At 42.3% G+C, this 57,671-nt stretch carries 61 protein-coding genes and 1 other annotated feature; of the genes, 9 read left to right on the top strand and 52 right to left on the bottom strand.

Annotation, left to right across the window (positions count from 1 at the left end):
- Positions 1-2 precede the first annotated feature (2 nt).
- On the top strand, positions 3-890 hold the full coding sequence (locus tag SOS22_RS06115; RefSeq protein ID WP_320596651.1) for a LysR family transcriptional regulator: 888 nt from the start codon (positions 3-5) through the stop codon (positions 888-890).
- On the opposite strand, the gene SOS22_RS06110 is transcribed toward SOS22_RS06115, so the two are convergent.
- The 21 genes from SOS22_RS06110 to SOS22_RS06010 form a co-directional block, all read right to left on the bottom strand.
- A complete protein-coding gene (locus tag SOS22_RS06110) occupies positions 887-2,023 on the bottom strand; it encodes a nitrogenase component 1 (protein ID WP_320596650.1) in 1,137 nt (378 codons plus the stop codon). The genes SOS22_RS06115 and SOS22_RS06110 overlap by 4 nt on opposite strands.
- Positions 2,020-3,297: a nitrogenase component 1 gene (locus SOS22_RS06105; RefSeq protein ID WP_128519283.1), complete on the bottom strand. Its 1,278-nt coding sequence runs from the start codon at positions 3,295-3,297 to the stop codon at positions 2,020-2,022. The genes SOS22_RS06110 and SOS22_RS06105 overlap by 4 nt, the downstream gene beginning before the upstream one ends.
- Positions 3,290-4,048: a nitrogenase iron protein NifH gene (locus SOS22_RS06100; protein WP_320596649.1), complete on the bottom strand. Its 759-nt coding sequence runs from the start codon at positions 4,046-4,048 to the stop codon at positions 3,290-3,292. Before SOS22_RS06100 ends, SOS22_RS06105 begins: the two co-directional genes overlap by 8 nt.
- A gap of 9 nt (positions 4,049-4,057) precedes the next feature.
- Positions 4,058-5,062: a hydrogenase expression/formation protein HypE gene (gene hypE / locus SOS22_RS06095; protein WP_320324710.1), complete on the bottom strand. Its 1,005-nt coding sequence runs from the start codon at positions 5,060-5,062 to the stop codon at positions 4,058-4,060.
- A gap of 6 nt (positions 5,063-5,068) precedes the next feature.
- Positions 5,069-6,112, bottom strand: coding sequence for a hydrogenase formation protein HypD (hypD, locus tag SOS22_RS06090; protein ID WP_320596648.1), 1,044 nt, complete (start codon positions 6,110-6,112; stop codon positions 5,069-5,071).
- A complete protein-coding gene (locus SOS22_RS06085) occupies positions 6,109-6,318 on the bottom strand; it encodes a HypC/HybG/HupF family hydrogenase formation chaperone (RefSeq protein ID WP_128519279.1) in 210 nt (69 codons plus the stop codon). The genes hypD and SOS22_RS06085 overlap by 4 nt, the downstream gene beginning before the upstream one ends.
- 4 nt (positions 6,319-6,322) lie before the next feature.
- Entirely contained in the window at positions 6,323-8,536 is a 2,214-nt protein-coding gene (gene hypF, locus SOS22_RS06080; RefSeq protein WP_320596647.1) for a carbamoyltransferase HypF, read from the bottom strand.
- Positions 8,533-9,507 carry a hypothetical protein gene (locus tag SOS22_RS06075; RefSeq protein WP_320596646.1) on the bottom strand — a complete coding sequence of 325 codons (975 nt, stop codon included), beginning with the start codon at positions 9,505-9,507 and terminating at the stop codon, positions 8,533-8,535. Before SOS22_RS06075 ends, hypF begins: the two co-directional genes overlap by 4 nt.
- The gene (locus SOS22_RS06070) at positions 9,504-10,760 is read right to left on the bottom strand and encodes a nitrogenase component 1 (RefSeq protein WP_320324714.1); all 1,257 of its coding nucleotides are present in this window, start codon (positions 10,758-10,760) and stop codon (positions 9,504-9,506) included. The genes SOS22_RS06075 and SOS22_RS06070 overlap by 4 nt, the downstream gene beginning before the upstream one ends.
- Positions 10,757-11,509 (bottom strand): nitrogenase iron protein NifH, encoded by a 753-nt coding sequence (locus tag SOS22_RS06065; RefSeq protein WP_320324715.1) that lies wholly within the window; start codon positions 11,507-11,509, stop codon positions 10,757-10,759. The genes SOS22_RS06070 and SOS22_RS06065 overlap by 4 nt, the downstream gene beginning before the upstream one ends.
- 2 nt (positions 11,510-11,511) lie before the next feature.
- On the bottom strand, positions 11,512-11,760 hold the full coding sequence (locus SOS22_RS06060) for a TM1266 family iron-only hydrogenase system putative regulator (RefSeq protein WP_320324716.1): 249 nt from the start codon (positions 11,758-11,760) through the stop codon (positions 11,512-11,514).
- Between the two features lie 74 nt (positions 11,761-11,834).
- Positions 11,835-13,001: a [FeFe] hydrogenase H-cluster maturation GTPase HydF gene (hydF, locus tag SOS22_RS06055; RefSeq protein WP_320596645.1), complete on the bottom strand. Its 1,167-nt coding sequence runs from the start codon at positions 12,999-13,001 to the stop codon at positions 11,835-11,837.
- Positions 12,992-14,044: a [FeFe] hydrogenase H-cluster radical SAM maturase HydE gene (gene hydE / locus SOS22_RS06050; protein WP_320596644.1), complete on the bottom strand. Its 1,053-nt coding sequence runs from the start codon at positions 14,042-14,044 to the stop codon at positions 12,992-12,994. The genes hydF and hydE overlap by 10 nt, the downstream gene beginning before the upstream one ends.
- Before the next feature lie 94 nt (positions 14,045-14,138).
- Positions 14,139-14,729: a hypothetical protein gene (locus SOS22_RS06045; protein ID WP_320596643.1), complete on the bottom strand. Its 591-nt coding sequence runs from the start codon at positions 14,727-14,729 to the stop codon at positions 14,139-14,141.
- Positions 14,729-15,589, bottom strand: a complete 861-nt coding sequence (locus SOS22_RS06040; RefSeq protein ID WP_320596642.1) for a patatin family protein — start codon at positions 15,587-15,589, stop codon at positions 14,729-14,731. The genes SOS22_RS06045 and SOS22_RS06040 overlap by 1 nt, the downstream gene beginning before the upstream one ends.
- A 73-nt stretch (positions 15,590-15,662) precedes the next feature.
- Complete coding sequence (locus SOS22_RS06035) at positions 15,663-16,445, bottom strand: class II glutamine amidotransferase (protein WP_320596641.1); 783 nt, start codon at positions 16,443-16,445, stop codon at positions 15,663-15,665.
- A 95-nt stretch (positions 16,446-16,540) separates the two neighbouring features.
- The gene (locus tag SOS22_RS06030) at positions 16,541-17,431 is read right to left on the bottom strand and encodes a ketopantoate reductase family protein (RefSeq protein WP_320596640.1); all 891 of its coding nucleotides are present in this window, start codon (positions 17,429-17,431) and stop codon (positions 16,541-16,543) included.
- Complete coding sequence (gene dapB, locus SOS22_RS06025; protein WP_320596639.1) at positions 17,428-18,147, bottom strand: 4-hydroxy-tetrahydrodipicolinate reductase; 720 nt, start codon at positions 18,145-18,147, stop codon at positions 17,428-17,430. The genes SOS22_RS06030 and dapB overlap by 4 nt, the downstream gene beginning before the upstream one ends.
- On the bottom strand, positions 18,144-19,022 hold the full coding sequence (gene dapA / locus SOS22_RS06020; protein WP_320596638.1) for a 4-hydroxy-tetrahydrodipicolinate synthase: 879 nt from the start codon (positions 19,020-19,022) through the stop codon (positions 18,144-18,146). Before dapA ends, dapB begins: the two co-directional genes overlap by 4 nt.
- 17 nt (positions 19,023-19,039) lie before the next feature.
- Positions 19,040-20,302: a diaminopimelate decarboxylase gene (gene lysA / locus SOS22_RS06015; RefSeq protein WP_320596637.1), complete on the bottom strand. Its 1,263-nt coding sequence runs from the start codon at positions 20,300-20,302 to the stop codon at positions 19,040-19,042.
- Between the two features lie 262 nt (positions 20,303-20,564).
- A complete protein-coding gene (locus tag SOS22_RS06010) occupies positions 20,565-20,840 on the bottom strand; it encodes an ArsR/SmtB family transcription factor (RefSeq protein WP_320324726.1) in 276 nt (91 codons plus the stop codon).
- 108 nt (positions 20,841-20,948) lie between these two features.
- Between SOS22_RS06010 and SOS22_RS06005 the strand changes: the two genes are divergently transcribed.
- From SOS22_RS06005 to SOS22_RS05995, 3 genes are read left to right on the top strand one after another with little or no spacing between them, the layout of a single operon-like run.
- A complete protein-coding gene (locus SOS22_RS06005; RefSeq protein ID WP_320596636.1) occupies positions 20,949-21,545 on the top strand; it encodes a YigZ family protein in 597 nt (198 codons plus the stop codon).
- 10 nt (positions 21,546-21,555) lie between these two features.
- On the top strand, positions 21,556-21,768 hold the full coding sequence (locus SOS22_RS06000) for a hypothetical protein (protein WP_320324728.1): 213 nt from the start codon (positions 21,556-21,558) through the stop codon (positions 21,766-21,768).
- Positions 21,765-22,619, top strand: a complete 855-nt coding sequence (locus SOS22_RS05995) for a GNAT family N-acetyltransferase (protein WP_320324729.1) — start codon at positions 21,765-21,767, stop codon at positions 22,617-22,619. The genes SOS22_RS06000 and SOS22_RS05995 overlap by 4 nt, the downstream gene beginning before the upstream one ends.
- Before the next feature lie 297 nt (positions 22,620-22,916).
- Here the strand turns inward: SOS22_RS05995 and SOS22_RS05990 are convergent, their stop codons facing one another.
- From SOS22_RS05990 to SOS22_RS05980, 3 genes are read right to left on the bottom strand one after another with little or no spacing between them, the layout of a single operon-like run.
- The gene (locus SOS22_RS05990; RefSeq protein ID WP_320596635.1) at positions 22,917-24,644 is read right to left on the bottom strand and encodes a HAMP domain-containing sensor histidine kinase; all 1,728 of its coding nucleotides are present in this window, start codon (positions 24,642-24,644) and stop codon (positions 22,917-22,919) included.
- Positions 24,637-25,332 (bottom strand): response regulator transcription factor, encoded by a 696-nt coding sequence (locus SOS22_RS05985; protein WP_320596634.1) that lies wholly within the window; start codon positions 25,330-25,332, stop codon positions 24,637-24,639. The genes SOS22_RS05990 and SOS22_RS05985 overlap by 8 nt, the downstream gene beginning before the upstream one ends.
- Positions 25,329-25,967, bottom strand: coding sequence for a PIG-L family deacetylase (locus SOS22_RS05980; protein WP_320596633.1), 639 nt, complete (start codon positions 25,965-25,967; stop codon positions 25,329-25,331). The genes SOS22_RS05985 and SOS22_RS05980 overlap by 4 nt, the downstream gene beginning before the upstream one ends.
- 132 nt (positions 25,968-26,099) lie before the next feature.
- On the opposite strand from SOS22_RS05980, the gene SOS22_RS05975 reads away from it, so the two are divergent.
- The 3 genes from SOS22_RS05975 to SOS22_RS05965 are packed head-to-tail and all read left to right on the top strand — an operon-like array spanning position 26,100 to position 29,654.
- Positions 26,100-28,373 (top strand): YfhO family protein, encoded by a 2,274-nt coding sequence (locus SOS22_RS05975; protein ID WP_320596632.1) that lies wholly within the window; start codon positions 26,100-26,102, stop codon positions 28,371-28,373.
- The gene (locus SOS22_RS05970) at positions 28,360-29,244 is read left to right on the top strand and encodes a glycosyltransferase family 2 protein (protein WP_320596631.1); all 885 of its coding nucleotides are present in this window, start codon (positions 28,360-28,362) and stop codon (positions 29,242-29,244) included. The genes SOS22_RS05975 and SOS22_RS05970 overlap by 14 nt, the downstream gene beginning before the upstream one ends.
- Positions 29,241-29,654 carry a GtrA family protein gene (locus SOS22_RS05965; protein WP_320596630.1) on the top strand — a complete coding sequence of 138 codons (414 nt, stop codon included), beginning with the start codon at positions 29,241-29,243 and terminating at the stop codon, positions 29,652-29,654. The genes SOS22_RS05970 and SOS22_RS05965 overlap by 4 nt, the downstream gene beginning before the upstream one ends.
- 15 nt (positions 29,655-29,669) lie before the next feature.
- Here SOS22_RS05965 and SOS22_RS05960 read toward each other — a convergent pair whose 3' ends face one another.
- Together SOS22_RS05960 and proB are read right to left on the bottom strand one after the other, a co-directional pair.
- The gene (locus tag SOS22_RS05960) at positions 29,670-30,899 is read right to left on the bottom strand and encodes a glutamate-5-semialdehyde dehydrogenase (protein WP_320596629.1); all 1,230 of its coding nucleotides are present in this window, start codon (positions 30,897-30,899) and stop codon (positions 29,670-29,672) included.
- Positions 30,892-32,028: a glutamate 5-kinase gene (gene proB, locus SOS22_RS05955; protein ID WP_320596628.1), complete on the bottom strand. Its 1,137-nt coding sequence runs from the start codon at positions 32,026-32,028 to the stop codon at positions 30,892-30,894. The genes SOS22_RS05960 and proB overlap by 8 nt, the downstream gene beginning before the upstream one ends.
- Before the next feature lie 74 nt (positions 32,029-32,102).
- Between proB and SOS22_RS05950 the strand changes: the two genes are divergently transcribed.
- Positions 32,103-32,567, top strand: coding sequence for a RidA family protein (locus SOS22_RS05950; protein WP_320324738.1), 465 nt, complete (start codon positions 32,103-32,105; stop codon positions 32,565-32,567).
- Between the two features lie 22 nt (positions 32,568-32,589).
- Here the strand turns inward: SOS22_RS05950 and SOS22_RS05945 are convergent, their stop codons facing one another.
- The 22 genes from SOS22_RS05945 to SOS22_RS05840 form a co-directional block, all read right to left on the bottom strand.
- A complete protein-coding gene (locus SOS22_RS05945) occupies positions 32,590-33,069 on the bottom strand; it encodes a zinc-ribbon domain-containing protein (RefSeq protein ID WP_320324739.1) in 480 nt (159 codons plus the stop codon).
- Positions 33,059-34,057, bottom strand: a complete 999-nt coding sequence (locus SOS22_RS05940; protein ID WP_320596627.1) for a patatin family protein — start codon at positions 34,055-34,057, stop codon at positions 33,059-33,061. The genes SOS22_RS05945 and SOS22_RS05940 overlap by 11 nt, the downstream gene beginning before the upstream one ends.
- A 34-nt stretch (positions 34,058-34,091) precedes the next feature.
- Entirely contained in the window at positions 34,092-34,706 is a 615-nt protein-coding gene (locus SOS22_RS05935; RefSeq protein WP_320596626.1) for an MBL fold metallo-hydrolase, read from the bottom strand.
- Positions 34,696-35,376, bottom strand: a complete 681-nt coding sequence (locus tag SOS22_RS05930) for a triose-phosphate isomerase (protein ID WP_320324742.1) — start codon at positions 35,374-35,376, stop codon at positions 34,696-34,698. The genes SOS22_RS05935 and SOS22_RS05930 overlap by 11 nt, the downstream gene beginning before the upstream one ends.
- A 3-nt stretch (positions 35,377-35,379) precedes the next feature.
- Positions 35,380-35,898, bottom strand: a complete 519-nt coding sequence (locus tag SOS22_RS05925; RefSeq protein WP_320324743.1) for a YjbQ family protein — start codon at positions 35,896-35,898, stop codon at positions 35,380-35,382.
- Positions 35,899-35,908: 10 nt separating this feature from the next.
- Positions 35,909-36,754 (bottom strand): class II fructose-bisphosphate aldolase, encoded by an 846-nt coding sequence (locus SOS22_RS05920; RefSeq protein WP_320596625.1) that lies wholly within the window; start codon positions 36,752-36,754, stop codon positions 35,909-35,911.
- A 111-nt stretch (positions 36,755-36,865) separates the two neighbouring features.
- Positions 36,866-37,405, bottom strand: a complete 540-nt coding sequence (locus SOS22_RS05915; RefSeq protein ID WP_320596624.1) for a hypothetical protein — start codon at positions 37,403-37,405, stop codon at positions 36,866-36,868.
- On the bottom strand, positions 37,402-38,304 hold the full coding sequence (locus SOS22_RS05910) for a patatin family protein (RefSeq protein WP_320596623.1): 903 nt from the start codon (positions 38,302-38,304) through the stop codon (positions 37,402-37,404). Before SOS22_RS05910 ends, SOS22_RS05915 begins: the two co-directional genes overlap by 4 nt.
- Positions 38,305-38,333: 29 nt before the next feature.
- The gene (locus tag SOS22_RS05905) at positions 38,334-38,630 is read right to left on the bottom strand and encodes a winged helix-turn-helix transcriptional regulator (RefSeq protein WP_320596622.1); all 297 of its coding nucleotides are present in this window, start codon (positions 38,628-38,630) and stop codon (positions 38,334-38,336) included.
- A gap of 2 nt (positions 38,631-38,632) precedes the next feature.
- Positions 38,633-39,061, bottom strand: coding sequence for a GNAT family N-acetyltransferase (locus SOS22_RS05900; RefSeq protein WP_320324748.1), 429 nt, complete (start codon positions 39,059-39,061; stop codon positions 38,633-38,635).
- A gap of 34 nt (positions 39,062-39,095) precedes the next feature.
- Complete coding sequence (locus tag SOS22_RS05895) at positions 39,096-40,004, bottom strand: nucleotidyltransferase family protein (protein WP_320596621.1); 909 nt, start codon at positions 40,002-40,004, stop codon at positions 39,096-39,098.
- Between the two features lie 12 nt (positions 40,005-40,016).
- Complete coding sequence (locus tag SOS22_RS05890; protein ID WP_320324750.1) at positions 40,017-40,667, bottom strand: UDP-N-acetylglucosamine pyrophosphorylase; 651 nt, start codon at positions 40,665-40,667, stop codon at positions 40,017-40,019.
- A gap of 14 nt (positions 40,668-40,681) precedes the next feature.
- Complete coding sequence (locus SOS22_RS05885) at positions 40,682-41,890, bottom strand: iron-containing alcohol dehydrogenase (protein ID WP_320596620.1); 1,209 nt, start codon at positions 41,888-41,890, stop codon at positions 40,682-40,684.
- Complete coding sequence (locus SOS22_RS05880; RefSeq protein WP_320596619.1) at positions 41,877-42,329, bottom strand: MarR family transcriptional regulator; 453 nt, start codon at positions 42,327-42,329, stop codon at positions 41,877-41,879. The genes SOS22_RS05885 and SOS22_RS05880 overlap by 14 nt, the downstream gene beginning before the upstream one ends.
- 189 nt (positions 42,330-42,518) lie before the next feature.
- Positions 42,519-43,430 (bottom strand): ornithine carbamoyltransferase, encoded by a 912-nt coding sequence (gene argF, locus SOS22_RS05875; RefSeq protein ID WP_320596618.1) that lies wholly within the window; start codon positions 43,428-43,430, stop codon positions 42,519-42,521.
- Complete coding sequence (locus SOS22_RS05870) at positions 43,431-44,600, bottom strand: aspartate aminotransferase family protein (protein WP_320324754.1); 1,170 nt, start codon at positions 44,598-44,600, stop codon at positions 43,431-43,433. It abuts the gene before it with no gap.
- The gene (gene argB, locus SOS22_RS05865) at positions 44,590-45,456 is read right to left on the bottom strand and encodes an acetylglutamate kinase (protein ID WP_320324755.1); all 867 of its coding nucleotides are present in this window, start codon (positions 45,454-45,456) and stop codon (positions 44,590-44,592) included. Before argB ends, SOS22_RS05870 begins: the two co-directional genes overlap by 11 nt.
- Entirely contained in the window at positions 45,453-46,661 is a 1,209-nt protein-coding gene (argJ, locus tag SOS22_RS05860; RefSeq protein ID WP_320596617.1) for a bifunctional glutamate N-acetyltransferase/amino-acid acetyltransferase ArgJ, read from the bottom strand. The genes argB and argJ overlap by 4 nt, the downstream gene beginning before the upstream one ends.
- A gap of 12 nt (positions 46,662-46,673) precedes the next feature.
- A complete protein-coding gene (gene argC, locus SOS22_RS05855; RefSeq protein WP_320596616.1) occupies positions 46,674-47,714 on the bottom strand; it encodes an N-acetyl-gamma-glutamyl-phosphate reductase in 1,041 nt (346 codons plus the stop codon).
- Positions 47,707-49,083, bottom strand: coding sequence for an argininosuccinate lyase (argH, locus tag SOS22_RS05850; protein ID WP_320324758.1), 1,377 nt, complete (start codon positions 49,081-49,083; stop codon positions 47,707-47,709). Before argH ends, argC begins: the two co-directional genes overlap by 8 nt.
- Before the next feature lie 19 nt (positions 49,084-49,102).
- A complete protein-coding gene (locus SOS22_RS05845; RefSeq protein ID WP_320324759.1) occupies positions 49,103-50,320 on the bottom strand; it encodes an argininosuccinate synthase in 1,218 nt (405 codons plus the stop codon).
- 61 nt (positions 50,321-50,381) lie between these two features.
- Positions 50,382-50,585: a binding site (T-box leader), on the bottom strand.
- Positions 50,586-50,662: 77 nt separating this feature from the next.
- Positions 50,663-52,096 (bottom strand): hypothetical protein, encoded by a 1,434-nt coding sequence (locus SOS22_RS05840; protein WP_320596615.1) that lies wholly within the window; start codon positions 52,094-52,096, stop codon positions 50,663-50,665.
- 115 nt (positions 52,097-52,211) lie between these two features.
- On the opposite strand from SOS22_RS05840, the gene SOS22_RS05835 reads away from it, so the two are divergent.
- A complete protein-coding gene (locus tag SOS22_RS05835; RefSeq protein WP_320324761.1) occupies positions 52,212-52,787 on the top strand; it encodes a hypothetical protein in 576 nt (191 codons plus the stop codon).
- 518 nt (positions 52,788-53,305) lie between these two features.
- Here SOS22_RS05835 and SOS22_RS05830 read toward each other — a convergent pair.
- From SOS22_RS05830 to SOS22_RS05815, 4 genes are all read right to left on the bottom strand, one after another.
- A complete protein-coding gene (locus SOS22_RS05830) occupies positions 53,306-54,181 on the bottom strand; it encodes a 3-hydroxyacyl-CoA dehydrogenase family protein (protein ID WP_320324762.1) in 876 nt (291 codons plus the stop codon).
- Entirely contained in the window at positions 54,181-55,209 is a 1,029-nt protein-coding gene (locus SOS22_RS05825) for a 3-deoxy-7-phosphoheptulonate synthase (RefSeq protein WP_320324763.1), read from the bottom strand. Before SOS22_RS05825 ends, SOS22_RS05830 begins: the two co-directional genes overlap by 1 nt.
- A gap of 414 nt (positions 55,210-55,623) precedes the next feature.
- Positions 55,624-56,151, bottom strand: a complete 528-nt coding sequence (locus SOS22_RS05820) for an RloB family protein (protein WP_320596614.1) — start codon at positions 56,149-56,151, stop codon at positions 55,624-55,626.
- Positions 56,135-57,409: an ATP-binding protein gene (locus SOS22_RS05815; RefSeq protein WP_320596613.1), complete on the bottom strand. Its 1,275-nt coding sequence runs from the start codon at positions 57,407-57,409 to the stop codon at positions 56,135-56,137. The genes SOS22_RS05820 and SOS22_RS05815 overlap by 17 nt, the downstream gene beginning before the upstream one ends.
- Positions 57,410-57,671 lie beyond the last annotated feature (262 nt).

Here is a 57,671-nt window from a genome sequence, read left to right as displayed (position 1 = left end):
TTTTGACAACTACCGAATTAAAATACTTTCTTGCCGTATATGCATCTCACAGCATCAAAAAAGCAGCCCAAAGCTTATATATCACTTCCCAAGCCCTCAGCAAAACCATCAAACGAATCGAAATGGAATTGGATGTCACATTATTTACACGCACCCATGAAGGTCTGCTCCCAACCCATGCTGCCGATCAATTAGCGAAACATGCCCACATCATCATCAATGAATTGGACAACATTCAATCGGATTTTTCATTGGCTGATGCCAACAACAGCATTGTCCTAACCATTCCTACTACGTATGGCGTATTGGACTATCTACATTATGATTTCATTCGTCAATTTTATATCGAATATCCCTACATCAAATTAAATTTGATTGAATTACCAGAAACCCAGATCCATGAATTATTAGGATCCAATACGGTAGAACTTGCCTTTTTGCCAGCTCCTATCGATTTTTCCGCCTATGAAGCGCATTATTGTTTCGCATGGAAACACTGTACGATCATCAATCGAAAACATCCATTGGCTTCTAAAAAAACCATTCAATATACGGATCTCGATGGGATCCCGCTTGCACTACGCGGTCGATCCTATTCGGTGTATCCCACCAATATCAGTCGCTTTCTAAAAGAAGGCGTCCATGTGAATGTCTTATTAGAAACAACCTCAGAAACCTTGATCCATGAATTTGCCCAAACCAACGCAGGCATTGGCATCTCGCTTACTTTTTTAGCCCAAAAACAACGAACAGCTAATAGGGTGATTCGGGAATTTGAGGATCCCAATTGTCAAAAAGAAGTCTATCTCGTGAAAAACAAAGACACCACAGTATCCAATGAAGCCAACTGTTTTATCGCGTATCTAAACAACTGGTTAACAACCTGTTAAAAAGACAATGGACGGATCATCGTCTCAAAGCCATCTCCAATGAGTACCGGCATCTGATCTTTAAACAAACGTCCAGAACAAGCCCAATGCGGACAATCAATAAAATGAATATCCTTAGAAACCAAACGTCGATAGATGGGATCGGCAATGACGATATCTGCTTCATTCAGTTTCTTACGCATATCTTCCTCTTCATGCGAATAAAGATCTCCTTCTTGTAGATGCCAATCAATCTCGGTTGGACAAATGATCTGCACCTCATCGTCTAAGGCCAAACGCATACTTTGGGCCATGACGGGTTCCCCAATCAAAACGATATGGGAATCATGAGAACCAGATTGATACATTTCTCGATTTTGATGATCGTGTGCCGATAAGCGAACATTTTCTGCCAATGTCTTTGCACATGAACCAACGGGTACACCAACGACATAGGGGATATGAAATTTTTCCTCTAGTACTTTGGCTGCATCCAATCCACAAGAAGAAACGACTACATTCACATCGGACATAGAACTCTTTTCAATCTGTTCCAAACTTGTTCCCATCGACCAATTGGCCACGATTGAAAAATTATTTTCTTGTGCCCACGCATCGATGGCTTCTTTATTGCCGGAATATCCAAAATCCAGTGGTGTCATACCCATCAGATTGATTCGAATCGAAGAACTCTTCTCCTTCTTTGTGTCTTTGACAAAATTTTCCGCCAACATCTGATACGCTTGTCGAGCGCCTTGAATATACGAATACATCCCCGAAGTCTTAAAACCAAAAGTCGGAATCCCTGTTTCTTGTTCGACCACATGGGCAATGCCCTTGAAATCGGTTCCCATTACCAACGCGATGGGCGAACCAAATAAACAAATAAAGTTTGGCTGGGTTTCCTTAGCGGCTTCTACAACATTTTCAATCAACTTATCATCATTACCAAGAATCGCATCATACTCTTCCAACGCACTGATATAAATCAAACTAGGCATTTGGGTCCATCGTGGTTCATCATGGGTCGCATAGGTGGAGTTACATCCCGATGCATCATGCATGATCAACAAGCCACCCAATTCATATAAAGCCGAATTGATTCCGGCTAGATCGGCTGCATAATTGCACACATCACGAAATACCTTTCTCATAGTACACACCCTCTAGCTTTCACATCCAAGATGCGTTGGGTTTCTTTTGGATAAATATAGGCATCCAACATTTTTTCACATAGCTTGCGAATAGCTACAAATCCATACATCCCATCATTGACGATCATATTCACAAAATGGTCTGTACCACTATAGTAGGCTGCCTTTTGACCAATGGCTAAAACTGGTGTAGTACTCTTCTGCCATGTTCGACAACGAAAATCGACACAAGCACAAACCATAAGATCGGGATGATGTTCCTGAAGCCAAGCCAAAGCCTTTTCTTCTCCTGGTAAAATGGTATCGGTATAGACCGTTGTTACATGGAATCCATGCTCTAAAAGTAATTTGGCTAAACTCAAAGGACGCGGCGTGGCACTCATATCGATTTGAATTTCGATATCCTTGATCGCATCGTGCAGTTTTTCTAAAGCACGAAGCGCATCTTTTTCATAGCGAGAAAGATCCGGATAAATGCCTAAGATCTCCATCAACTTGGCTTCATCCTGTTTGATTTCTTCGATATCCCATGAATAGGGCATATAGATGGGTTTTTGGTTCAATCGTTTCTCTAAATCTTGCACACATTCAATCGCTACGGGTGCATTATAGATATTATATGAAGAAGCAGCCATTTCTAAATATTCATCAAAGGTTCGCATCTGACACAAATCTTTCGCATCTCCGATGATTTGAAAGATCTCACTATCTCGATCTAGGGTAAAATAATTGCCAATGATATTGATGGAACCATCCTGTTTGGTGGGCTGTAAGCCCGCATACAATTGTTTAGTCGTCATCGATTCATAATGCACCTTGGAATGGCGCATCGTACAGTTCATATAATTTTCTACAAAACAGATATCTGGGAACCGTTGATTTAATTCTTTGAAGACCAAATCCAAATCAATGGCCACAAAATGATGCACACAACTCGTAAACGTCATCACCAAAGGGGGTTGGGGATCCAAATGTTCCACAATATCACTGACTCCGTCGATGAACAATTCTTCGATCTTACCATTGTATAAATCGTCTTCCGTTACAGTGACCATGGAAAATCGATCCATCCCATGGGCTTCAGCGGCACTCAAGACAACCCCACGCAAACAACCTTGCGGACACACAAAGATCTCATGACTTTCGGGAATCAAAAGCGGGGTATGCGCAATCGTCCATGTTCCTCGTGTTTGGGGCGTAAACTCCAATCCCGCATGAAACGGTGTCGAGGATTGAATGTCTTTTACTTGAATCTTCGCTACATGCTCATTCATTTTGATTGCTTTCTAATAAGACCTGGGCCAAATGGCGATAGCGGTCTGCCGCATCACTTTGTGGAAAAGCTTCTAAGACGGTCTTATGCATCTCATCGGCTTCTTGGATCAATGGATCATATTCCAAAGTGGAAATCACTTGGGAATGGATATCTTCACACAATTGTTCGATTCGCTCTTTTTCTTTTTTCACATTCCGTTTATTCACGATGACCCCGCCCAACGTGGCATAGCCTCGTTTTTGAAAGGTTTCGACCGCTAGGGCAATATTCATCGCCGCATGAATGGACATGGCTTCACCGGATGTTAAGATATAGACTTGATCGGCATAGCCTTCCCGAATCGGCATCGAAAAACCACCACACACAACATCCCCCAAGACATCAAACAACACAATATCGGGTTGATAGATGTCATAGGCTTTCTTTTCATCCAAAAATTCCATGGCCGCAATGATGCCACGACCGGCACAACCAAGCCCTGGAATGGGACCACCCGCTTCAACCAAATACACCCCCGCATAACCTTGGGTAATCACATCTTCTAGGGTCGCTTCTTTATTTTTTTCCCGCAGGATATCTAAGACGGCTTGTTTCTCTTTGCCTTCACGTAAATTCATCGTGGAATCCGCCTTCGGATCACAACCAATCTGCATCACTTTATATCCCATTTGGGCAAACGCAACCGCCATATTGGAAACCGTCGTTGACTTTCCAATTCCACCTTTTCCATAAAACGCTAATTTTATCATTAGAGCCTCCTAACAGATACGTGGTAATAACTCGCCCGATGGACTTGGCAACAACGTTTCCGAACCAATCGAAGTTTTCATGACTACTTTGCCTACATGATCTTGCGTCACTTCACCAATAATGGCCGCATTTTGCGAATACGGTAAGGTATGCAACGTATCCACGATGGCTTGGGCCTGTTCAGCCGGTACGATCACGACCATACGTCCTTCACAAGCCAAATACAAAGGTTCCAATCCCAACATACCACAAACGCCTTTCACATGATTCTGAACAGGAACCGCTTCTTGATCGATTTTCACGCCGACTTGCGATTCATCGGCAATTTCATACAAGACCGTACCAACACCACCACGCGTTGCATCCCGGATCACATGGATATCCTTGGTTACCTGGGACATCGCTTCGACCGTATGCCATAAAGGGGCACAATCACTGGTCACATCGGTTTGAATTTGAAAATCATTGCGCTCCAACAAGATCGTACAACCATGACGACCGACATCACCGGTCACCAAAATCTTATCCCCCGGTTTGGCTTGATTGCCTTGGGGATGAAAATCCGGTTGGATCTGACCTACTCCCGTTGTCGTGATAAAAATGCCATCCACTTGACCTTTACCAGCCACTTTGGTATCACCAGCCACAAAATGTACACCGACTTCTTTGGCTGTCTTCGCCATCGATTGAACCACTTCATCTAATTTTTTTAAGGGATAGCCCTCTTCAATCTGAAAGGCACAAGTCATGTATAACGGTTTGGCCCCCATACAAGCCAAATCATTGACGGTTCCACAAACACTCAATTTGCCAATATTGCCACCCGGAAAAAAACTTGGTGAAACGATAAAGCCATCGGTTGACATGGCCAATTGTCCCGAAGGACTGGTCAAAACCGCGGCATCATCGGCTGTAAAATCCGGATTGCCTAAATATTTTTTAAAGATATCATGGATCAAGGCCGAGGTTTGTTGACCACCGGCTCCATGCGCTAACGTTACATATTTTTCCATACTCTACTACTCCATATATTTATAAAAAGCCGAACACGATCCTTCATTGGAAACCATACAAGCACCCACTGGATGTTCTGGCGTACACACTTTGCCAAACAATGGACATGCATTCGGCATACAATCCCCACGTAAAATATCCCCACAACGACAAGCTGGATTCGGATGTCCTTGGGTATTTTCTAAACCATATTTCTTACGGGCATCAAAGTCTTGATAAGCCGCTTTGATTTGTAGGCCCGAACCGGGAATATTGCCAATACCACGCCAAATGGAATCACACGGTTCCATGACCGATGCGATGATCTTTCGAGCCGATGGCGAACCTTCATCGCGTACCACCCGTGGGTAACAATTCATGAAAAAGGGTTGCCCTTTTTCTAACTTTTTGATGATCACAGCCAAAGCCGTTAGGATCTCGGGTCCCGTAAAACCCGTCACGACTCCGGAAATTCCCTCTTCACAAAGATCACGATAAATCTGACAACCTGTGATCGTCGATACATGCCCTGGATATAAGAAGGCATCGGCACTATCTTTTAAAGCCAAATAAGCGTTATCCATCGTTTTATTGGCTACCAATGCCGAAAAATTCGTTAAATTATTTTTCTTGGCATCGCGAATGGCCATACAACTCGCTGGTGTCGTGGTTTCAAAACCAACCGCTAATAAGACAACGTCTTCATCCAAATGACTTTGAGCATAAGTAAAGGCATCGGTTGGTGAATAGATCATGACGATCTTCGCCCCTTTGGCCCGGGCTTGTTGTAAAGACATATCAGAGCCAGGTACCCGAATTAGATCACCAAAGGTACAAATCGTACAATGATGATTTAAAGCTAGATCAATAGCTTGATCAATATAACCAACCGGCGTTACACAAACCGGACAGCCTGGTCCACTGATCAAATGAATGTTTTCGGGCAACATTTGCCGAATCCCTAAGCGAAAGATTTCATGGGTATGCGTGCCACAAACTTCCATGATTCGTAGCGGTCGGCCGTCATAGTTTTCCACGATTTGTTTGGCTTTTAAGACTTGTTCGTTCACTCTAAAGCCTCCATGATGGCACTGGCTTCGGTTTCATCATCTTCGGTGATCTTGGCAATGGCAGCTCCCGCATGCACCATCACAAAATCCCCCGGTTCTAAACCGTCCACCAATTCACTCGATACCACACGAGTGGCACCCATCGCATCCACGATGGCTTGTCCATCTTTTACTTTTTTTACTTTAGCAGGTAATCCTACACACATAACTTTATTCCTTTCCATTCATCATGCCATACAAGGCTTGTCCCAAACCGATGCCTCCATCGTTACAAGGAATCATCGAATGCGACAATACTTGAAAGCCATTTTCTTCACATTTATTTCGAACCAGATCCATCAACAATTGATTCTGCATGACACCGCCACTACAAGCCACGGTAGATAGACCGGTTTCTTTTCTTACTTCTACGACACGATCGACAATATAATTGGCCAGTCCTTCATGAAAACTGTAGGCCAAATAGGATCGATCATCCTTATAAAACATTCGTTGGGCAATAGCTTGCACCAAAGCCGTCGTATCACCATGAAAGTTCATACCTTCCCCTTGCCACTTACGTGCTTCAAATTCCAACAACATCGATGCCTGCGCTTCGGTCGTATTGATCCGACACAATCCCAAAATGGCACTCACTGCATCAAACAATCGTCCCGCACTGGTTGAACCAACACTATTGATCTGCTTTTGGATCATTTGAAAAACGAGATCATATTCAAAGGCACTGCATACTCCCAATTGTACACACAGATCTTTATCTTGCAGAAGGGATACGGCAATGCGCCATCCTTCTTTGGAAGATAGATCCCCACCCGCCTGCATAAACGGCGTGATATGGGCTTTTCGCTCAAAATGATGCACATCACAAACCAGGATCTCACCACCCCAGATCGTTCCATCCAATCCATAGCCCGTTCCATCCATGGATACACCAATGACTGGATCTAAATAATCATTTTCCGCCATACAAGAAAGAATATGGGCATAATGATGTTGGATCTGCATGATAGACAAACCATATTCCTTGGCCAATTGGACCGAATTATACCGCGGATGCAGATCACATACGATCGTTTCCGGTCGTATTTCCAAGAGTTCTTCCATCCGCTCAATGGCTTGTTTTAGGGCATCCACACTGCGAATATCGCTCAAATCGCCCACATAAGGCGAACAATAATAGAGATCTTTGGTAGCCAAACAAAAGGTATTCTTTAATTCGCCACCAATGCCCAATATCTTTTTATTTATACTTTTGGAAATCATCATAGGTAAAGGGGCATACCCACGAGAACGACGAATCATCGAAGGCTTGTCATGGATCCAGGCCATCACACTATCATCGGCTCGTAAGCGAATATCACGATCATTGGATAAGACCACATCACAAAGATCACCTAGATTTTCGATCACATCGGCATCCTCTTTGCAGATGGGAGCACCTTTGGGATTGGCACTGGTCATGATCAAACAATCGGGCATATCGCCTTCAAACAACAACAATTGGACAGGGGCATAGGGCAACATCACTCCCAACATCGGATTATCTGGTGCGACCAAATCCGAGACCAAACCATTCTTTTGTTTTTCCAACAATAAAATAGGTCGTTGGGGACCGGTCATATATTTTTGTTGGGCTTCATTGACCTTACATTCTCGTTTTACTACATCCATATTTTTGGCCATGATCGCAAAAGGTTTAAAGGGACGATGTTTCCAAGATCGTAGATAGGCAATGGTTTTCTCATTGGTCGCATCGCAACACAAATGAAAGCCACCAATGCCTTTGATGGCAGCAATACCTCCATTGCGAATGATGGATTTTGTGTATTGTAAGGCGGCATCACCATGGATATCTTTACCGACAATATACAATTCAGGTCCACATTTGTTGCAACAAACGGGTTGGGCATGATAACGACGATCATCGGGTGTTGTATATTCCCGTTCACAATCGGGACACATAGGAAACTTTTTCATACTGGTGCGCACCCGATCATAGGGCATCGAATCCAAAATGGTCAATCGAGGGCCACACGCCGTACAATTGATAAAAGGATGATGATACCTTCGATTCTGGGGATCAAACAATTCTTTGGCACATGCATCACAAATCGCAATATCCGGAGAAACAAAGATATCTCCCTTTACTTTTTCGGAATGAAGAATCGTAAATTCCGTTTCCGATTTCACTTGTACCGCTTGACTATCCATCTTTAAAATAGCCGATCGTTGGGGCGCTTTGGTTCGGATCCAAGTCGTAAATAAGGCCACTTGTTCCGCCGTTCCTTGTGCATAGATCTCAACATAGGGCCCCTTGTTGCATACCGAACCGGTGATATGTGCATCTTGGGCTATGCGATAAATGAACGGTCGAAAGCCCACACCTTGCACGATGCCATAGACGCGAATCTGTTTACGAATCATAAAGCTCTCTCCACATCGGCCAAATAGGTATCAATATTTTCTTTTTGGTACAATTGGCCCGATACCGCAAAATGCGGCAAGGGGACAAATTCCCCCGTATAATCAGGTAAGGCCCGCATCAATAAAGGATCACATAGGATGCGCTCATACTTTCGTGTGCAAACCAATTTTACCAGATCCATCTCGCCATCCAAATGCACATCGTTTTCTTGCATATAGGCTTGATCCATCATAAAGAAAGACGCGACATCGCCTTGGCCCATCCATTGTCGGATCATGTGGGCCCAAACTTGTTGGGAAAGGATCAAAGTCTTTTTGGGTTTAACATCAATATGTCCCAGATCAAAACCAAATGTATAAGGAATTTGGTATTTCCGCACCAAAGATAATCCAGATACCGACATCACGATGGCTTGTTTGACTTGGGGCAAAGCCGCATATGAAGATAACGATGTCAAACAATCACCGTCTATAAACGGTACATCCAAAGGCGTTGCCCCTACATACACGGTATCTAGACTGTCCTTCTTTTCAACCATTTGATCAATGGCGGCATAGGCCATTTGTTGACCCACATCATAATATTTCATACCCGTGGTTTCCATATATAAACAAGGTAGGCCAAAGCGTTTTTCACACAATTTGCTTAAGGCATGATAATCCGTGGCAATTACGGCAGGAACGGGCGTGCCCACCAAAGCAATAAAGTTGGCTGAAGTGGTTTCTACCGCTTGGCCAATCTTATCTAAGAGTTCATCATCTCTTCCTAAGATGGCATCTAGATCTCGTAAGCCCGCCGAATAAATGGCACTCTTTTTGGAAAACCAGCGTGGTTCATCAAACCCACAGGTATTACCGGCACATCCACCGGCATCTAAAATGACAATGATGCCACCGAGTTCATAGAGCACGCTGACAGCCCCGGAAATATCGGGAGCAAATGGGGATAAATAGCGAAATAATCCTTTCATAGAATGGCCTCCATTTCCGCATATAAACCTTGAATTCCTTTATAGCCATAGGGTTGGATTTCGGCATTCCACAAAATAGCGGGTACTTCTGGATAATAGTCCGATGCGTCTTTGCCAATCACAAAATCAATATCGGTACGAGGTTGATAATGGATCATGGTTGGTGAAATGCCCGTGTAGACTTTGGTTTGCGGAGCTATTTGTGCCAATCGCTGAATCCATGGTTTATCGTAGTCGGTCACATTCGCAAAGATCTCACAAATGATCGCACCTTTTTGCGATAGGGCACATGCCAATTCAAACGGATTCGCATTGCACATTTCGCCAATACAGATCTTTTTATGCGTTAGATCGACCCGATCTACCTTTTCTTTGGTTTCCAAATAATCGCTTTCATCGCCTATTTCTACGCCAATGGCTTGTCCAAACAAATGATACAGACGATGGACTCTTTCCACATCGTATAAGCGTGGCAATTCAATATAGGGCATACCCAATCGTTTCTTGAGATCTTCGGCCGCAAAAATCGATTCGGGATCTAAGACCAAATTAAAATTGGCACGCCCCATTGTGTAATATTCCTCCAATGTCTTCATTTCACTAACTTGGTTGATCGTCGAAAGACCAGCTGCTTGAAGTAAATCGATCAATTCACTATCGACAGGCGAAAAGAAGCCCATCAAATTGACCATGTGTGGATCGATTCGATCTCGTTGCAATAAGGAATAAATCGTTTGCCGAATGGCCATCATAGGTGGTTTGCGCCCTTCTCTTTCCAAGGCATACATATAGCTAGGAACGACGATGACGCCCGTTTTTTCTTGACATTGTTTGGCAATGTGTTCCAAGTCAGTGGCCAATAGTGCATCGACACATGTAATACACAAAACCACAACTTTGGGATCACACACTTCTAAGATTTCTTCGATGGCTTGGGGAATCTTTTTTAAATGGCGACCTGTGACCAGATCGGTTTCACTCATCAATAAATAGAACATGCGTTTGGCATAGCCTTCCTGTGCAGAAAGGATGGTCGAGTTTCGGCCACAACTTGCCGGACTGATCAACAACATCACACTTTCTGGGATCACCAGCCCAGCTCGTTTGACGCCAAATCCCAAAGCGCCGGGTGAATTATACGATAAAGTTGCCGGTGAAGAATAAATCAAATGACAAGCCGGGATATATTCACTTGGAATCTTTTTGGCTTGGGATAATTGGGCAATGGTTTGAAAATAGGGTTGAGTATTCATGATGCATCCTCCATGAGTTTTTTAGCGAGATCAAAAAAGATCTGGGCAATTTCCGAATGGGGATCACCTTCCACCACGGTCTTTCCTTGATCTTCCCATTCATTGATCGCATCACTTCGGGGTACATCACAAACAATCGATAGGTGATTTTGATCCGCAAAGGCTTGGACTTTTTCTTCTTCGGAAGGCACATTGCGACGATTTAAGATCAAGCCTCGCACTTGTGCATAGGAGCGATCTTTAAAATTATTCACGGCCGTATTGATATTATTGGCCGCATACAAAGCCATTTTTTCACCACTGGTCACGATCAAGATCTCATCGGCATAGCCTTCACGAATCGGCGCGGCAAAGCCACCACAGACTACATCGCCCAACACATCAAATAAGATGACATCGGGTTTCACTTTTTCAATGAGTTCCAGATCATCCAAAAGATTGAAGGTGGCAATGATGCCTCGTCCGGCACAGCCAATGCCTGGTGTGGGTCCACCGGTTTCAATGCAGTGGATCCCGCCAAACCCAATTTTCATGATGTCTTCCAAGGTGGGGTCTTCATCGTGTTCTCGTAGATAGTTCATGACCGGTTCCAACGGATGGCCACCCAATAAGTTAATGGTGGAATCCGCTTTGGGATCACAACCAATTTGGATCACGCGATAGCCAAGACTCGCCATGGCGGCAGCCAAATGACTAGTCATGGTCGATTTCCCAATGCCCCCTTTTCCATAAATTGCGATTTTTTTCATTTCTACACCTTCGTCAACATGGATTTGACTTGTACCCTTTCCAATCGGCCTAATTTGCCTGTTAAGGCATTGATACGATCGGTGGTTCCATCGACCATCAAAGAAATCACCGATATATTTCTTTCTTTATAGGGAATGCCCATACGCCCTACCATCAAATCATTGTATTCGTGGATCAAAGCATTGACTTGTTCGACTTGTTCGAGATCTTCGATCACGATCGCAATGACGCCTAATCGTTTATTTTCCATATTTTCCTCCAAAAAAAACAGACTCCTTCCAAGAGTCTGTGATAAAACAGCTTTCTGCTTGGAAATCCTTACAGTTAGATGTCAAATAGTGCAATGGAACGATCTAAGATACCATGCATTTGCGCAATGGCCGTTCCATAATTTGTCATATACGTATGTTGTGCTTTTGCTTGTTTCAACCGATTCTGCATGGTCTTTTCATTCAACATGCAACCGCCACAATGAATGATCAGATCATAATCGGACACATCCTCGGGAAAGTCTTTTCCCGAAGAAAGATCATAAGGAACCGTATAACCGGTATATTCATGGATCCAATGCGGTAATTTCACATTGCCAATGTCACCACATTGACGATGATGGGTACATCCTTCACTAATCCATATTCTTGATGAATCTGTCAAGTTTTTGATGTGTTGTGCCCCTTCGACCACTTGTTTTAAAATACCTTTATAACGGGCCATCAAGATCGAAAAGGAAGTCAGCGGGATCGATTCAGGAACCACTTTGGATACGCGTCCAAATCGTTGCGAATCGGTGACCACCATTTTCGGATGCAGATGGGTCAAGGCTATAGCCAATTCATCATCTTGACAAACATAAGCCAAGCCATGATGATCCAAGATATCACGAATGACCAATTGTTGGGGCAAGATCAAACGTCCTTTTGGCGCTGAGCCATCAATGGGAATGACCAAGATCACACTATCACCGGGATCGATCAGATCGCCAACGATCACTTTGGAGGATTCCACATCTTTGGCTAAATGGCCAATGGTTTCTTTCAGTTGTTCAATGCCGGTTTTTTCTTTGGCACTGACCCATAGACCATCGATAGGATAGGTATCCACATCGCTTTTATTGTAAACCACCAAATACGGAATAGACATGCTTTGAAAAAGATCGATCAATTGGCCATCCAATGGTTGTAAACCTTTTTGGCCATCTACGACCAATATTGCCACATCAGCTTCTTTTAAGATTTCTTTGGTGCGTGCCTTGCGCTTTTCGCCTAAAGATCCGACATCATCAAAGCCAGGGGTATCGATGATCTCAACCGGTCCTAATGGTAGAATTTCCATCGCTTTACGAACTGGATCTGTCGTGGTTCCTTCGACTTCCGAAACAACCGACATCGACTGATTTGTGATCGCATTGACCAAAGAACTTTTTCCGGCATTGCGCATACCAAAAAATGCGATATGTACGCGATTGGCCGATAAACTTCCATTTAATCCCATACTTTTATATCTCCTCTATCGGTCACGACCGTATAGCCAATACGGTCCATCCGATTTTCTAAACAATGACGGCATTGTGCACTTTCATCCCCAATACAAATCTTATTGTCGTAGAGCTGATATTTGCGTCGTACACTTACTGGACTTAAATTGGGCATCACCACATTGGCACCGGCCAATACCCCTTTTTCCCGTCCGACAGGATCCATCGTTCCTAAAGCGGTGGTTGCCGGGATCAACATAGGCGGATAAATCAGTCGCAAGAGACTGATCAAATACAAGGTCAATTCCACACTGCCCGATGGTTGATCATGAAATGGGGTATCTTGAGCCGTAATATAGGGACCGATTCCACACATTTCCGGATGAAAGGTCTCTACAAATTTTAGATCTTGGGCTAAATGATGAGCCGTTTGATACGGTGATTGCACCATCATGCCAACGCCGACGGCATAGCCGATATCGCGTAAATCTTGAATGCATTGCATCCGATGCGTAAACGACATCGATGCTGGATGCAGCTGATGATAATGTTGCTGATTGGCGGTTTCATGGCGCAATAAATAACGTTGGGCACCCGCATCGTATAATCGTTGATAACTTTCTTTGCTTCGTTCCCCTACCGATAGAGTAATGGCACAATCGGGATATGAAGCATGGATATGCGATACGATGTCGCATAAGCGATCATCATCAAAATAGGCATCTTCGCCACCTTGTAGGACAAAGGTACGAAAGCCAAGATCGTAGCCTTCTGCACAACACGAAAGAATATCATCCATATCTAGACGATATCGACTACAATGTGCATCTTTACGAATTCCACAATAGAAACAATCGTTCTTACAAATATTGGTAAATTCGATCAAGCCACGTACATAGATGGCTTTTCCATAAATGGATCGGGATAGATTCCGCGCTTTTCGTGCGGCCAGTTCCATCGCTTCTTCATCACGATGGGTGATCAAATATTCATAGGCATCCAAAGATAATTGATGGGTAGATGCCAATTTTTCAATATATTCATTCACTTTTGTATCCATAATTTATCATGTGAATAATTTCACGATACTATCCTAACATAACTAGGCCCATATAGCCAATCGAATGCAAAAAAATTGCCCGTTTCCAGGCAACCTATATTTGGCCAATCATTTGTAAGAAGATCAAGGCCAGTCCCAAATGGCTGATCCAACTCCCTCCCATCCAGATCGTAGGGTGCTTGAGCTGGAGGTCTTCACAGGCAAAGAACACAAAAAGCAGAGGCAAGAGGATCTCGATCCACCACAAGCCATAGCTATTGGTGTTTCCCGACTCAATAAACAAGATTTCTAAAATGACACAGAGCCCAAACAAAGGCAAATTGCGCAACAAGGTATAGCCGCGATACTTTTTCTTCTTCCATTGTTTCCAAGGTACAAAACACAGCACGATACGAACCAAAAGGCAAATCGTAAAGAGCAAGGAAAGCAGGGATGGTATGGTCAACATCGTATAGAGTTGGATCCATGCTTGATACAACATGTATAAGCCTAAAGTAATGGCAAAGGATTGGATCAAACGGTTATCTTTATATATCACATCGACAACATCACACATATAAAAGCCCATCAAGACCCAGGCAAAGCGATGAAAAATATCAAAGGGTTGTTCCAATAAATGAACGATCAAGGAAAACATCACCACAAGATAAAGAATACAAAGGATCGTCTTTATCTTTGTTTTCATTAGGCATCCCCGATAAAAGCTTGCAAGGCTTTTTTCAATTTCACATAATCATACATGCCTAAGGAGTACAATTGTTCATTTTCTTTGGGATCCATCGATGTGGTGCTCATTGGTAAATGTTCACTAGGTGCAAAAATAAAGGCTTTTTTTTGTTTTTCCAAATCAAACATCAAATCTTGTTCTTTTTTATACATGATATGTCGACGATCCAGATCCTTGATCGTAGCTGGATATTTGGCACACAAAGCATGATACAACTTCTTATGGGCTTCGGGTTCTTTGACATAATCCCGTGGCTTGGATGTGATCACGACCAATTTATCACAGCCTTGATCCAAGGCTCTTTGACAAGGAATCGCATCCGATACCCCGCCATCATAATAATGGCCATTGCCAATTTGAACAGGATGACACGCTGCCGGAATGGCACTGGAAGCCATGATGGCTCGATAATCATTTTGTTTCATCACCGTTTTATCAAAATAAACCGGTTGTCCGGTTTTCGCATCCGTGGCCACCAATTCAAATTGCGTGGGATTCTGGATGATGGCTGCATAATTGATGGGATCTTTTCCATCGGAATTTGTCAAGGTTCCATATATATATTGAAGACCAAATAAATCACCGGGCTTTAAGAAACTTTTTTTACCAAAAAATTCGGGATCTTTGATCCATTTTGTATAAAATCGAATATTTCGTCCGCGTTGGCCGGCTAAGTAACTGGCAAGATTGGCACTGCCTGCTGAGGCGCCAATACAATAGTCAAACGAAATATCATCATCTAAAAATTTATCTAAGATGGCAGCACCATAGGCACATTTCATGCCGCCGCCTTCACATACTAAACCAATTCTTGTCATATGATCATCCTTTACTTATGTGTATTTATTCTAAATCATTTCCATCAAAAAAGAAATGGACATGAGCCATTTCTTATAGATTGGAAAAATCAATAAATTCGCCGCCAATGGATTTAAATTGATCGGCATTAAAGATATATTCATGATGGTGCTTGGTGCCTTGATAGACCAACTCGCCATCTTGATAGGCCAACAGCTGGGTCAATGGGACGGGTTGCCAATCTTCATCCGATAAAGGCTTGGTCGAAAAATAGCGTCCTTCTGGTGTTTCTAATTGATTAAGCGTATGGGCTTCGTTGGTATGGACATAGAAATTGTCGCCATCATAGATGATCAAATTTAATTTATTCCCTCTGGATACGTCACAAACTAAGGTATCCAAGAGTTCAAAGCGTTCTTTTTGATTCAATTCTTTGCCTAATTCAATTTCTTTGCGGTTGATCGCATCCACAATATACAAAAGGACCCGTTCACTGTCGGTTTCTCCTTCTTGGACTTTCTTATATTGATTCAAAGGTTCATAGTTAAAGATCGTGCCATTATGGATCATCGTCCAGGTGCGACCATATCGATCGACCCAGCGATAGGGGTTGCAGTTATTGCGTTTCATTTCGCCTACGGTCGCATAGCGAATATGAGCCAGACACGTCCGAGCATAAATCGGCTCGGATAAGCGTTCAGCCAAATAGAAAGAGCGCGAGGCTTGTTTGGACTCTTTTTCTACGCGTGAAACCTTCCCATCCAAGATGGCCAATCCCCAGCCATGAGGATGACGTACACTATGTGAATAGAACACATCCAAATAGTCATTCATTTCTTGATAGGTATTTCCCGAAAAGCCAAACAATTCACACATGATCCTTCCCCTTTCAGAATTTTATTATAGCTAAAAATTCTTGATTTGTGAAAGTTCTATGCATTGTTTCTTTTTCTAATCTATATAAATATTCTTTAGAACGCCGCTTCTATGGCTTGGATCCGTTTGGCTAGATCTTCCAATACCGGTGTTTGGATGCCAAGCTGTTTGGCAATGGGAACGACCGTTCCAGAAAATAAGGCCAGCTCGGTCTTGCGATGGGCAATGATATCTTGTCGCATGCTGGGCATGCCTTCATTGGACATGGGTTTCATCACTTCGAACCAATGTTGTACATCCGCATCGGTAATGGCAATGTTTTGGGCATTGGCCACCGCTTTGACTTCCAACATGGCTTTCATATAGATGTCTTGGAGCGGGCCATCGACCTTGATCCCACCATATGTTGTATAATAGGCAGCACATGTTTGATTGAGGCCGCAATTCAACATCAATTTGTTCCATTGTTCTTTGATGATATCGTCGACCCATCGATGAGGAATTGCACAACTCGTATACAATTGATTCAGTCGTTGACAGGCTTCTTTTTGATTCGGATCATCTGGGCCAAATACCAATTCCCCCACCACATGATAGGTACATTGATTCTGTAAATAGGTCGAATCCATGCCTTGGACAATGGTACGAATCACCAAATTGTTCGGAAAGGCTTGGCGCAATTCATCTTCGGATCGAATGCCATTTAAGGCCGAAACGATCAACGTATGCGCATCAATCGATGGGCCAGCCAAGGCTATGGCACTGTTTAGACCGGCATATTTGGTGGCAAGAAATAAAAGATCAACAGGTTCTGTTTGGGTTTCATAGTGAAAATCTACGCTTTTGCCGTTACAAATCAAGGGATCGGCTTCGTAACGTTTTTTACGTGTTTCATCCACTAGAAAGATGACATCTTGCCCTCCTTGCTCAAACAATTGGCCATACAAAGTGCCAATGGCACCGCGCCCGATCATCGCAATTTTCATGCGTGATCGACTCCTAAAAGGTCGTTCATGCCATACAATCCAGCTGGTTTGTTTTCAAGCCAGGCAGCGGCTTTTAATGCGCCATTCACAAAGATCTGCCGATTGGTCGCATGATGCGTGATAGTGATGGATTCATTATCCCCAAAGAAGTGCACGGTGTGTTCCCCAGCTTCGGTGCCACCACGCAAAGCATGCACACCAATTTCTTTTTGACGCGGACCAATCAGGCCATGACGACCATAGACTTCTTTGAAGGCACCATCGGGATTCATGATTTCCAGGATGGCTTTGGCCGTACCACTGGGGGCATCGGCCTTTTGATTGTGATGGGTTTCGACCAATTCCATATCAAACGTATCTTTTAAAAGAGGAACAGCGACTTTCAGGATTTCCGAAAAGACCGCCACACCATACGAATAATTGGCCGAAAAGAAGACGGGATGGGATTTTGACAAAGTGACCAATTGGTCTTTTTGATCATCATCCAAACCGGTCGTTCCATACACCAAGGCACAATCATGGGCATTGACATAATCCAGGATCCAACTTAAATTATCGCGATGGGAAAAATCAATAATCATATCGGCCGTTTCGATTTGATCTAAAATATCCAAATTGGATGTATCCACATTCGCCAAGACAGTATGGCCTAAATTTTGTGCAGTTTCTTTGATGAGCGAGCCCATCTTTCCGTTGCCACCAATGATCAATTTCATGCGATGATGCCTACTTTCTTCATTTCTGCTTCCAAATGATCGTGATTTTTTGGATCCATTGGATACAGTGGCAAACGATAGCCACCCACATTTTTGCCCATCAAGTTTAAAGCGGCCTTGACAGGGATAGGATTGACTTCACAGAATAAGGCATGGATATAATCCAAGTATTTTTGTTGGATGGATAAGGATTGTTTTAAATCACCATCCAACCAGGCTTGTACCATATCATGGGCTTCCTGGGGGTTGGTATTCGCAAAGACCGAAATCACGCCAGAACCGCCCAAGGAAAGAATAGGTACGACCATATCATCATTCCCGGAATACATCACAAAATCATCGTTGAGATAACGAGAAATGCGAGTGGCATAACTGATATCGCCACTGGCTTCTTTGATGCCACAAATATTTGGGTGTTGGGATAAGACGGCTACGGCGTGTTCACTCAATTTACATCCGGTACGACCCGGTACATTATAGAGAATGATCGGGGTATGGACGGAATCAGCAACGGTGGTAAAGTGTGCGATCATGCCACCTTCATTGGCCTTGTTGTAGTAAGGAGTGATGATCAATAAATAATCGGCACCCATATTTTCATATTTTATGCTCTTATCCACTGCGGTTTTGGTGTCGTTTGAACCCGCTCCAACCACAACGGGAATCCGATGATCGATCTTATCGATCGTATAGCGGACAACGGCATCGTCTTCTTCATGGGTCATGGTACTGGATTCACCGGTTGTTCCTAGAACCAAGATGCCATCGGTATGATTGGCCACATGGAATTCCAACAATTCACCTAACTTATCAAAATCAACGCTGCCATCTTCATGAAATGGCGTAATTAATGCAACAATAGAACCTTTGATCATTGAAAACACATCCTTTCTTATTCATCGGTTTCGAGATCGATCAAATGCGCATAAGATTCACGACGAATCACTTCACGCACTTTTCCTTGTCGGCAAAAGACAACGCCAGGCAAAGGGTTTTTATTGTAGTGAGAAGCCATGGCATAGCCATAGGCACCGGTTGTATAGGTGATCAAAAGATCGCCGGGTTCACATTTTGGTAAGGCAATGCCTTCAATCAAAATGTCACCGGATTCACAAGCTTTACCCGCAACGGTATAGATCGTATCTTTTGGGGCCTCCATTTTATTGGCAATATCGGCATTGTATTTGGCTTGATACAAAGCTGGTCGGATATTATCGGCCATGCCTCCATCCACAAAGACATAGTTTTTATTGGGTGTTTGTTTCATAAATCCTACCGTATAAAGGGTAGAACCGGCTTCGGCCACCACACTGCGGCCCGGTTCGATCAAGATCCTTTGAATGGATAGACCCAATGCTTGATTTTGTTTTTCACAATGGGAAAGAATGGTCGTACAAACTTCATCCAAAGGAATGGGGTGATCTTCGGATGTATAGGTGGCCGCAAATCCACCGCCTAGATCCAGCGTGTTTAAATGGATGTCATAGGTATCTTCTAGGTGTTTGATAAAGCCAAACATTTTTTCAATTTCGGCGACAAACGCATTTTTATCAAAAATTTGCGATCCAATATGGGCATGTAAACCATCAAACGATAGATGTTCATCTTCATCAAAGGTCTTGATCACTTCGACCAATTCTTTTTCTTGTAGTAAAGAAATGCCAAACTTGCTGTCGACATGTCCCGTTACGATGTATTTATGGGTATGTGCATCAATACCGGGATTGACACGAAGCAAGACATGGATCGTATGATCAATAGTCTGACTCATTTCATGAAGCATTTGCGCTTCCATCAAGTTATCAACAATGATGGTACCTACGCCATACGCCATGGCCATTTCCAATTCATCCTTGGATTTATTGTTGCCATGAAAATAAACCTTGGACATATCAAAATCAACGGCTTTTGCGGTATACAGTTCGCCTCCGGATACGACATCCAAACACAAGCCATATTCTTTGACCAATCGCAACATGGCTTTGCAGCTAAAGGCTTTGGACGCATATAAGATTCCCGTTTCCATCGTATGGGATCGAAACAAGGTCGCAAATTCCTGTAAACGAGATCGTAATTGATCTTCATCATAGACAAACAAGGGTGTTTTATATGTTTTTGCGAGAGTATCCACTCTCACGCCACCAATTTCTAACATCACTTTCCTCCTTCATACAAAAAAACCAGTAAGAGCTATCTTACTGGTTACATAAAAGGCAATCAGATAGCTCTCCTACCAAAGGTAGACAGTCTTACAGATCTTCTCTGCAAGCCCACCACATATCCATGCCTGCATATGTAGTTCGGCAAAATCGCTACCATAGAAAATCAACATCTGCCGACTCCCTTTCTATGGTGTCTTTTTTGCGCCTCTATCGTTTGAACCTAGTGTATCACTTTCGTTGATCATTGTAAATCATTCACTTTGAAATGATCACATTCAGATGATGCACGACATCCTCTAAAACTTCTCGATTCACAGAATAAACCACATTTTTTCCTTTTCGTTGTTGCTTGATCACACCGACTTCACTCAATACTTTCATATCATGCGATAAAGTGGGTTGTGTCACTTCAAATAAAGGTAACAATTCATAAGCACAATATTCTCTTTCCATCAATCGATCGACAATTTCCAATCGCTTTGGATCCGATAAAGCTTTTAATACCCGTGTTGTTTGTGCATAGGATTCCATTCTCTCACCTCGCTATCGGTCTCAAACTTCTTTTAACCATATAATCATATTTTTCTATGTTTCCTAAAAAAAAGGACAAAACGGTCCTTGGCATGGTAGAATCAGTCTATGAGAATCATGGAAGATGTGACCCATACCATCGAAATCAAGAAGAGCAAATTCATCACCTATTTGCATCGAACCAATGACGAACAAGAAGCCAAAGAATTTTTGAAACAAATCAAAAAACAACATCCCCAAGCTCGTCATTATTGTACGGCAATGATCATTGGCAACATTGTGCGTTCCAATGATGATGGAGAACCCAGTCAAACAGCTGGTCATCCGATGTTGGATGTCTTATTGCACAATCAGATGGAAGATATCTTTGTGGTCGTGGTTCGATATTTTGGTGGCATCAAATTAGGAACAGGCGGCTTGGTTCGCGCCTATAGTTCCAGTGTCAAAGAAGCCTTAGATCAAGCAACCAAATCCGAAATCAAACAATTGGATGAATATACCATTACTTTTGGCTATGATCTGATTGGTAAGTTGGATGCGTATTTTCGTACCCATGAAATTGAGATCACATCCAAAGAATACAACGAACAAGTGACGTATCAATATGTAACGGATCGGGATATCACACCCGATCTACAAGAAATGTCCAATGGATCGATTCATCCCATAGCCATTGGTCAGATGGAATGGGAAACCCCCATCTAAAGGAGAGTCTATGCGATTTTTTTATACTTATATCCTATTGTTTGCCCTCATGATCCTTCTCATTCAATTCTTGCCTTTCTTATTGCCCGTTTTATTGGTCCTTTATATCGTTTCGCTTATATATGGTGCTTGGCAACAAAGAAAGAAAACGGTCCAATCAGAAAAACGCAATCCGGATGCGATCGATGCCGAATATACGGAACACGATGAGGAGGACCAATGATATCCACATTTACCAATCAGACAGAGGATATCCAGCAACTTTTGGAAGTATCGATGATCCAATGGGAACCTCATCAAATACAAGCTTGGATGATGCATCAATGCGATCCTCATCATTTATATGGCTATTGGCAAAATGATCATTTGATCAGTTTGATCCAAACCATACCAACCAAGATCCAATTGGGCGATCATAGGGTTTCGGCTCTTGGAATCTGTTTAGCTTGTACCCATCCCAATCATCGGCAACACGGCCATTTTAAGGCTTTATTAAAAGTCATATTGGAACAAAGCCACTACAATCATGTGTTGACCTATTGTGTAACGGATTTTCCGCAATTATTCGAAAATTATCGTTTTCAACCCGTAACCTATGGCAAAGTGGCTTGGATCGAACCCCATAAAAAAGGAAATGCGACACACGTATCAACGACATTTCATGATTCCTATGATATCTATACTGCATTTATGGATCATTTTGAAGGAACCCCTATCCTCAATCACGAACAATATTTAGCGTATTTGCGTTATCAAATGGCTACGAAGAAACAAGTACTGACCACCAATAAAGGAATTGCCATCGTATCGGATCATTCCATTGATACCATTTGGTACATCGATAGTACAGCTATCGATGATTTTTTAGCGTATTTAAAGGAAACCAATCTACGGATCCATACCAGTGCCAGTGAGCATTTAGAAAAATATTATATTCTGCATCATCCTCGCAAGACCAAAACATTGATGGTCCGTTTAAATGATCCCAAACTCTATGCACGCGCTAGTCATGCTCCTTTAAAAAGTATCCAGACCATCTATCAACAATTGCGTCATCCCATTTGGACACGTTAAACAAAACAACCCTTTCTCCTTCCGAGATGACTCATTATGGAAAGGTTCAAAATATATACCCTATCAACCTTTTTCAATCGAAAGGGTTTCATTGAGCTATCCCCCCAAAAAAAGTTGGGCCAAAAATCGAACAGATTTGAGGTACTTCATCATAGTAATGAATCGTGCTCTTTCTTATAAAGATTTGATTGCCATTGCCCCTTACGATGGCATTTAAAGAAACATGAAACCCAAGTTCCTTGTCTTGGCTGGCTTTTACATCGAAATCAAGATAAAAAAAGAGCTATCCCTATAGATCTAGGTGATTGCTCTTTCATCACATAATGGAAAGGTCAATACGATCAAGAAATAATTTTTGGTTTGTTCACAAAAATAGGTGCCATGCATCTGTTTCATGCTGAGTTGCACACTTTGTAGACCAATATGATTGCTTTCCACATCTTGTTTCGGTGCAATAAAATTCTCAAACCGGATATACAATTCCCCTTTCTCGATCTTGATCAAGATATGTACCGGCCTTTTTTTATCTGCATATTTGATGATATTGGAAGATAAATTATCAAAGATTCGATGGATCAAAGGTAGATTTCCTTGGATAGATCCTTGTGGTTCCATTTCGGTCAACTGGATATCGTATCCTCTTTTTTTTAGATCTTCGATTTGATCTTTCAATAAAGCCATGATTTCATAGATCCGGATCCGACCTATATACATCTTCTCTTGATCGGCCACATGTAGACTTTGTTTAAACAAAGCCTCGGATAGATCGATCAATTCATCCGTCTTTTTCAAACATCGCTGAATATATTGTTCTTGCCTTGCTTCTTCCCCTTTTTTTAGCGACAATATTTCTAAATACCCCTTTAATGTCGCTAGTGGTGTTCGAATATCATGCGACATGGATGTGACCAGATCATGATTGGCCTGAATGACCTGTTTTTCTGTCTGCATATTCTCATACGTATACAAACGCATCTCATCCATTTGTCGAGCCAATTGACTTAACTCATCTTGACCATGGACTTGAATGGGATGGGACCAATCCCCATTTTCTAAATACGCAATGTCATTGGTCAATGTTTGAATGATCCGTACTTGCTTTTTCATAAAGGCATACAGGATCAAAACATAAAAAGAAAAGATAATGGCCATTTCTCCAATCATCATCTTATGGAGCCAATACAATTCTGGATAGGTATTCACATAGACCCATGTCTTTTTATTCTTCCATTGAACCAAAAACGAATGAGAAAAACCATAGGTATCACTATCTGCATGTTGACTTAATTCTTTTGGTTTCCAAGCCGGATCAATATTGATCCATTTTTTATCATTGGCAATACTGACACTTTTATATTGTGAATCAATCTGCTTTTGAATGGTTTGTGAAATGATCCTTTTATTTTTCGTCGTTAATGAAACCGTTTTGGCATAGCTTCGTAACTCCTTTTGGAAAGGAGTTATATCTGGTTGTTGCGTCACATTTTCTTGATACCATTGGATCCATACTTGATTGATGCGATACGTACCTAAATACGCAACGAAACAAATGCCAATGGCTGCCACACTACAAAGAAATAGTTTTTGTGCCAAGCCTTGTCGTTCATAAAAAGCCGGTAAATGGATCGAATGATTTTTTGAAGTGAAGCGAAAACCAAGATAGCCAATGGCTAGAGAACAACCCGCTACCATCCCGCTCCATAAATGCGCAGCTTGATATTGGGTCGGACAAACCACCAAAAAGACCGATTGTCCCTTGGCATCCGTAAATGCATATGATTGTTGTGGATCATACACGGTTCCCACGACAAGAAATTGCTCATTGGATTCCACATAAAAGCCAGCTTGTTGCGTATGTTTTTCCAAGAGGGATGGAAACGTATCAAAAGAAGCTTGTTTTAATTGATCGACCAATGGTTCGACCTTAAATTCTGGTTCATTGGTTAGCCATATCGCATGCAAAGGATAAAGCAATACAAAACATACGATCCCTAAAAGAAGCGAGAAGTACAAACGCTTAATCAAAACGATACCCCCTGCCCCAAACGGTATGAATGTATCTTGGATGATCCGGGTCTTGTTCGATTTTCTTGCGTAAATTGCGAATATGGACCATGACCGTATTATTAGCGGAATAAAAATACGGTTCGTCCCATACTTTTTCATAGATCATGGCAGCAGAGAACAATTGTCCACGATTGGTCATTAAAAGTTGTAAGATGGCACATTCCGTATCGGTCAGATCCACCCGTTTTTCATCGATCAGCACTTGTTTCTGTGCTGGATCCAACGTCAATCCCTCACAAGAAAGCGAGGGGGTTGGATGATGATCTTGTGCTTTGCCTTTATAAATTTGATACCGTCGCAATAAAGCCTTGACCCGGGCTGTCAATTCATTGTAGGAAAATGGTTTGGCCAAATAGTCATCCGCCCCAAAGGAAAAGCCAAGGGTCTTATCGGCATCAAATCCTTTGGCTGTCAAAAACAAAATGGGAACATTGCTGATTTGTCGAATTTTTCGACAAACTTGATAACCATCCATATCAGGCATCATGACATCTAAGATGACCAAATCAATATCTTCTTCCATGTGTTCCAACGCCGCTTTCCCATCTGGCACTGCAACCACGCGATAGCCTTCACTCGACAATAACACCGATACGATTTCTCGAATATCGGCATTATCATCCGCAATTATGATTTTTGTTGTCATTGTTTGCTCCAATCTTTATATTTTACCCATTTTTCATATGGTAACATATGATGAAGATGTTGAAGCACAAGTTTTTGGGATCCATACGCTTTCAATAGATTCTTCTTTTCCACGCTCATCTTTTTCTGACGCATCGAAAACGGTAAATTCCCTTTTTTGTAGTATTTCCCAAAATAAACCAAACGATTGGTTTCATGGATCTTTTTCACTTCTTTGGTGACCATTTCGGAAGTCATCCGATGATGCTGATGCCCATATTCCCCATCGGGATTATGCGTTACGATCTTGGTCCAATGCTTCTTTCTGACCCAATAACGAATGGTCTTTTCGATTTGTTTGTGTTCTTTTTTCCATTGGCTCCTCTTCCCCTGGACCTTATCCGGATACGCATACATCACCCCTTGATCATGGACTTGTTTGATGGCTTGATGAAATTCTTTATTGCGGGTTGGATTGTTCTTGCTGGTCAAACAAACCACCACATATTCTCCTTTCTGATCTAATAAATGTTGTCCACCCCAAATGGATTCATCATCCGGATGGGCGACGATCATTAATGCATGGGGTTCTTTGACTGGCTGCTGTGGTTTGGCCATGCTCGTACCCAAAAATAAGTTGGCCGTTAACAGCATCATACATATTTGTCTCATGTGTTTATTGTAGAATAAAATATTCCTTTCAAATCTTAATTTTCTTTAAGAAATACATTCAAAATTCTTTAACTCTTCTTTGGGTATTTCTTAAGATATGCCATGTATGCTTTCGGTATGAAACGAAAAATACATTTGACCATCTTAGTGATCGTTCCGATTTTATTGATTGCTTGTATAAGCCATGGCTATTGGTTTGGAAGTCGGGTGGATTGGTTGAATCAACACATTGTCTTTCCTGACTACTATCGCCACATGGTATGGAAATATCATACCCTATGGCCCGAATACTACCCCCATCTACAAGCCGGATCCAATGCCTTTGCCTTTAGTTATTATGGCTTTATGCGTCCAGACGTACTGCTATCGATCCTCTTGCCTCAAGTATCGATGGCCACCATCCTTATTGTCTATATGGTTGGTCTGATCGATCTAGGCGCTATCAGTTGTTATCGATGGCTTTGTGATAAAGGCTATCCATCCAACTGGTGTTTCTGGAGTGCCTTTTTCTATATCTTCAGTACCGCTGTGATCTTTCAATCCCATCGCCAGATCATGTTTGTCAATTTCCTGCCCTTCTTATTCTTGGCGTTGCATGCCATTGATCAAGAAAACTGGCATCCATTGACCCTATGGCTGGTCCTCATTGTATTCCACAGTTATTTTTTCAGCATGGCCGCCTTTATCGTTTGTTTTTTGACCATTCGCATTGAAAAGAGACAATGGAAATGCACACCCTTCCTTTTTGCGATAGGGATTAGCACCATCCTTTGGCTCCCATCGCTTCTCTATATTATTGAAAATAAACGGACCGGACCCAGTCCATCTCTGATCCAATTATTTTTGCCCGATGGTCGTATGAAAAGCTTATTCTACGATCCCTATGGATGCGGATTGACCATGATGGCTTGGATCGCGATCATCACCCACACCAAACAAGAGAAAAAAGTCTATGCCTGGATCGTAGTGGTTTGTATGCTCTTTCCTCTAGCCAGCTACATACTCAATGGCTTTCTCTATGCACGCGTCAAAATATTGATTGTTTTCCTACCATGGATCTGTCTGTTATTGGTCGATGTCTTTGAACAACACATCGACATATGGATGTGGCCATTGATCGTTTTGCCCATCTTCTTTCAGACCCAACCGGTATGGCTCATGTTGGATACGTATTTCTGTGTCTGTTTGTTGAAACGAAACAAAGGAAGATGGCTCTATCTATCGGTTCCGTTGATTGCTGTACTTTGCACCAATACACCTTCCACCTTTGTTTCACCGCAAACCTATCAAAAGATCACCCAGAACATCCAAGTCCCTGCCGGACGAACAGCGTATTTTTCACATAGCTATCGAACCGTCAATCGCATCTATGACCTGCAAGCTCCCCGATTGAGTGCTTATTCTTCCACGTATAATAAACGCTACAATCATTTCTTCTATGATGTGATGAAAAATCCCATGGTGGCCAAACATCGAACGGGCATGATGGACGCTCCCAATCGGTTCTTTGAACAAATGATGGGGATCCAAAATATCGTGACAAAAGGCCCCCTACCCACTGGTTATCACTGGATCGATACCCAAAAGGGCTACCGGATCGGCCAAAATAAAAACGTCTTGCCCCTGGCCTATGTGACCCACACAACCATGAATCAAAAGATGTATGATCACTTGCCTTGGATCCAACGCCTGGATACGTTAATCGAACGGCCCTTGGTTTCCAACAGTCAGCCAACACCTTATACCTCAAAGATCCATTTGGCAGCCACGCTGCCAAACCAAAATATGCATTTGAAACACACCACGATAAAGACAATCGATATACCGGCCATCAAAAACAAACAAATTGTGATCATTGATTTTAAGGTCAAACCCAAAGATCCGACCAAGACCACAACCATTACCATCAATGGCATTAAAAATCGATTATCCAGCATTCATTCACCGTACTACAATCACAACACGCATTTTGTCTATATCCTGAGTCAAAATCATAGAAATGGCCATGTATCGATTCAATTGTCCAAAGGAAATTATCAACTTCAAGACATCCAGATCCATGTCCGTACGGCAAACTTTCAACCGCAAATACAAAAAGTGACATCCCTGCCCTTGAAAGATCACGAAGTCTATGCCGGCCATGTCCAACTGAATCAGAAAGGCTATTTGATCACCAGCCTGGCCTATCAAAACGGATATACCTGTAGGGTAGATGGTAAAATCGCGCAACCAAAATTGGTAAATACAGCTTTTGTGGGTATTCCCCTATCCAAAGGGACCCATACCATTCGTATATCGTATCACGCACCGGGCTTTCATGCCGGTTTATGCATCAGTTCGATCAGCCTGCTGATCTATATATTAAGGAGGAAGATTTATGCATTGCATTAGTGTTATTGTTCCCTGCTTCAATGAAGAAGATGTGCTCCAAGCCTTTCATCAAGAAGTCACCAAAGAACTACAAACCATTGATCATACAACCTATGAACTCATCTTTGTGAACGATGGCAGTAGCGACCATACCCAAGATATCTTGGAAAGTTTATCACAAGTGGATCCACATTGTTCGTACTATACGTTTTCTCGCAATTTTGGCAAAGAAGCCGCTATGTATGCCGGCCTTAAACAAGCCAAGGGCGATCTGGTCGTCATCATGGATGCCGATCTCCAACATCCACCACGCCTTTTAAAACCTATGGCCCATGCGATCCTGGATGAACATTATGATTGTTGTGCAGGCAAACGCATCGACCGTCAAGGCGAAGGCAAATTACGAAACTTCCTATCGCACTCGTTCTATAAGATCATTCATATGCAAGATGGAGCCGGTGATTTTCGCATGATGTCCCGTCAAATGGTGGATGCCATCTTGGAATGCAAAGAATACAATCGCTATATGAAAGGTATCTTCTCTTTTGTAGGCTTTGACACCAAATGGATTCCTTTCCATAATGTCGAACGGGTAGGAGGCCGTTCCAAATGGAATTTGAAAAGCCTATTTACCTATGCCCTACAAGGCATCTACTCCTTTTCCGATGCCCCCATTCAATGGTGTATGGGGATTGGCCTAATCAGCCTGCTTGCTTCGTTTATCTTTTTACCCATACGACCCATCGTCTTCTTTTTGATGTTCTTTGGCGGTCTACAGATCCTTTGCCTTTCGGCGATAGGTGAATATGCATCCAAATGTTACTTGGAAAGTAAAAATCGACCAATTTATATCATCAAAAAACAAAGTCAAGCAAGGGAAATCCAAAAATGACAAAATGGATCGATAAAACCACTGGCCGATTTATCTTGGTGGGTTGTATCAATACCCTATTTGGCACTTCCATCATGTTTATTGCCTATAATCGAATGGGCTTATCCTATTGGCTTTCCAGTGCCTCCAACTATTTTTTTGGCAGTATCCTCAGTTACCTCTTAAACAAATATTTTACCTTTGAAAAAAAGGACAAAGACATCCACGATGTAATTCCCTTTGCCCTGAATATTACGATCTGTTATCTATTGGCCTATGGCCTGGCCAAACCCTTGGTTGTCTATCTGTTAAAAGGCATGTCACGAACCATTTGTGAAAATGGCGCCATGCTTGTTGGCATGTGCCTCTTTGTGGGCCTGAACTATTTTGGCCAACGCTATCTCGTGTTCAAAAAAAGGGAACGAACCTAATCGTTCCCTTTGCCCCTATTCTCGAATCTGACCATTTCCATAAATCTCATACTTGGTCGAACACATTTCCGAAAGACCAATGGGTCCTCGTGCATGCAACTTTTGGGTACTAATACCGACTTCTGCACCAAACCCAAATTGACCGCCATCCGTAAACCGCGTCGATGCATTTTGATAGACACAAGCCGAATCCAAGGCATCCATAAAATATTGGGCCCGCTTGTCATCTTTGGTCACGATACATTCCGAATGCTTCGTGGAATACGTATAAATATGTTCAATGGCCTCATTCATCGAATCCACGACTTTGATATTGACTTTGTAATCATCATATTCCGTCGCATAATTTTCTTTGGTTGCCATCTCTCCAGGTATATAGATCAAACTTCTTGCATCCCCAAAGACTTCTACTTTACCAAAAAGCGAAGCCAGACGAGTTAAAAATTCTTTCGCCACTTCGTTATGCACTAAAATGGTTTCGATCGCATTGCACACACTTGGTCTTTGTAGCTTGGCATTTTGCGCAATTTGAAGCGCCATATCAATATCCGCCTCTTTATCCACATACAAATGACACAATCCAGCCCCGGTTTCGATCACTGGAACTTTCGCATTTTGGACAACATGCTGGATCAATCCCTTACCACCACGAGGAATGATGACATCGACATGTTCACGATCGGTGATCAATTCCGTGACCACTTCATGATCGATCGCATCGATCATGTAGATCGGTGATACCGGCAAGATATCAGCAATTGCTTCTTGCATGACTTGGGCCAAAGCCATATTGGAATAATATGCTTCTTTACCACCCTTTAAGATACAAACATTGTTGGTCTTGATACAAATGGCAGCAATATCGACCGTCACATTGGGACGGGCTTCATATACAACTCCCACCGTACCAATCGGGATCCGAATTTGTTTAATACGTAAACCATTGGGACGATCCATTTCCCGAATCACCTGACCAATCGGATCATCCAAATGAGCAACCATCCGAACGCCCTCACTCATTTCTTGGATCCGCTGTGGACTCAATAATAAACGATCCATCATCGCTGCAGAAATACCATTTTCCTTCGCTTGGGCGATATCTTTTTGATTGGCTTGTAAGATTCGATCTTGTTGATCGATCAGTTTTTGAGCAATGGCATGCAACGCCTGGATCTTCGTATCGGTATCAACCATTTGAAAAGTACGACAAGCATTTTTAGCTTCTGTTAGTAATTGTTCAATCATGTTTTTCACTCCGTTTCACTAATACCATATTGTTGGCATGAACCACTTCATCATAATCATGCTCCCCTAAAATGGATTCGATCTCATTGGTTTTCTTCCCTTTGATTCGATCAATTTCTTCGTTGGAGTAATTCGAAATTCCCTTCGCTAACTTGGTTCCCTTATCATCGATGATATCGACAATATTGGACATAGAAAAATCACCCGATACCGCAAGGATGCCCGATGGCAACAAGCTTTTATGATGACGTAAGGCTCGCGCACAACCAGCATCCACGATGATACATCCCTTAGACCACGTTTGGTACATGATCCAAAGTTGTCGTGCATTTAAATTTCGGCCTATATCTCCATGAAATACAGTACCAACCGGTTTGCCATCCAATAAATCCAATAACACATGGGGGGTCTGGCCATTGACGATGGCCATATCACATCCATATTCCGTACAAATCTTGGCAGCTCTTAATTTGGTGATCATGCCGCCTGTACCCATTTGCGTATCGGTATCACTGGCCATCCCTTCAATTTCGTGATTGACCTCATCCACTTCCTCGATCAATTGGGCATCGGGATAGACATGGGGATTTTTATCGTATAAACCATCAATATCACTAATCAAAACAACCAGATCAGCATTGACGATGGGAACCACCAAAGCCGCCATCGTATCGTTATCCCCTACCTTGATCTCATCGACCGCTAAAGTATCGTTTTCATTGATGATCGGAACAACCTTATATTTAATTAAGCTTTGCATCGCATGATAGAAATTCAATAATCGTTTTCGATCATCAAAATCATCATGATTCATCAAGATCTGCGCACTCTTGAGATGAAAGAGTTGAAACAAATCTTCATAGATCTTCATCAACGAAGCTTGCCCAATGGCCGCCAACGCTTGTTTTTCCGGAATGGTCTCAGGCTTTTTGTGCAACTGCATGGCTTTCATGCCCGCTGAAATGGCCCCACTTGAAACCAAAGTCACTTGAATGCCTCGTTGACGAATATGCGCAATTTGTTGGACCAAGCCAAGAATGCGTTGGGAATCAATGTTCCCTTTTTCATCGCACAAGGAAGAAGATCCCACTTTAACGATCAGATGTTTGATATGAGAAAAATCTCGCATGCTAACTCCTTTTTCTTGCATTGACAAACCCAAAATCTCTATCCTATGATTACATAAGAAAGAAGGTAACTTGTATGTTAATTGAAAAACGTTTGGAAGAATTAGGCATCGAATTGCCAGAAAGCAGCGAACCCAAAGCCATGTATATTCCATGTAAACAAGCCGGTAACTTGTTGTTTGTATCCGGTCAACTGCCTTGTAAATTGGATGGCAGTCTAGCCTATACCGGTAAGTTGGGTGATCCACTCACATTGGAACAAGGCCAAGAATGTGCCCGTTTGTGCATCATCAATATGTTGTCTGCCGTCAAATACCAAGTAGGTGATCTCGATCTTGTTAAGTCGGTCGTCAAGCTACAAGCTTTTGTCGCCAGCAAGACTGGTTTTGATCAACAACATCTTGTAACCAATGGTGCTAGTGAATTGTTGTTTGATATATTTGGTCAAAATGGCACCCATGCACGTACGGCTGTTGGCATCAATCAATTGCCAATGGACGCTCCCATTGAAATTGAAGCCATCTTTGAACTACAAGATTAGATGCATCCAAGATGCATCTTTTTTAATCCGAAGACGAACTTTTCTTTGTGGAAGAAGAGGAAGAACTCGTATCCTGACCAAGCTTTGCCAACTGATCTTGCAGCTCCACGATCTTTTGGGCCTGCTCTTTATTTTCTTTATTCAATTTCGCAATTTCCTTATCATACGACGTATCCGATTTGGATTGCTCCTGCTTTAACTTTTTGACTTGTTTGGTCAATTTTTGATTCTTTTTTTCTAAAGCCGTAATCTCCGCATTTTTGGATACCCGCAATTGATTCATAAAATAAATACTGGAACCACCCACGACCAATAATGTCACGATCATACCAATCATCACATAATGAAACACCTTTTTCTTATCGGTCTTGACCACGGTCTCGACTTTTTTATGCACCTTGGTCGTTTCCGTAACAGCTTCTTCCGGATATAAATATTCACCACATTTTTCACAATATCGGCGACGATCATCATTTTCATGACCGCAATTCTTACAAATCATTTCGATTCCCCCTATGTAAGTACGTTTGTAAAGCTGGGATACATCGTTTCCCATCGGCATAGCCTAAATAATAGATTTCAGCCAATCGTGTCGTATCTTTTTCCAATCGACCAATATCGATTGGCTGCGATGGACTGATCATGAAGATACGCCCATCATTGCGTAATTGTTCCAATTCATTACACTGACTATTATACCGCATATCCCCTTCTTCTAACACCTTAACTAAGTTCGGATAGTTTAAATACCGTGCCCGGATCATCGCATTGTGATTGGGCTCTTGCGGATAACGAAATTCAATATCCCGCGTCCGGACAACGACAATATTTTGAAACGCATGATCCAAAGCCCATTGATACGGAATGGCACAAGCACATCCACCATCTAGATAGGGTTGTCCTTCGATTTCGACCATTTGCGAGACATACGGCATCGAAGCCGAAGCTGCGACTGCCCCAATGATATCCTTACAAACCCCTTTTTTCATATATTCAGCTTTTCCCGTTTTACAATTGGTCACCACCGCAATGAAATCGCGATTGGGCGCATTAAAACGCGCCATATCGACTGGCCATTCATTATTGAGTTCCAACATCGCAAAATCAAAACCAATGATGCCATGATTGGTTCGCATCGCTTGCAGGCCCACATATCGATCATCATTTCGATACTTCAAATTGATATACGCACTCCGACCAATTTGGCCACAAACATATCCGACCCCATTCATTGCACCGGCCGAAACCCCAATGGTCGTACGCAAATTGATATCGGCTTCCATCAAAGCATCCAAAACACCCGATGTATAACACCCACGAAAGGCCCCGCCCTCTAAGACCATACAACCTTCCGTGATCTGATTCGAAGCCATTCCACGAGGCAGATCATTCAAATTGGCATAGGTCCGAACTTGACGGTCGTATTGCACTTTTTTAACAACTTGTTTTGTTTTGTCTCTTAAATCATCAATGGCAGTAAATTTATTCATGTTCCTATAGTACCATAAAAAAAGTGCCTAAACATTAGACACTCTTTTCAAAAAGAATAATTTCCGAAGGGGAATCTTTCGTGTAAGTATATACAGAATCAACCACATGGACGTTTGCACATAAAGAGACAAAATCATCGATCGAAGCTATTTCCGGATAGCCTTTCTTACCAAAGCGTGCATGCATCGGCAAGATGACACGAGGTTGGTACACATCGATCAGGGTCTTAGCTTCCAAAGCGGAGATTGTATAATAGCCACCCACTGGAATCATCCAGACATCGCAATCTTGCAGTGGGTCCATTTGACAAATACAGCCAAGATCACCCAAATGCGCGATTCGATAGCCATCGGCCTCTAAGATCGTCACCTGATTTTTTCCCCGATGTTTGCCTTGATGATGGTCATGAAAACTATCCACAAAATGAAGGGTCCATGGATTGGATCCTGGTTGGATCGTGACTTGAGAAAGCCCATGATGATCGGCATGATCATGCGAACAATGTACGTCATTGGCCAAAAGATGTAAAGGAGGATAGCCCGGTACACTCCCTGTCACATAGGGATCCAACACCATGGTATAGTCTTTATACGTCACTTGAAAACAACTATGACCCCACCAACGGAAAGAAACACCTTTATCTTTCATTCCAAGCTTTGACAATGGCTTCCGCCATTTCACGAACACGTACTTTTGGATCTGGCGCTTTCAAGATACCCGAAGTAGCCCCTGTACCATCGGCCCCTAATTTGACCACATTGTAACAATCATCGGCCGTGGATACACCCGAAGCAATCATGACTAGGACATCTGGATCAATTTCTGCAATGGCCTTGCACGTATCGGTCGTATACGAATCATCAGCTACTTGTCCGGTACCAATCAAATCGGTTGGTTCGGCTAAAACGATATCGGGTTTCATACACGAAACGGCTTTGGCTTCGGTTACCGAATCGGCACAAACGATGGAAATCAAGCCGAGTTCTTTGGCCCGATTGATGGTCTTATATAAATCACTCAAAGTTTTGGGATTTTCTGCATGGTTCAAGAATAAGGCACCAGCTCCTGCTTCTTTTAACGACTCACCTAAGACATGTCCCATGCCACGTCCCGGGGTCAATGGATCCATCGATTGGGCGGTCACGATCACATGTTGGGTATGTTCTTTGATCATGCGAATATCCGCATAAGGGCACGTAAAGAAAATCGTTAGCCCCGTATCGGCTGCCACTTTATCGGAAGCAATGGCTAGATCCAAACTTTCTTTTCCATATAAATAGGATTTGGGATTGACGACTAAAAAAGGTTTTCTTTCCATATCTTATTCTCCTAACACCGTAATGACACAACGACGTTGACGACCGCGTGTACGATCAAAATCCGCAAAATAGATATAACCCGTGGAGCCCACACCCAATTTTCCTTCGGTCACATCAAACACTTCACTCGAACCAATCAAGGTAGAACGCAAATGGGCATCCCCATTCCATAGATCTTGACGACCATTGGGTAGATACTCTTTCGCATTGGGCCAAGCCTCTACGGCTTTATAATGTTCTTCACCCGGATAGGTATAGGTATTGGCATCTACATGATCCGGGAAGATCTTAGCCAAACCGACATTCAAATCATGCTGCAACGATTCATCCCCATTTTCATCCCGATCATGGGCATATTCTTCAAAGAATACCGAACAGGTGGTATGTGGGGAGATGACCGCACAAATACCGGTTTGTACTCCACTTTCCTCAATAGCTTGACGAACTTCGTCCGTAATATTGATATACGATGTTGTTTTTCCATGGGATTGTACATGGATCACTTTACGATAAACTGTCATATTCCCTCCTCTATTTTTCTACAGGTTGTGTCGCAAACAATCGATAGACATGACGCAACATATCTTGCATGCCCTTTTTGGCAGCCGCTTTCATGGTATAGTAATCTTCAACTTCTGGTTCTTTTGGTTCTAAGGCAAAAACTGGTTTTGCTGCACTGACCATGAAATCCGAATACACATTGATTTTGGCAATGCCTTCGGTGGCACAACGATGTAAATTGTCATCACCACTATTCGATCCACCATGTAAAACCAGTGGACAAGAAACAGCCGCTGCCAATTCGTGCAAACGATCAAAATTCAATTTTGGTGTACCTTTATACAAACCATGCGCAGTACCGATAGAAACGGCCAAAGAATCCACTTGACTTTCTTGGGCAAACGTCGTTGCTTCTTCGACGGTCGTATAAATATCGTTATCATCGGCATTTTCATTGGATCCCACATGACCGATTTCACCTTCAACGACTACCCCATGGGCATGGGCATAATCGACAACTTTTTTCGTTAAGGCAATGTTTTCAGCCATTGGCAATTTGGATCCATCGATCATGACCGAAGTAAAGCCCAAATCAATGGCTTTCTTACAAGTTTCAAAACTTTCTCCATGATCCAAATGAAGAACCACCGGAACACTGGCTTTTTCAGCACGATATCGTGCTAGATAGGCCGCTGTCTCTAAATCAATCAACCGATTTAAATGACTTTCCGCTAACGAAATAATAATGGGTAAGTTTTCTTGTTCAGCAACTTCTAGATGCCATTTTAATGAATCCTCATCGACAAAGTTGGCCGATGGAATCGCAAAATGTCCCGCTTGGGCAGCTTGGAACATCGCTTTTGATGTAACTAACATGTATATACTCTCCTTAAAAATATCTCTGGCCCCATTATACGATGAGTTTGTACTAAATACAATATAACTTTTGACTTTTTGACATAATTTTGTTAGGACATTTAAAAAGCGCTACTTCTTCAGTAGCGCGATAATGGCATCTATCGTTTTTAAGTTGGTTGAAATATCCTGTTTCACTTCGATCCGATGACCACCCGGAAAACCATGGTATTCGATTGCATGCGCTTGGCAATACGCTCGCAAGATGGCTGGATCCAAGACTTTATCTTCGTTTCCAGCAATGACCATACACCCACGATCCAAGTAAGGCAAGGTTTGGTGGATCGGTGTCAAATAAATTTGTTGGCATGCAATGTGTAGGGCTTGTTGCGCCCAACCTGCGACAACGGTTCCTAAACTTTTCGAAACAAAGATCACGGTCTCATAGCTTGCATAATCAACGGCTTGCAGCTGCGGGAAACAATATTGTTTGGCCGCTTCAATTTCGGCAGTGATATCTTGATTGTGAAATTCAACTTGATCAAATTGTGAGCCATACGAAACGGGTACGACTTCATAGCCTTGTTGGCGATAATACCAACCGGGATAATACAACAAGGGCATATCCACCGTATAGCGAATGCCCGGAAACAATAAGACTAAACCTTTCATTTTGTCGCCTCCAAATAGGTTTTTAACTGGGCCAATTGCCCCTTGGCATCTTCATAGCCCAAATAATACAATTGGCCTAATTTATCCATATTGGATTCCAAGCGCGAAATTGTGATGGGCTCACTCGGATAGAAAGTAAAGATGCGATGGGTATCGGTCAATTGATCGATGCGATCACATTCTTCATTATACCGCCGATTGCTTGTATCCAGCTGTTGTTGAAAAGCTGGATAGTCTTTATAAAAAAGCCGATTGATTCTATGCATGGTATGTTCCTTTTTACGATAGGAACGCGGACGCGTGCGTACCACGACGATTTTTTCATACCCCTGATCGATGGCCCATTGCACCGGGATCTTCACGCTACATCCACCATCCAGATACAAACCACCCTGCATCTTGATGGGTTTGGATACATAGGGCATCGAAGCCGACGCTTCGACCGCCTTGAAGATATCATCACAACGACTCTTTTCAAAATAGGTAGCTTTTCCGGTTTCCAGATCGGTACAAACTGCTACAAATCGTCGTTCTTTTTGATAGAACGTATCCAGATCCCAGGGATGCTCTTGGGCAAATCGACCCTTGAACACAAAATCAAAACCAATGATACCGGTATTTTGGGTATGCAGACCAACATATTCGGGATCATGGCGATATTTCAAATTTAATAAAGCACTCCGACCAATTTGGCCCATCGTATAGCTAAGACCATTCATGGCTCCACCGCTAACCCCAATGGTACAATCCAAATTGATATCGGCCTGCATCAAAGCATCCAAGACGCCTTCTGAATAAAGGGCACGAAAGGCTCCACCTTCTAAGACCATACAGCCATGGATCAAGCGGTTGGATGCATGGCCAGATGGTAGATCATCGATCCCAAAAAATGTTTTCATCATTTCCTCCATTGAAAAAGAAATCCTCTTCAGGATTTCTCTGTCGTTGTTTCGGCCCATTGGAAGATCTCATCCAAGACCGGCACCAAGGCTTGGCCGTCTTTGGTGAAAGTATACCCACCTTGTTCGCATTGTAAGACATGGTATGTCATCAATTCCGATAGGGCTTGTTTTAGATCCGTATTGGTCACATAAATGATGTAACCACGAATTTGTTCATACGTTGCGTTTTCATGATGAGAAATATACCATAAAATGGGAATGGTCAAGTGATTTCCCAGTGCATGACGAATATAATTCATGATTGATCTTTCGTTTTGTGACATTGTTACTCCTCAATCTGATATTCATACCAATTGCCCAAATGGGGCTGAAAGCCAAAATTCACAAACATATTGGCCGTTTGAATATTTCCTTCCGGAATAAAGAGATGCACTTTCGTAACTTGATTGACGCGCATCTTCTCAAGAGCATCTTGTACCATGATATTCAACATGCCCTTGCCAAAATAAGCCGGATGGATGGCGATATGGGTGATCCAAGCTTCTCTTTCTTTTTCATCAAGGATCAATGCCCCCACCAGGGTATCGTATTGAAAACACAAAAATACTTTTTCATTCTGAATGGCTTCTTGTAACAGATCCTCATTGACTTCCATCAGGGCATGTTCTTTATCCGTATGTTTCATACAATATTGATAAAAATAACGAACCCGTGGAAATTCGCCCACATTGGCTTTACGAATATCTAATGACATGATTCCTTGCTCCGTAACAATACTATACCACAAATTAGAGATCGGAATATAGGTTTTCTGGATAGACACCCTGCTTGATCAACGCCCGAAAACTCTTTTCCACCACCGGTTTATCTTCTCGATACGTTACACCAAACCAAGTATCCGGTGTCTCCAATACTTTGACTTTTATGCGGTTTTCCTTTAAGAGATCCCCAATCCAGATGGGTAATAAATATTCCCCCGTTTCATGATTCTTAGGATCGGATAAAAACGTTTTGAACCCTTCTTCTAACAGGGGAAGGAAGGCTTGGGTAAAGCCCCACATATTCATGGACACATGCGAATGGACATCAATCGTCTGTCCATGGCTTTGCGCCCCCTCTGGGGTTTTTTCAATGTCATGCGTTTCTACGATCGACGTCAAGAAATCATTCTTTGTCTGACATAGGCCCCGTGTGACCGTACCATTTTCACTCAAGGTATTCTTTAAAATGAAACCAGCCATACAACAGGTGTTTGGATCGGTATTGGTTTGAAGAAAATCATAGATCATCGAAAAAGCATGTTTGCCATAATAATCATCGGCATTGATGACACAGAAAGGTCCATCGATATAGGCTTTTGCGGCCAATACGGCTTGCCCGGTTCCCCATGGTTTTTTTCGAGTAGCTGGACACGTAAAGCCTTGTGGCAGATCATCCATTTCCTGGAAACAATAATGAATCGCGATTTCTTTGTCTTGGACCACTTGTTCGATCCGATTGCCAATACGCGCCTTGAAATCAGCTTCGATGTCTTTGCGAATGATAAAGATCAATTGATCAAATCCAGCTTGGATGGCATCATGAATGGAATAATCCATGATGATCTCATCGTGCAAACCAACGGGTTCCAATTGTTTGATGCCCGTGCCAAATCGACTGCCCAAGCCAGCCGCCATAATGACTAATGATGTATGCATATAAACCTCTTTCTATCGCTTCGCAACCACGATGCCACCGGTCTTGACAATACTATGTGACGGAATCACACCGCGTACACAAGATACGGGATAAATATTTGAATAGGGACCAATAACCGTTCCCGGATTTAACACACTGTTACAACCTACTTCCACATGGTCACCCAACATGGCTCCAAATTTCTTCAATCCAGTTTCGATGTCTTCTAATCCATGCACAACGACCAAGGTCTTATCACTTTTGACATTGGACGTGATCGAGCCAGCTCCCATATGCGAATAATAACCTAAAATACTATCGCCCACATAGTTATAATGTGGCGTCTGTACATGATCAAACAAGATCACATTTTTTAATTCCACGCTGTTACCAACTACACAATCGGCCCCAACCAAAGCACTGGAACGAATAAAGGCACAATGACGAACTTCGGTACGAGGACCAATGATGCAAGGGGCACCCAAATAAGCCGTTGGTGCCACGATGGCACTTTCATGCACCCAAACATGTTCACAAACTTCATGATAGTCGCTCGAAAGAGTGGGTCCCAATTCTAAGATAAAATCCTTGATTCCTTTCAAGGCTTGCCAAGGATAGGTAAATTGAGATAAATACTCTTTCGCTAGCGTATGATCTAAATCATACATATCTTTCATTTCCATACAAAACTCACTTTCTATTCTTCCTTAATAGTATCTAAATTTCTTTTTTTGTCCATAGCCTGCTCATAAATCCGCTCTAACTCGTTCTGGTCCCATAAGACCGGAACGGGATATAAAGGATTGGCTTCTTGATCGGCATACCGAGCCATCTGAGGGATATCCTGCTTTTGAATTTGGGGAATGGTCAAAGGAATATCCATGGCTTGATCCAATTGCCGGATGGATTCGATCATTTTCTGGGCCGCCTTTTCATCGGGCATCGACGCATCGGCTAAACCAATTTCCGTTGCGATATCATGCAGTTTTTTATCGATCGTGTGCCCATAGGCTTGTAAAACGATGGGCAACAAGGTCGCATTGGTTTGGCCATGGGGCAAATTATATTGTCCACCCAAAGAATGCGCAATCGCATGCACATAACCGACATACGACTTGGAAAAGGCATCGCCCGCTAAATACGATGCTTGTAACATATTCTTACGGGCTTTTCGGTTGGTTCCATCTCGATACGCGACCAAAATATTTTCATAGATCAAGCGAATGGCTGTCAATGCTTCTTGACGAGTCTGTTTCGTCATCGATCGACCTATATAGGCTTCCATGGCATGGGTCAAAGCATCCATTCCCGTCGATGCCGTTAAATGCGGTGGCAAAGAAAGGGTTAATACCGGATCCAAGATAGCCACATCGGGAATCAAGACAAAATCATTGATCGCATATTTATGATGTGTCTGACTATCGGTCACGACAGCGGCAAGCGTCGTTTCACTGCCCGTTCCAGCAGTGGTCGGAATCAAGATCAACAAAGGGGTTTTCTTGCGCACTTTTAAGACCCCGGCCATTTGCGCAATGGTTTTTTGTGGTTGGGCAATTTGCGCGGCCACAGCTTTGGCACAATCCAAGGAAGAACCTCCACCAAAGCCAATGATATGATCACAGTGTTCCTGTTGATACATCTGATAGGCCTGGCCAATCTGATCGGTTGTGGGATTGGCTTTGACCCCATCAAAGATCGATACGCTTTCATATTGTTGTATGAGTTCTTGCATGCCTTCACTTTGAACCGTATGCGATCCAGTCACGATCAATGGATGATTTTTTTTGACCTGATGGATGTCCTGGATATGATGTAAGATTTGAGGATTGCGATACGGCAAAAGAGGCAAAAGAAGCCGCATGCTCTTTTGGAACATACGGCACCACAATCGTCTAGGCCATCTCATTCTTTGTTTCTCCCACAAATGTAGCTAGATGATCATACATACTTTTCAGATAAGCATTGAATGCGTCTGGATTTTCCATGTCTTCTCCTGCTAGATCCATTGCCAATTGAATTTTTGTGTAGAATTGTTCGGCAACAAGCATACCATCATCAGTTAAATTATATTTGAGACGATATACTTTTTGATCACTCTGTTCACGAGTAATCATACCTTTATTCATCAATTCTTTCAATCCTCGCGATACGGCGGCTTTATCGACATGACATAAATTGGTTAATTCTTTGGATGTTAAGCCTTCCGGTTGATGATAGTACAACGCAAACAAAAAAATCGCATCTGACCCATGCAGACCATACTTTTTCATTTCATCGTTCTTTATTTTTTGAATCAAGAAATGAATTTGACTGATCATGACCGCGAATGATTCAAATCCCTCCATACAACTGCTCCCTCTTTTGTATATTATTATACCAATTTTAACCTATCACGCAAAGTTAACTTAACTATTTATTAAATTAAATAAATAATTGATAAATATCGATAAATTTCGTAAAAGATCTCGGGATATATTTTCATTCTTTTATGTATTTAAAAAGGAATAAAAAAAACTAGAAGTTATTTCCAACTTCTAGTCCTGCATCAATCGAACCATGACGGCTTTTTGCGCATGCAGACGATTTTCCGCCTCATCAAAGATCTCATTGGCATGGGCTTCAAATACCGCTTCGGTAATTTCTTCCCCACGATGGGCTGGCAAACAATGCAACACCATACAATCGTCTTTCGCTTGGGCCATCAATTGTGCATTGACCTGATACACGCCTTCAAAGACAGCTCTTCTTTGAGCGGCCTGGCCTTCTTCACCCATGGAAGCCCAAACATCGGTCAAGATGACATCCGCGTCCTTGGCTGCTTCCATTGGATCTTGCGTCAATTCAAATTTATCACCATAGTTTTTCGCAAAGGCCAAACATTTTTCATCGGGTAAATAGCCTTCAGGACAAGCACACGCAAAGGACATGCCCGTCTTTAAGGCACCCACCATCAAGGAATTACACATATTGTTGCCATCGCCAATAAAGGTCATCTTCAATCCTTCGAGTTTTCCTTTGTATTCACGAATGGTTTGTAGATCGGCCAACACTTGACATGGATGGGCAAAATCCGTTAAGCCATTGATGATGGGAATATCGCCATATTCGGCTAAGGCTTCAACTTCCGCTTGTTCATACGTACGGATCATGATGCCATCCAAATACCGCGATAAGACACGGGCGGTATCTTGAATGGGTTCGCCCCGACCAATCTGCATGGTCGATGCATCCAAGAATAAGGGATAGGCACCCAGTTGTACGGCTCCGACTTCAAAGGAGACCCGCGTCCGTGTAGAATTCTTTTCAAAGATCAAACCAATGGTCTTATTTTTCAAATAGGGTTTATAAATGCCTTGTTTCACTTCGGCTTTCACAATATCGGCCAAATTCAAGATATCCTGAATATCTTGTTCCGATGTTTCCAATAAAGATAGTAAATGTTTCATCTACATGTCCTCCAAAATCTTTTCTAATAAATCCATCGCGATATCAATTTCACTTCTTGAAATCGTTAAAGGTGGCAATAAACGAATCTTATTTTTGGCCGTTAAAAACAAGACGCCTTCTTCTCTGGCTTTGGTCACCACATCCTGGACTTGGATGCCATCGGCCAATTCCACCCCAACCATCAAGCCAAGGCCGGTTACGGATTTCACTTTGTCCATGGCTTCCAAACGTGCTTTCAAATGTTTTCCTTTGCATTTGACATTTTGTAGGAAAGTTGGTGTGATTGTATCTAAGACGACATTGGCTGCCGCACTCGCTAAAGGATTGCCCGCAAACGTGGATCCATGCTCGCCATAATGCAAGGTATCTTCCACTTTATCTCCTAATAAGACACCACCCATTGGAATGCCACCGGCAATGCCTTTGGCAAAAGAAACAATATCCGGATGAATGCCAAATTGTTCATACGCAAAGAAGGTACCGGTACGACCGATGCCGGTTTGTACTTCATCAATGATCAACAAGATATCTTTTTCATCACAAACTTTTTGTACTTCGGCAACAAAAGCTGGATCCAAATCATTGACACCGCCTTCGCCTTGGACCATTTCCATCATGATGGCTGCCGTACGATCATTCACTTTTTTATGTAAAGAATCGATGGAATTGGCTACGATATAATCAAATCCCAAAGGGAAGGGATCAAAATGTTGATGGAATACATCTTGTCCAGTCGCCATCAAGGTTTCCATCGTTCGACCATGGAACGAATTGACCAAGGTCAAGATGGTATCTCGATCGCCATGATAGTGATCATTCGCATATTTATGGGCTACTTTGATGGCCCCTTCATTGGCTTCGGCGCCTGAATTTTGGAAGAACACCTTTTTCATATGGGTGCGCTTCACCAATTTGGGGGCCAGTTCCAATAAGGGTTCATTATAAAACAAATTGGAAATATGGATCAGTTTTTCTGCTTGTTTCTCAATGGCATGGATCAATGGTTCATAGCCATATCCCAACGAGTTGACGCCGATTCCGGCTGTCAGATCCAAATACGCTTTTCCCGTATCATCAAAAACATAACTGCCTTTTCCCGATGTGATCAACAAGGGGAATCTTTTATATGTATGGGCTACATATGTATCATCAATTTCTTTATAGTTCATAACCTTCACCTACTATCATAGTACCAATTCCTTCATCACTGAGCATTTCGATCAAACAAGCATGGGGGACACGACCATCAATGATCACGGTCTTTTTGACCCCTTGTCGCACACAGTCGGCACAACAATTGACTTTGGGAATCATACCGCCAGAAATAATTCCGGCTTCTTCTAACGCGTCGATTTCTTGTACTGGAATTTTACGAATCAAGGAATGCGGATCGTTTTGATCTTTCAAGACACCCGGTACATTGGAAACAAAGATCATATTTTCAGCTCCCAATGCACCGGCAATGGCACTGGCTGCCATGTCGGCATTCACATTATAGACATTGCCATGTGCATCACAACCAACCGATGCGATCACTGGAATATAGCCATCATCGATCAATTTAAAGATCAATTCCGGATCGATCTCATCAATCTGGCCGACACATCCCAATGCAGGATCTTTTTGACTGGCTTTGATGATATGACCATCCATACCCGTGATGCCCACCGCTTTGGCATGTAACATCGAGATCATGTTGACTAAATTTTTATTGGTCTTGCCCGCTAGGACCATTTGGACAACATTCATGGTTTCAGGATCGGTCACGCGTAAGCCATTCACAAAATGCGATTCGATATGCATTTGTTTCAGGGTGGCATTGATATCGGGTCCCCCACCATGAACTAAGACCAATTTGACGCCGACTTGGGTCAGCAAGACCACATCTTGCATGACATTTTGTTTCAATTGTTCATTTTCCATCGCATTGCCGCCATATTTGATGACCACGATCTTGTGATCGTATTTTTGAATATACGGCAAAGCTTGGGATAGAATGGTTGCTTTTTCAATGGCACTGCTCATGATCGATATTCTCCATTGATCTTCACATATTCATAGGTCATATCACAACCCCAAGCTGTGGCAGCGTAGGAACCATCGTGTAGATTGACCAAAATATCAATTTCATCTTCTTTTAAGATTTGCAGGGCTTTGTCTTCATCAAAGGCAATACCATGGCCATCGACACATACTTTGATGGAACCGGCTTTGGATGCCAGATCCACTTCGACTTTATGAATGTCATAGTTGGCATCGGCATAGCCAATGGCACATAAGATCCTTCCCCAATTGGCATCGTTGCCAAACATGGCACATTTTAATAAAGTGGATTCGACGATGGATTTTGCCACCACTTTGGCATCTGTTTTCGTTTGAGCATGGCTGACTTTGGCACTTAAAAGTTTCGATGCCCCTTCTCCATCTTTCGCTAACATCTTGGAAAGATGTTCACAAACCGTATAGAGCGCGGCTTTAAATATTTCATAGTTCTTATCTTTTTGCGTAATTTCAGGATTGTTGGCCAAACCATTACACAAGATCCCAAAGGTATCATTGGTCGATGTATCTCCATCAATACTGATCATATTGTAGGTATCATCGGCCACTTCTTTTAGTGCGGCTTGCAGACAATCCGCAGAAATCGCCACATCACTGGTCACAAAGCTGAGCATCGTCGCCATATTTGGCGCAATCATGCCCGATCCTTTGGCCATTCCACCCAGGGTACAGGTGATGCCATCGATTTCAAAGGTGGTGGCATATTCCTTGGTGATGGTATCGGTTGTCAAGATGGCTTTGGCGGCTTCTTGTTCTTTTTCATCACTCAGATTGGAACATAATGTCGGCATCGCTTCTAAGATAAGATCCAAAGGCATGGGTTGACCAATGACGCCTGTGGAAGCAATAAGGATATCCGCTGGTTGCAGTCCTAATTCTTTGGCTGCTGCCGCTGACATTTTTTCCGCTACTTCGATGCCATCGGCATTGCATGTATTGGCATTGCCGCTATTGACCAAGATGGCTTGGGCTTGGCCATCGGCAATGTGTTCTTTGGTTACATAAATGGGTGCGCCTTTGACGGCATTTGTGGTATAGATGGCTGCAGCATGAGCCGGTACTTTCGAATAAACGATGGCTAGATCGTTTTTGGTTTGATTGGGACGAATCCCGCAATGTAAGCCATTGGCCACAAATCCTTGGGCAGCACATACGCCTTGTTTCTTCATTTCCATCCCTCCCTAAAATGAAGGAGCTATGGTTGTTAAACCATGCATTCGCTCAAAATCGTACATGATATTCATATTCTGAATAGCTTGACCGGCGGCGCCTTTGATCATGTTGTCAATGCAAGAGACAACGATCAAGGTGTGGGTATGGCTATCCATATGCAAGGAAATATCACAATAATTCGAATAGGTCACAAACTTTAAGTCGGCGACTTTGCCTAGATCCAAAACGCGTACGAATGGATCGTTCTGATAGGCTTCTTGGTACGTTTGATGGATCGTTTCCAGATCGACATCGGTTTTCAGTGGCAAATAGATCGTCGAAACGATGCCACGATTGATGGGCAGTAAATGCGGTACAAAGGTGACTTTGACCGGTTTTTTGGCCATTTCAGAAAGCATCATTTCAATTTCTGGAGTATGACGATGACAACCGACTTTATAGGGCGCAAACGCTTCGTTGGTTCGTGGAAAATGGGTATTTTCCGTTAATTTCTTGCCCGCGCCTGTTGTTCCGGATTTGGAATCCAAAATGATATGATCGGTATCGACCCAGCCAGCAACAATGGCTGGATAACACCCCAATTCAATTGATGTTGGATAACAGCCCGGATTGCCAATGATCTTGGCTTCTTTGATTTGATCATGATGTAGCTCACTTTGTCCATATACGCTTAGGGTATGGAGTTGTGGATCGCCAAACGGCTTGCCGTACCATTTTTCATATTCGGTACTGGAAGCCAATCGGAAATCGGCACCAAGATCAATGATCTTCTTGCCTTGTTCGATACAAGCTTTGGCAATGGGTTCGCTCAAGCCGGATGGTAAGGCCACAAAGATCAAGTCACTTTTTTCAATCACTTGTTCTTGTTCGATAAAGACCAGATCGGTACAGTTTTGAAAACCTGGATATAAGGCACTAATGGGTTGTCCCGTATATTGATGGGAACTAATGGCGCAAACTTCGACATCGGGATGGTTCAACAATAAACGAACCAGTTCGGCACCACCATATCCACTGGCACCAATAATACCGACTTGTAACTTATTCATAGGCTTTCAACTCCTTTTCTACGATAGAAATATGTTTCTCTACCATGTCTGGACTCGGGCCGCCAATCCCATTTCGATTTTTGACACAGGTCTTTAAAGATACGGCTTCATAGACGTCTTCTTCAAATAATGGTGAGATCTGATGGTACTCGTCCATCGATAATGATTCTAGATCTTGATTGGTCGAAATACAATACTTGACAAGTTGACCGATGCAGCCATAAGCATCACGGAAGGCCATGCCTTTTTTGGTCAGGTAATCGGCACAATCGGTGGCATTGATAAATCCTTTTTGGGCTGCTTCTTTCATTTTTTGAGGATGTACGCTCCACGTATCGACCATTGGGATCATGGTCACCAAACAATCTTCCACCGTTTGGGCGGCATCCATAAAGGCTTCCTTATCTTCTTGTAAGTCTTTATTGTAGGCCAAGGGCAAGTTTTTCATCATGGCCAATAAGGTATTTAGATCGCCGTAGACCCGTCCGGTCTTGCCGCGTACCAATTCAGCAACGTCGGGATTTTTCTTTTGGGGCATGATCGAAGAGCCGGTCGCAAAGGCATCGGACAATTCGATGAATTGGAATTCCCAACTGCACCAAAGGATGATTTCTTCACAGAAACGAGAAAGATGCATCATGATCAGGGCAAAGGCATGGGTCATCTCAATCGCAAAATCACGGTCGCTGACACTGTCGATACTATTTAGGGTCGGGCTGCTAAAGCCTAACAATGCAGCCGTTTCATAGCGATCGATGGGATAGGTCGTGGTGGCCAAAGCTCCAGCTCCCAATGGACAGGTATTGGCTCTTTTCATGGCATCGTCCAAACGGGAAAGGTCGCGTTTGAACATTTCCACATAGGCCATCAAATGATGGGCGAAGGTGATGGGTTGTGCCCTTTGCAGGTGGGTATACCCAGGCATGATCGTATGGGTATGGGCTTTGGCTTGGTGCAATAGCGTCTGGATCATGGCGACAAGATCTTGTTGGATCGTCGCGCATGTATCCAAACTATATAGCTTAAAATCGGTGGCCACTTGATCATTTCGACTACGGGCGGTATGCACTTTTTTTCCAGCTGGTGTTCGCTTGGTCAATTCGGCTTCGATAAACATGTGAATATCTTCGGCATCGGGATCAATGGGTAAAGAACCATTGGCAATTTCCGTTTGAATTTGTTTTAAATTGGAAACGATGGCTTCTTGATCCTGTTTGTCGATGATGCCTTGATCGGCCAACATTGTCACATGGGCAATGGATCCTCGAATGTCTTGATTGACCATTTTTTGATCGATTTTGATCGATGCATTAAATGCTTGTAGCCGTTTGTCGGCTTGTTCTGAAAAACGTGCGCCCCATAGTGCCATAAATGATCCTCCCTATCTATTATTTATTCCATTTCTTTTCTTGTTGCGCTTTGACTTTGATTGGTAAGCCAAATAAATTGATGAATCCTTTGGAGTCGGATTGATCGTAGCTGTCATCTTCACCAAAACTTGCGATTTGTTCCGAATACAGACTGGTTGGTGAAGTCATGCCGGCTGGAATGATGTTGCCTTTATACAATTTCAATTTCACATCGCCATTGACATGTTCATTGGCTTTATCGACAAAGGCATCCAACGCTTCTTTTAATGGTGTGAACCATTGGCCATTGTAAACCAATTCCCCATATTTCACGGCAACATGTTGCATGAAGTGTTGGGTTTCTTTATCCATCGTAATGGTTTCCAATAAGGCATGGGCTTTATACAGGATGGTTCCGCCTGGGGTTTCATAAACACCACGACTTTTCATACCAACCAACCGGTTTTCAACCATGTCGATGATACCAATGCCGTTGGCTCCGCCCAATTGATTCAGTTTCAACAACAATTGTTGGGCGCTCATGGATTCTCCATTCAATTGAGTGGGAATGCCTTTTTCAAAATGCAAGGTGATATAAGTCGGTTGATCGGGTGCTTTTTCTGGGGTCACGCCCAATTCCAAGATTTTATCGTATTGGGGTTCATTGGCTGGATCTTCCAGATCTAAACCTTCGTGGCTTAAATGCCAGATGTTCTTATCTTTGGAGTAGTTGGTTTCTCTGTTGATCTTTAGCGGAATGTGATGACTTTCAGCATAGTCGATTTCTTCCTCTCTGGATTTTAATTCCCATTCTCTCCATGGAGCAATGATCGGCATATCCGGAGCAAAGGCTTTGATGCCTAATTCAAAACGTACTTGGTCATTACCTTTTCCAGTACAGCCATGACAAATGGCATCGGCTCCTTCTTTATGGGCAATGTCAACCAAGCCTTTGGCAATCAATGGCCGTGCCATGGCCGTTCCTAATAGGTAGACGCCTTCATATACGGCATCGGCTTTTAAGCAAGGATAGATATAATCTTCCACAAAGGCATCTTTTAGATCTAAGGCATAGAATTTCGAAGCACCTGTAGCAAGGGCTTTTTCTTCCAAACCGTCTAATTCGTCTTTTTGTCCGACATCTCCCGATACCGCGATGATTTCAGGATCATCGTAATTTTCTTTCAACCATTGAATCATGATGGATGTATCCAATCCGCCCGAATACGCTAATACGATCTTGTTAAATTTTTTCATGTTTTTGTCCTCTTTCTTTCTACGCTTACGCTAAGAAAAAAAGCGTCTTCGAATCCAAAGATCCAAAGACGCTATCAACGCGGTACCACTTTAGTTGCCTCCAACAAGGCCTCTTCTCCGTAACGTGGGTGAAACGTTCCAAGCTACTATTTTCACTTGGACTCTCATAGGTGCGTTTGGGCTTGCTTTCATTTAATGGCCTTCCACTCTGTGCCATCTCGCTAGAAAATCCTGTCAAGCTTACTCTCCTAGTCAGCGATTTGTTTTTATGGTCATAGAATAATCCTAATTTTCATTTCTGTCAACATTTTTTCAATTATTTTTTTCATTATTGAAAAGTTTTCATGATTTATGATTTTTATAATACGCTTCAAAGCTCGTGGTATCAATGGCGCTGGTGATCGCATTGTTTACCGACGATGTGGTTACGGTCGTAGAATATGTGCCTGTGACTGTGATCATTTTTGAACTATCCCCTTGCACAACGGTTTTATCATTGGCGACGATCGATACGGTCTTCCCCTTACTATCGATGATCTTTGCCCCTTTGGCCACCGATAAATTATTGACCGTTGTATCATCCGTAACGATCCATTTGGACGTTTTATCGATGGATACACTGACCGGATTGCCTGTCATGGTACCCGTATAGCTGGAATTCTTTAATAAATAGAAATGCAAGTTGCTGATATCATCCACTGAAATATTGCCTTTGAGCGTTTGTTTTTTGGCGGTCAAGGTTACATTTCCCCCGTTGGAACCGGATTGTCCCCAGTTATTCGAATCATTGCCCGCAACAGTCAACAGATTGGCTTTGGAAGTATCAAAATCCAGCTTGGTGTTCTTTAAATAAATGTTGGCCGTTGTGTTGGTGACATAAAACATGGCACCGGACTGGATATTGGATGTCAAGGTCGAATCCTTGACTTGGAAATGAGCCGTTTGCGCACTGGATGTGTCGGCATCACCGGATGTGGATTGGTAAAGGATGATACCATTGGCCATCGGATCACTGGCGGTCTTGGTGGTCATGGTCGAGTTCAATTCCGAATCTTGGATCAAGATCGTATTGTAGCCTTCCAAACCGGCAATCTGCGAATTGGTGGTGGTGCCACTCACTTCATCCACGACAATATATCCGGTGGAATAAATCAAAGGACTGCCGGAACCACTCGTAGATAGGGTGCTGTTGGAAACGGAGACGTTGCCACCGCCGCGATCGGTCGCAAGGGCGGCACTATGATTGCCTTGCGTGCTCACTTTCAACTTACGAGCAATGATGGTACCCTCATACGTGGCATCTAGGCCACGGGCATTGTCAGCGGTTGTCTGGATCGTATCGTTATAAGCAAAGATCGTTCCGGAATCGGTGGCAAATAAGGCATTGGATCCCTTACTGGTACTGGATAGTAAACTATTCCATACGTTGGCTTGGGAATTGGATCCAACACTTAAGACCATGGCATTGGTCCCATAAAAATTGCTCGTATCGTCATTGGTACTATCGCCAGATTTTTTTAGGGTGGCTTTTTGGATGGTCGATGTTTTTCCATTGTTTGCTAAAACGACATTTTCATCGGCAGTTTCGCTGGAAACGGTTTGATTCTTGGTATTTTTATTGGTCACTTGGGCACTTTGTGTACCAGAATAATCATAATTTTGGGTATCCGCTGTTTGTGATTCGGTTTCTTGAGCTTGTATGGGCATAGAGGCGGCACTCAAGGTCAAGCTAAGAGCAATAGCTAACATGGCACGACTGGCTGAATTGTGTGTCACAGGATAAACCTCCTTCATGTTGGTTTCATCATAGTGGGGTTACTTTAATTCAAACTAAACTATTGACAAAAAAAATAATTCGCCTATTATCCCATTCTATAGGGGGTCTATTTTTATGGAAACAACAAAACTTGTTTGTCGCCGTCTTTCTCAATTTATTGCGATTGGTATGTTGGTTGCTGCCATTGTGTTATTGGCAACCAATCCAACCATTTATGTTACCCAAACTTGGACCTTGGTGCATTGGTTTGGGCTTGCTTTATTGGCGATGATCTTATGTATGAAGGTGGCAGATTATTGTGCCGTTTTTCAACAACCACATAAAGCATTGGTTTGGATGATCGTGCAATTGATTGCCTTACCATTTTTGATTCAGATATTGATGAGCTATTTCCATTTGCCATTTATGGTGGCCAGTGCCGTGGGGGTATCGGCATTGAGTCCTGGAAATATTGCGGGCAATATCGTACGAAACTTATTGATGTCGGCCTGTATCTTATTGATCAGCTGGTATGTCATTCCCTCAAGCAATCAGGCAGTATCCACAGCATTTGAAATGTCCACCAGTACGGTTACGAAAGTCATCGTGATCATTGCGGGCATTGCCGTCTTATTGATAGCGCAATTCAAACAGCAAAAAGAAGAGGAACCGGATGTCTATGAAATTCGTGAGGTTCCAAAACAAAAATGAGGAAGTTACAAATGTGAAGAATGTCATGTATTTAAGCATATTGATTCATCAAATAGCGAGTAGATGACAAATAACGAATGCCCATACGAATGGATCCTTTCCATTTGCATGGGCGTTTTCATACGAATCCATGTGTTTAAGATATGACAAAAACCCTCCTGTCATTCAAAGATTATGGATTTATCCGTCAAGTGGTTTTACATGTCTTGCAAATGTTCTTCCTGGTTGTGGGTACATTGGCCCATGCCTCGAAACAAAACGAGGTCCTTACGTATGGTTTGGATTTATTGGCCATGGATAGAAGGCTTTGTTTGAAGAATTGTCGTATAAATCGGAGTAGAGAGATGGACCAATGGGTCTGTCTCTTTTTTAAATCCACAAAATCGTTCATTTTATTTTGGCTATTTTCCGCAAAATCGTTCATTTTTTCTGTAAGTTGGCAAAAGACCATCAATTTACGTATATTTCGAAAGACAATGAAAAACTCCTTTCCATCTTGGAAAGGAGCCATATACGATTTATTTCTTATATAAGGCATTGTATAATGCGGCTAATTTTTGGTCTCGTTCTTGTGTCTTCTTTTGATCCAAATCATCGGGATAATCATAGAAACCCGCTTTGGTCTTGATACCATAGCGACCTTTTTCATAATTTTCCGCTAAGATCTTTGGTACATCATGCGAATCACAAAGATCCGGGATCAAGTATTCACTGATGTGATAAAAGGTGTCTAGCCCACCAAAATCCAAAGTTTCCAAAGGGCCTAGACAAGCCCAGCGAAAGCCCAGTCCGTATTTCATCAAATCATCGGCGCCTTCTTTTGAAACGATACCGCGATCAACAAGATCTAAGACTTCGCGGACCACGGCCAATTGTACCCGATTGGCAGCAAAGCCTAAGACATCCTTATTGACCATGACTGGCTTTTTATCCAGGGATAATGCCACATCATAGATGGTTTGCGCAATCGTATCCGTTGTCTGATCACCTTTGATGATCTCAATCAACGGAATGATGGTTGGTGGATTGAACCAATGAAAGCCAATAAAACGTTCCGGATGGCTGATACCTTTACTTAAAGCATTGATGGATAGACCCGATGTATTGGTGGCTACAATGGTCGTATCCTGGATATGTTTGGATAGTTCTTGATAGAAGGCCAATTTGACATCCATGTCTTCTTTGACATTTTCAACGATCAGATCCATGGCATAGAGATCATCCCATGAAGTTGTATACACGATGGCATCGCGTACCGAGGGATCGATTTGTGTCTTCGCTTTTTCTAAAGTTGGCAGACGATGATTGTACAAAGTAACGGTATAGCCACTTTTCGCAAAGATCTCGGCCATGGAATGACCCATGGTGCCAGCACCACAAATGCCCACTTGCATTATAAGGCCTCCGCAATTTCGTAGATCAATTGCTCACTTTCATCCCAGCCAAGGCAAGCATCTGTGATGGATTTTCCATAGATGCCATCGCCAATATGTTGATTGCCTGGTACTAAATACGATTCGATCATCAAGCCTTTGACCATTTTATGAATGTCGGTGGAATATTTACGACTATTCAACACTTCGCGGGCAATGCGGATTTGTTGGCGATATTGTTTGCCAGAATTGGAATGGTTGCAGTCCACGATGCAGGCTGGATTTTCCAAATCCCGTTTGGCATACATATCGCATAAACGCATCAAATCTTCATAGTGATAGTTTGGAATGTTGTTGCCATGTTTATTATTGCCTCCACGCAAGATCGCATGCGTCAAAGGATTGCCTTTGGTCTTGACTTCCCAGCCACGATAAATAAATTCTTGTTCCGCTTGTGCGGCTTCAATGGAATTCAACATGACATTAAAATCGCCGCTGGTTGGATTTTTCATACCACAAGGGCCATCCACGCCCGAAGCTACCAAGCGGTGTTCCTGATTTTCCACACTACGGGCTCCCACGGCATTATACGATACGATATCACTCATATACCAATGATTGGATGGATACAACATTTCATCGGCAGTAATGAATCCCGTTTGTTCAATGACGTGCATATGCATCTTACGAATGGCAATCAAACCAGCCATCAAATCCGGTCCCTTTTCGGGATCTGGTTGATGCAACATGCCCTTATATCCTTTTCCGGTCGTACGTGGTTTATTGGTATAAACACGAGGGACGATAAAGATCTTATCTTTGACTTTATCTTGCACATCTTTCAATCGCGATACATAATCCAACAAAGCGGCTTCGTTGTCCGCCGAACAAGGCCCAATGATCAATACAAAACGATCATCTTTGCCACGAAAGATATTCGCTAATTCTTTATCTTTTTCTTCTTTGATAGCCCTCGCCTTTTCGGATAAAGGATAGGCCTCTTTTACTTCTTTTGGGATTGGTAAATGCTTAACAAATGTGAAACTCATATAGATTCCTCTTTCTATGTTTCGATTATAGACCAGTTTCGCAAGCTTTGCCAATAATTCCATGGTGTAAGCGTGCACAATATAAAGGAGATATGGGCTCCTTGTTTTTTCAACAAGAGATCATTTTGTAATAAGAATATACATTTCAATAAAAAGCAAACGTATGTTTTTCGTTTGCGTATGGCACGATAATGTAAAAAAAGATTGGAAGATGAACGGGGTCCAAAAATAAGGAAACAAAGAAAAAGCGCAGATTTCTCTGCATAAAAAATGTCTAACTTTTGGGGAGCACCTCATTCCTATATTCTCTTTTTATCTCTTTTTTCGACGATTTCATATACCAATTCATTGACGGTTGTACACGGCCACATTTCCGATGGAACTTTTTCCCACTTTTATCACATTGATGATATTTTATTTTTGCCTGTCTAATGCCAGTTCTTCATCTCCAAATTGGATGAGTTTATGATAAATTGTTTCATCCGATTTTTTATATTCCTGACCAGTCTTCTTTTTATATAACTCACTAAATTTTGTACAACATTCTTTTGAACGCATAATATTTGGTATGTTTCCAAAATACCCAAACATCCAAATCTCAAAGCAAGGATTTGACCATCCCACATGAATTCCCATCCGTTGCGCTTTATAAATAATTTGATCAAAATTAGGGACTAGGTCTCTATCAAAAATGATCCAAGGATTACAATATTGTGGAGTCAGCTGCCACTGTTCTAAACATTTGTCTAATAAGCTTTTTGTTTCCGTTTTAACAACTTTGATGACTAATTGATCTTTCAAATCATTGGGTAAACTATTACGCAATCCTCTAAAATAATTTTCTTCCGTAGCTTTGGTGTCTGTTACGACAAGATAATATCCCATTTCTAGACTACGATGTGAACGCCTCTTTCTTTTTCCCGTTCTATCCTTTTTTGCCATTTTTATCTCCTATCAACGAATCAATAGCCGATAACGATGGAATCGCTCCATATTTCCCTAAAAGATAATTTTTTTCATAGTTTTCATCTTTTCGTATATGCGATCCATCTGCATCTAAAAAATCTGCCAATGAATACAAGGAAGACAATCCATTACTATCCTTATTGGTAAACCAAACTTCATCCCTACGCAATAATTGATTTGATAATTGCCATGTATCGTGTGTGGTAAAAATCAGTTGTGCATGATTCACATTGATTTTTGGATTTGCAAAGGTCAAAATGAAATTTCGAACAAGAAGCGGATGTAATCGTGCATTTAATTCATCGACAAAAAGTACGCTTCCCTTCTCTAATACGGCGTGAAGTTTGGGATATAACGCAAACATTTTCAATGTTCCATCGGATTCATCCGATAAAGGAATCATGACAGAATCATCGGAATGGATTCTTTTATGCTTTGCTTCAATGATAAATTGTTCATCCTGTTCATCTTCTTCATTTGGAACTCTTGTTGCCTGAAAGCCTTTGATTTGATTATCAAAAGAAGAAAAGTATTTCAGAACATCCTTTTGGACCGATGGATCTTCTGTAAAACCTTTTGGTAATGTTCTAGACATAAAAAAATTTCTTGCGGGATCGCCAAAATCAGCAAGTTCATTCGATAAAAACCAATCACGTACAAGCTTGCATTTTTCTACTTTTAGCTTTGCACCCAACGAAACAACAAGCACTTGCTTTTCTAATGCCAATTCAATATTTTCTCTACTCTTCTTAGGAATACCCGAAAAATCATTTTCTTCTTCTCCCCGATAAAAAACTAATCTATATTCCTTTGAAGTTTTCGCTTTCGTATTTAGCCACTCTTCGACTACCCCGTTACTATCTAAAGAAAATCCATAATTATACGTTCGTCCGGACATATCATTTGGAAGAGTGAAAAAGACTTCAAAACTTGATTCGCTTTGTTCCGACTCTTCGTCAAATAAAAACGGTTTGGGTCGAACTTCTTCATAATTCACTTCATCATCACCATATTGAAAGGAGTATTTTACATAATTGGACATAAAAGCAAATGATTTATACACATTGGATTTACCACTCGCATTCGCTCCATAAATAGCAGCTACAGGAAGTATCTTTTCTTTGCCAATCGATACAACACTGCTACTAAACTCTGTGATCTTCTCCGCAGACAACGATAAGCTTGCCTCATCTCTAAAGGATCGATAGTTTTTAAAATTGAATTCAATTAGCATAGTATTTCTCCCTTTCCGTAGTTTGATGTCAATCACATTATATTCTTAATAAAGAATTATTTTCAATATTTAAATGTGAACTTTTCTCATTTAAGTATATATTTTATACAATAATCATTTGTATAAAAACCACTAATAAAAATTAGTGGTATTGAATGCCCTATAAGGGCCTGTTGTTGCGCAGGTCCTTCGACCATTGAAACCTCGCCAGTCGCAACCCCGTTACATGCTGCCTCTAAAAGAGGCGTGGTAAATCGCTTGC

Origin of the sequence: Absicoccus sp. (assembly GCF_034090965.1) — a bacterium.
In the GTDB taxonomy this organism is placed as follows: domain Bacteria; phylum Bacillota_I; class Bacilli_A; order Erysipelotrichales; family Erysipelotrichaceae; genus Absicoccus; species Absicoccus intestinalis.
This window is presented reverse-complemented; position numbering and strand designations above follow the sequence as displayed.

Coding starts and splice junctions, on each gene's coding strand:
- SOS22_RS06000 (WP_320324728.1), top strand. CDS start 21,556: ATGCGATTTTTTTATACTTATATCCTATTGTTTGCCCTCATGATCCTT.
- SOS22_RS05945 (WP_320324739.1), bottom strand. CDS start 33,069: ATGATTTGTAAGAATTGCGGTCATGAAAATGATGATCGTCGCCGATAT.
- SOS22_RS05880 (WP_320596619.1), bottom strand. CDS start 42,329: ATGGAGGGATTTGAATCATTCGCGGTCATGATCAGTCAAATTCATTTC.
- SOS22_RS05985 (WP_320596634.1), bottom strand. CDS start 25,332: ATGACAACAAAAATCATAATTGCGGATGATAATGCCGATATTCGAGAA.
- SOS22_RS06100 (WP_320596649.1), bottom strand. CDS start 4,048: ATGATAAAATTAGCGTTTTATGGAAAAGGTGGAATTGGAAAGTCAACG.
- SOS22_RS05925 (WP_320324743.1), bottom strand. CDS start 35,898: ATGACAGTTTATCGTAAAGTGATCCATGTACAATCCCATGGAAAAACA.
- SOS22_RS05940 (WP_320596627.1), bottom strand. CDS start 34,057: ATGAATAAATTTACTGCCATTGATGATTTAAGAGACAAAACAAAACAA.
- SOS22_RS05820 (WP_320596614.1), bottom strand. CDS start 56,151: ATGGCAAAAAAGGATAGAACGGGAAAAAGAAAGAGGCGTTCACATCGT.
- argC (WP_320596616.1), bottom strand. CDS start 47,714: ATGAATAAGTTACAAGTCGGTATTATTGGTGCCAGTGGATATGGTGGT.
- argB (WP_320324755.1), bottom strand. CDS start 45,456: ATGAGCAGTGCCATTGAAAAAGCAACCATTCTATCCCAAGCTTTGCCG.
- dapB (WP_320596639.1), bottom strand. CDS start 18,147: ATGAAATTGATCATTGGTGGCAACGGAAAGATGGGCTCGCTCATCAAA.
- SOS22_RS05830 (WP_320324762.1), bottom strand. CDS start 54,181: ATGCAAGTGGGCATTTGTGGTGCTGGCACCATGGGTCATTCCATGGCC.
- SOS22_RS05835 (WP_320324761.1), top strand. CDS start 52,212: ATGGAAACAACAAAACTTGTTTGTCGCCGTCTTTCTCAATTTATTGCG.
- hypF (WP_320596647.1), bottom strand. CDS start 8,536: ATGATTCGTAAACAGATTCGCGTCTATGGCATCGTGCAAGGTGTGGGC.
- SOS22_RS05980 (WP_320596633.1), bottom strand. CDS start 25,967: ATGATGCTGTTAACGGCCAACTTATTTTTGGGTACGAGCATGGCCAAA.
- SOS22_RS05815 (WP_320596613.1), bottom strand. CDS start 57,409: ATGCTAATTGAATTCAATTTTAAAAACTATCGATCCTTTAGAGATGAG.
- SOS22_RS06110 (WP_320596650.1), bottom strand. CDS start 2,023: ATGAGAAAGGTATTTCGTGATGTGTGCAATTATGCAGCCGATCTAGCC.
- SOS22_RS05970 (WP_320596631.1), top strand. CDS start 28,360: ATGCATTGCATTAGTGTTATTGTTCCCTGCTTCAATGAAGAAGATGTG.
- SOS22_RS05995 (WP_320324729.1), top strand. CDS start 21,765: ATGATATCCACATTTACCAATCAGACAGAGGATATCCAGCAACTTTTG.
- SOS22_RS06005 (WP_320596636.1), top strand. CDS start 20,949: ATGAGAATCATGGAAGATGTGACCCATACCATCGAAATCAAGAAGAGC.
- SOS22_RS05910 (WP_320596623.1), bottom strand. CDS start 38,304: ATGAAAACATTTTTTGGGATCGATGATCTACCATCTGGCCATGCATCC.
- hydE (WP_320596644.1), bottom strand. CDS start 14,044: ATGGATACAAAAGTGAATGAATATATTGAAAAATTGGCATCTACCCAT.
- SOS22_RS06060 (WP_320324716.1), bottom strand. CDS start 11,760: ATGGAAAATAAACGATTAGGCGTCATTGCGATCGTGATCGAAGATCTC.
- SOS22_RS05965 (WP_320596630.1), top strand. CDS start 29,241: ATGACAAAATGGATCGATAAAACCACTGGCCGATTTATCTTGGTGGGT.
- argH (WP_320324758.1), bottom strand. CDS start 49,083: ATGGCACTATGGGGCGCACGTTTTTCAGAACAAGCCGACAAACGGCTA.
- SOS22_RS05950 (WP_320324738.1), top strand. CDS start 32,103: ATGTTAATTGAAAAACGTTTGGAAGAATTAGGCATCGAATTGCCAGAA.
- SOS22_RS06105 (WP_128519283.1), bottom strand. CDS start 3,297: ATGAATGAGCATGTAGCGAAGATTCAAGTAAAAGACATTCAATCCTCG.
- SOS22_RS06040 (WP_320596642.1), bottom strand. CDS start 15,589: ATGACAAGAATTGGTTTAGTATGTGAAGGCGGCGGCATGAAATGTGCC.
- SOS22_RS06085 (WP_128519279.1), bottom strand. CDS start 6,318: ATGTGTGTAGGATTACCTGCTAAAGTAAAAAAAGTAAAAGATGGACAA.
- SOS22_RS06075 (WP_320596646.1), bottom strand. CDS start 9,507: ATGAAAGGATTATTTCGCTATTTATCCCCATTTGCTCCCGATATTTCC.
- proB (WP_320596628.1), bottom strand. CDS start 32,028: ATGCGAGATTTTTCTCATATCAAACATCTGATCGTTAAAGTGGGATCT.
- SOS22_RS05845 (WP_320324759.1), bottom strand. CDS start 50,320: ATGAAAAAATTTAACAAGATCGTATTAGCGTATTCGGGCGGATTGGAT.
- SOS22_RS05900 (WP_320324748.1), bottom strand. CDS start 39,061: ATGTCATTAGATATTCGTAAAGCCAATGTGGGCGAATTTCCACGGGTT.
- SOS22_RS05895 (WP_320596621.1), bottom strand. CDS start 40,004: ATGCATACATCATTAGTCATTATGGCGGCTGGCTTGGGCAGTCGATTT.
- SOS22_RS06045 (WP_320596643.1), bottom strand. CDS start 14,729: ATGAAAACAAAGATAAAGACGATCCTTTGTATTCTTTATCTTGTGGTG.
- argF (WP_320596618.1), bottom strand. CDS start 43,430: ATGAAACATTTACTATCTTTATTGGAAACATCGGAACAAGATATTCAG.
- SOS22_RS05825 (WP_320324763.1), bottom strand. CDS start 55,209: ATGAGTTTCACATTTGTTAAGCATTTACCAATCCCAAAAGAAGTAAAA.
- hypE (WP_320324710.1), bottom strand. CDS start 5,062: ATGGAAAAATATGTAACGTTAGCGCATGGAGCCGGTGGTCAACAAACC.
- SOS22_RS05885 (WP_320596620.1), bottom strand. CDS start 41,890: ATGAGATGGCCTAGACGATTGTGGTGCCGTATGTTCCAAAAGAGCATG.
- SOS22_RS05930 (WP_320324742.1), bottom strand. CDS start 35,376: ATGGAAAGAAAACCTTTTTTAGTCGTCAATCCCAAATCCTATTTATAT.
- SOS22_RS06065 (WP_320324715.1), bottom strand. CDS start 11,509: ATGAAAAAAATCGCAATTTATGGAAAAGGGGGCATTGGGAAATCGACC.
- hydF (WP_320596645.1), bottom strand. CDS start 13,001: ATGGGATTAAATGGAAGTTTATCGGCCAATCGCGTACATATCGCATTT.
- SOS22_RS06070 (WP_320324714.1), bottom strand. CDS start 10,760: ATGAATACTCAACCCTATTTTCAAACCATTGCCCAATTATCCCAAGCC.
- SOS22_RS05905 (WP_320596622.1), bottom strand. CDS start 38,630: ATGTCACAAAACGAAAGATCAATCATGAATTATATTCGTCATGCACTG.
- SOS22_RS05920 (WP_320596625.1), bottom strand. CDS start 36,754: ATGTTAGTTACATCAAAAGCGATGTTCCAAGCTGCCCAAGCGGGACAT.
- SOS22_RS06035 (WP_320596641.1), bottom strand. CDS start 16,445: ATGTGTGAATTGTTTGGCTTTTCGGGAAATACCTATCAAGAAATGAAT.
- SOS22_RS06010 (WP_320324726.1), bottom strand. CDS start 20,840: ATGGAATCCTATGCACAAACAACACGGGTATTAAAAGCTTTATCGGAT.
- argJ (WP_320596617.1), bottom strand. CDS start 46,661: ATGAAGAAACAAGGCGTATGTGCTGCCCAAGGATTTGTGGCCAATGGC.
- lysA (WP_320596637.1), bottom strand. CDS start 20,302: ATGTTAGAAATTGGTGGCGTGAGAGTGGATACTCTCGCAAAAACATAT.
- SOS22_RS05915 (WP_320596624.1), bottom strand. CDS start 37,405: ATGAAAGGTTTAGTCTTATTGTTTCCGGGCATTCGCTATACGGTGGAT.
- SOS22_RS05960 (WP_320596629.1), bottom strand. CDS start 30,899: ATGATTGAACAATTACTAACAGAAGCTAAAAATGCTTGTCGTACTTTT.
- SOS22_RS05890 (WP_320324750.1), bottom strand. CDS start 40,667: ATGGAAATGAAAGATATGTATGATTTAGATCATACGCTAGCGAAAGAG.
- SOS22_RS05870 (WP_320324754.1), bottom strand. CDS start 44,600: ATGAACTATAAAGAAATTGATGATACATATGTAGCCCATACATATAAA.
- SOS22_RS05935 (WP_320596626.1), bottom strand. CDS start 34,706: ATGAAAGATAAAGGTGTTTCTTTCCGTTGGTGGGGTCATAGTTGTTTT.
- SOS22_RS06030 (WP_320596640.1), bottom strand. CDS start 17,431: ATGAAAATTGCGATGATCGGGCGCGGTGCCATTGGCACTTTGTATGGC.
- dapA (WP_320596638.1), bottom strand. CDS start 19,022: ATGATCAAAGGTTCTATTGTTGCATTAATTACGCCATTTCATGAAGAT.
- SOS22_RS05975 (WP_320596632.1), top strand. CDS start 26,100: ATGAAACGAAAAATACATTTGACCATCTTAGTGATCGTTCCGATTTTA.